The organism is Streptomyces sp. NPDC126497 (assembly GCF_040302425.1).
Classification (GTDB): domain Bacteria; phylum Actinomycetota; class Actinomycetes; order Streptomycetales; family Streptomycetaceae; genus Streptomyces.
On sequence record NZ_JBEORT010000026.1, the window covers coordinates 1 to 57671 of the forward strand.

Here is a 57671-nt window from a genome sequence, read left to right on the forward strand (position 1 = left end):
CGGCCATGACCGTGGTGCCGGTCGGGACGGCGTAGTCCTGGCCGCTGTGCTTGTGCGCCCACATGCCGCCGTTCTGCGCGAAGCTCGCGGACAGCCTGTAGCTCTTGACCGGGTCGACCCAGGACGCCTGCTGCTGGACCGAGGCGGCGGGCGCGGCCGTGTTCTCGGCGGCGGTCGCGGCCCCGACTCCCAGGACGACCGTGGCGCCCATGCCGGCGGCCAGGACGGCCGCTCGGGTGCGGGCCGGGGACGTGAAGGAGAGACGGGACGTGACGCGCTGGAACATCGAAACCTCGTGGGGGAGGGGACGGGGGGAGCCACCGGCGGAACGGGTCCGTGCCGTGGTGGCTGTTCCTTGGTACCGGCCTCCGGGCAAAAGCCGCAAAGGTGTGACCTACGACGAAAGGTCGTACTCCGGGCATGAGACGCACGTCTCTTGACGGGTGGGTGCGGACGGGGCGAAAGCCCCCATTTCAAGCCGATCGATCGGGCTTGCGCACCAAATGTCCGTTTTGTTTTCCCTCGCTTTTCCACTACCCCGGGTAGTACCGGACGTTTCCCCTGTGCGGCTTGTCACCGGGAGCCCGGTCCGGACGCCCGGTGCGTGTGGCCTGCGTCTCCGGAGATCCGGCTCCGCCTCCGTCCCGGCACGGCGGCGGGTCAGCCGCCCAGCAGCTCCAGCGAGACCCACAGCGCCACCGTCGACGCCAGCAGCGCCGCGGGGACGGTGGCCAGGCCCAGCAGGGTGAAGCGCCGGAGGCTGACCTCGTGGTCGTGGTGGTGGGCGATGCGGCGCCACAGGAGGGTGGCCAGGGAGCCCGCGTAGGTGAGGTTCGGGCCGATGTTGACGCCCAGCAGGACCGCGAGGACCGCGCCGGGGCCGGACGGCGCGGCCAGCGGGACGAGGGCGAGGACCGCCGGCAGGTTGTTGACCAGGTTGGCCAGCAGCGCCGCCAGCCCCGCGAGGGCCAGCAGGGCGGGCAGGGACGTGCCGTCGGGCAGGACGGTGCCGAGGGCGTCGCCCAGGCCCTGGTCCAGGACCGCCCGCACGACCACGCCGAGGGCGAGGACGAACGCCAGGAACGGCAGGTCGGCGGAGCGGACGATCGCGGCCGGGGTGGTGTGGCGGCGGGCCAGGGCGCGCACCGCCAGCACGGTCGCGCCGGCCGCCGCCGCCCACGCCGGGTCGATGCCGGCCGCGGACGCCACGGCGAACCCGGCGAGCGTGGCGGCCACCGTCACCAGGGCGAAGAGCGGCGGTTCCACCGGCCCCTCCGGCACCTCGGGCGCGGTGGGCGCCGCGTCGAGGTCGGCGGCGAAGAAGCGGCGGAAGACGACGTACTCCACGGCGATCGCCGCCAGCCACGGCAGGGCCATCAGCAGCGCGAAGCGGGTGAAGGTCAGCCCCGTGGCGGTGAACGCGAGCAGGTTCGTCAGGTTCGACACCGGCAACAGCAGGGACGCCGTGTTCGACAGGTGCGCGCCGGCGTAGACGTGCGGGGCGGGCCGGGCGCCCATACGGGTGGCGGTGGCGAACACCACCGGCGTCAGCAGCACCACCGTGGCGTCCAGACTGAGCGCGGCGGTGATCAGCGAGGAGAGGGCGAAGACCGCGCCCAGCAGCCTGCGCGGCCGGTGGCGGGACCAGCGGGCCATCCAGGCCCCGCAGGCGTGGAAGAGGCCCTCGTCGTCGCAGAGCCTGGCGAGCACCAGCACGGCGGCGAGGAAGCCGATCACCGGCCCGAGCCGGACGGCCTCCTCGTGGACCGCCTCCAGGGGGATCGCGCCGGTCGCGATCACCACGCCGGCCGCGGGCACCGCGAACGCCGCCTCCGGCCAGCGGAACGGGCGGACGACGGCACACACCAGCACCACGACCAGCGCGGCGACGGACAACGACTCGAGCAGCACGGTTCCGATCATCCACGGGGGGCGGTGCGCCGCGGACACCGCGTCGCCGGAACGCCGCGGGGCGGTACCTTCGACCTCACGCCGACGAGGGCCGATGAGGAGAGATGAACGTGAGCAAGTTCGTACGGCCCGCCGCCGAGGGAGCCGACCCGTTCGGCACCGCCCGTCTGCGGCGCGGAGTCCTGGACGCCTGGGCCACCAGCCCCGCCCGCTTCCGTGAGGACGCCAACGCCGAGGAGGACCTCGTCCTCGGCGGCTACCGGGACCGCCTCGTCGTCGAACTCGCCCAGAACGCCGCGGACGCCGCCGCCCGGGCCGGCGTGCCGGGACGGCTGCGGCTCACCCTGCGCGACGGCGTCCTGGTCGCCGCGAACACCGGGGCCCCGCTGGACGCGGCCGGCGTCGAGTCGCTGTCCACGCTGCGGGCCTCCGCCAAGCGGGACGCCCCCGACCGGTCCGTGGGGCGGTTCGGCGTCGGCTTCGCCGCCGTCCTGGCCGTCACCGACGAGCCCGCCGTCGTCGGACGGCACGGCGGGGTGCGCTGGTCGCTGGCCGAGGCCCGCGAGCTCGCCGGCGACACCGCCCGGCACAGCCCCGGCCTGGGCGACGAGATCCGCCGCCGGGACGGTCACGTGCCGCTGCTCCGGCTGCCGTTCGCCGCCGAGGGCACCGCGCCCGACCCGTACGACACCGCCGTCATCCTCCCGCTGCGCGACACCGCCGCCGCCGATCTGGCCGAACGGCTGCTGGACGCCGTCGACGACGCCCTGCTGCTCGCCCTGCCCGGCCTGGAGGAGGTGGTCGTCGAGACCGGGGACGCGCAGCCCCGCACGGTGAGCCGCCGCACCGAGGACGGTCTCGTCGTCGTCGAGGACTCCAGGGAGGGCACCACCCGCTGGCGCACCGCCGCCGCGCACGGCCCGCTCACCCCCGACCTGCTCGCCGACCGGCCGGTCGAGGAGCGGCTGCGCCCGCACTGGTCGGTCACCTGGGCCGTGCCCGTGGACGCCGACGGCAGCCCCGCCCGGCCCCGCACCCGCCCCGTCGTGCACGCGCCCACCCCCAGCGACGAACCCCTCGGCGTGCCCGCGCTGCTCATCGCCTCCCTCCCGCTGGACTCCACCCGCCGGCACGCGGCCCCCGGCCCGCTCACCGACTTCCTGGTGCAGCGCGCCGCCGACGCCTACGCCGAGCTCCTCGCCGACTGGCGCCCGGTGACCGCCGGGATCATCGACCTGGTGCCGGGCCCGCTCGGCAAGGGCGAACTGGACGGCGCCCTGCGCCGGGCGGTCCTCGACCGGCTGCCCCGCACGTCCTTCCTGCCGCCCGCCGTCGCACCGCTCGGACGGGACGACGACTCCGACCTGCCCGAGTCCCTGCGGCCCAGGGACGCCGAGGTCGTCGAGGGCGCGGGCGCCGACACCGTACGGGTGCTGGCCGAGGTGCTCCCCACCCTGCTGCCCGCCGGTCTCGAACGCCGCGCGGAGCTGCGCACGCTGGGCGTGGCCCGGGTGCCGCTCACCGACGCGGTCGACCGGCTGGCCGGCCTGGAGAAGTCCCCCGACTGGTGGCGGCGGCTGTACGACAGCCTCGCCGGGGTCGACCCGGACCGGCTGTCCGGGCTGCCCGTGCCGCTCGCCGACGGCCGGACCACCATCGGGCCCCGGCAGGTGCTGCTGCCCACCCCCGACGAGGTCTCCCCGGACGTCGAACTCCTCGCCCGGCTCGGGCTCAAGGTCGCCCACCCGGACGCCGCCCACCCCCTCCTGGAGAAGCTGGGCGCGCTCCCCGCCACCCCGCGCGCCGTGCTCACCACCCCGCAGGTGCGGGCCGCCGTCGCCGCCTCGCTCGACGACGAGGGCGGGGTGAACTGGGAGGAGGACGCCCCGGACGCCGAGGAACTCGCCGACACCGTGCTCGGCCTGGTGCGCGACGCCGGACTCGAACCCGGCGACGAGCCCTGGCTGGGCGCCCTCGCCCTCCCCGACGAGGACGGCGAGCTCTCCCCGGCCTGCGAGCTGGTCTTCCCCGGCGGCCCGTTCGCACGGGTCATGCGCGAGGGCGAACTCGCCGCCGTGGACGGCGAACTGGCCGACAAGTGGGGTGAACAGCCGCTGGCCGCCTGCGGGGTGCTGGTGGACTTCGCGCTGGTCCGCGCCACCGACGTGGTCCTCGACCCCGACGAGCTGGAGCCCCGCGAGGGGGACTACGCCGAACCCGACGACGCCGGCCTGCTGGACGCCGTGGACGTGTGGAGCGAGGACGTCCTGGACCGCTTCCCGGACAGCCCCGTCCCGCCCGTCGCCACCGAGATCGTCGCCGTGCGCGACCTGGACCTGGTGGACGACGACCGCTGGCCGCAGGCCCTCGCCCTGCTGTCCCGGCCCCCGCTGCGCGACGCGCTCGTCCAGCCGGTGCGGATCCTGCTGCACGACGGCACCCACGAGGTCGTGCGGCCCTACACCGCGTGGTGGCTGCGCGGGCACCCGGTGATCGGCGGGCGGCGCCCCGCCGGACTGCGCGCGGCCGGCGGCGACCCGCTGCTGCGCGGTCTGTACGACGAGGCCGACGCGACCGGGTTCGAGGACGAGCAGGTGCTGCGCGCGCTGGGCGTACGGACCTCGGTGGCCGCCCTGCTCGACGAGCCCGGCGGCGCGGCGGAGCTGCTGGACCGCCTCGCCGACCCCGACCGCCCCGTCACGGCCGCCCAGCTGCACGCCCTGTACGGCGCGCTCGCCGAACTGGACCCCGAGCAGGTGACCCTGCCGGACGAACTGCGCGCGGTGGTCGACGGACGGGTCGAGGTGGTGGACGCCGCCGACGCGGTGGTCGTCGACTCGCCCGACCTGCTGCCGTTCACCTCCGGCGTGCCGCTGCTGCCGGTACGGCCGGCGCGCGCCGCCGAGCTGGCCGAGCTGTTCCAGGTGCGGCGGCTGAGCGAGTCCGTCACCGGCCGGGTGGACTCCGAGGGCGCCGAGCACGACGTGCCGGAGCCGGTGCGGGTGCTGCTGGGGCCGCGCACCCCGGCGTCCTACGTCGAGCACGGGGAACTCGTCGTCGACGGCGTGGAGATCGACTGGCGCCTCACGGACGACGGCGTGCTGCACGCCGCGACCCTGGAGGGCGTGGCCGCGGGCCTCGCCTGGGCGGCGGGCCAGTGGCCCCGCCGCTTCGAGGTGGCGGCGCTGCTCGAAGACCCGTCCCGCACCGAGGAGTTGGCGCGGGACCGCTGGTTCGACTGAGCCCGGGGGTCGTCGCACAAATTTTTCACTTCTCGTACAACCATGGGGGCGAGTGGTGCATCTGATCATGTGAGTCAACAGACTCCACGATCATTCGGGGTCCCGGCCGACGACGAGCCGTACGAAACGACCAGTGTCGGGGCCCCCTTCTCCAACGTGGGGAACACATGCGTATGCGTGCCACCGTGGTCGCCCTCAGCGGCGCCCTGGCCCTGTCCGCCCTCGCCGTCCCGGCCGCGCAGGCCGACGACATCGAAGGCGACACCAAGATCTCCAACGTGGTGGTCAACGGCGGCAAGTCCGTCGTCGTCGGCGCCACCGCCGCGAAGAAGGTCACCGTCACCTTCACCGCCACCGACAACTCCGGTGTCGACTGGGCGCAGGCCATCCTGTTCCACGGCTCGACCATCGAGACGTCCGACAGCGGGGCCGTCGCCGACGGCAAGGACGGCGAGGCCACGTGCACCAAGGTCAACGCCACGACGTCGACCTGCAAGTCCACCTTCACCCTGGAGCCGGGCTACGAGCTGAACAACTCGGTCGCCGGCACCTGGAAGACGTGGGCCCTCGCCGCGGCCAAGGACGCCGACTTCGTGCAGAAGGACAACGCCAAGAGCTTCAAGGTGCAGCGCGCCTCCAAGCTCACCGTCAACGCCTCCCCCGAGCCGGTGAAGAAGGGCAAGACCCTCACCGTCACGGGCAAGCTGTCCCGCGCCAACTGGGAGACCGGCAAGTACGCCGGCTACAGCGGCCAGTCGGTGAAGCTGCAGTTCCGCAAGAAGAGCTCCAGCACCTACAGCACGGTCAAGACCATCAAGACCAACTCCAAGGGCGAGCTGAAGACCACGGTCAAGGCCTCCGCCGACGGCTACTACCGCTACTCCTTCGCGGGCACCTCGACCACCCCGGCGGTCAACGCCACGGGTGACTTCGTCGACGTGAAGTAAGCGCGTGCGGCACCCCGCGTCCCTCCGGGGGCGCGGGGTGCCGTCGTGCCGTCGTGCGGCCCCGCGCGGCCGCGGGCGTCACGCCGGGACCCGCCGGTCCACCCACCGCCACGACACTTCCAGCACCCCCGCCGCGAGGACCGCGATGGCGGTCGCCGTCCACGGCATGGTCATGCCGACCAGGCGCAGCGCGAAGAACTCCTGCAGCCACGGCACCGCCAGCACCACCAGGAACGCCCCGCCCATCGCCGCCACCAGGCCGATCCGCCACCAGGTGTACGGCCGGGCGACGATCGCCAGCACCCAGAGCGAGATCAGGAACAGCGTCAGCGTCGCCGCGCTCGTCTCCGCCTCCAGCGAGCCCGCACCGGTGTAGTGCTCCCGGGCGACCAGGTACGACGCGAAGGTCGCCAGCGCGGCCAGCACCCCGCCCGGGATCGCGTACCGCATGACCCGCCGCACGAAGTGCGGCCGCGCCCGTTCCCGGTTGGGGGCGAGGGCCAGGAAGAACGCGGGGACGCCGATGGTGAGCGTGGACAGCAGCGTCAGGTGGCGCGGCAGGAACGGGTACTCCACCTGCGAGATCACCACCAGCACCGCCAGCAGCACCGAGTACACCGTCTTCACCAGGAACAGCGTCGCGACCCGGGTGATGTTGCCGATCACCCGGCGTCCCTCCGCCACCACCGACGGCAGCGTGGCGAAGCTGTTGTTCAGCAGCACGATCTGCGCGACCGCCCGGGTGGCCTCCGAACCGGAGCCCATCGCCACGCCGATGTCCGCGTCCTTCAGCGCCAGCACGTCGTTCACGCCGTCCCCGGTCATCGCGACCGTGTGGCCGTTGGACTGCAGCGCGCCCACCATGGTCCGCTTCTGCTGCGGGGTGACCCGCCCGAACACCGTGCCCTCGTCCAGCGCGTCGGCCATGGCGTCCCGGTCGGCGGGCAGCCGGCGCGCGTCCACCGCCGTGCCGGACAGGCCCAGCTTGGCGGCGACCGCGCCGACCGACACCGCGTTGTCGCCGGAGATGACCTTGGCGCGGACGTCCTGTTCGGCGAAGTAGCGCAGGGTGTCGGCCGCGTCCGGGCGCAGCCGCTGCTCCAGCACCACCAGCGCGGCCGGCCGCACCCCCCGGGCGGCCTCCGGGTCGTCGACGTCCACGCCGTCGCGGGCCCGGGCGAGCAGCAGCACCCGCAGCCCCTGCTCGTTCATCCGCCCGGTCTCCGCCAGCGCCGGGTCGTCGGCGTCCAGCAGCACGTCGGGCGCGCCCAGCAGCCAGGTCACGGCCTTCCGCCCCGGGCTCTCCTCGAACGTCGCCCCGCTGTACTTGCGGGCGGAGGAGAAGGGCAGGGTGTCGGTCAGGCGCCACCCGGTGGTGTCCGGGAAGGCGTCGATGAGCGCCTGCAGGGAGGCGTTCGGGCGGGGATCCGCCGAGCCGAGCTCGCCCAGCACCCTGCGCAGGTACGCCTCGTCGCCGTCCCCCAGCACCCGCAGCCCGGTGACGTCCATGCCGCCCTCGGTGAGGGTGCCCGTCTTGTCCAGGCACACCGTGTCGATCCGGGCGAGGCCCTCGATCGCGGGCAGCTCCTGCACCAGGCACTGCTTGCGGCCCAGCCGGACCACCCCGATCGCGAAGGCGACGGAGGTGAGCAGCACCAGCCCCTCGGGGACCATCGGCACGATCCCGCCGACCGTGCGGGCGATCGAGTCCTTCAGCTCGTCGTCCTTGACCACCAGCTGGCTGACGACCAGGCCGATCGCGGTCGGGACCATCATCCACGTCACGTACTTGAGGATCGTGGAGATGCCCGAGCGCAGCTCGGAGCGGACGAGGGTGAAGCGGGACGCCTCCTCGGCGAGCTGCGCCGCGTACGCCTCTCGCCCCACCCGGGTCGCCTGGAAGGAGCCGCCGCCCGCGACGACGAAGCTGCCGGACATGACCCGGTCCCCCGGCTCCTTCACCACGGGGTCGGCCTCGCCGGTGAGCAGGGACTCGTCGATCTCCAGGCCGTCCGCCTCGGCGCACACCCCGTCGACGACGACCTTGTCGCCCGGCCCGATCTCGATCAGGTCGTCCAGCACGATCTCGGAGGTGCCGACCTCCCTCGCCGTCCCGTCCCGGCGCACGGTGGGCCGTGCCTCGCCGATCACCGCGAGGGAGTCGAGGGTCTTCTTCGCCCGCCACTCCTGGACGATGCCGATGCCGGTGTTGGCGAGGATCACGAAGCCGAACAGGCTGTCCTGGACGGGCGCGACCACCAGCATGATCACCCAGAGCACGCCGATGATCGCGTTGAACCGGGTGAGGACGTTCGCGCGGACGATCTCGGCGAGGGACCGGCTGCTGCGCACCGGCACGTCGTTGACCTGCCCGCGGGCCACCCGCTCGGCCACCTCCGCGGCCGTCAGCCCGGTCACCGGTGAGGTGACCGCGGCCGGGCGCGCGGCATCGGCCCGGTCATCCTCCTCGAGATGTGTCATGCGTTCGACGGTACGTGCGGATCCGGCGGTCCACCCACCCGATGGGCCGAAGATCCGACCGGGGAGGGACGGCCGTAGTGCCGTGGTCGTACGGCGGTGGCGCGGACGGCAGTTGGGGCCGGTTCAGTCGGCGGACGCGGCGGGGGAGCGGTCCGGTTCCGGCGCCGCGTCCGCCCGGACCCGTTTGAGGGCGGCGTCGCGCCTGCGGACGTACCAGATGCCGATGAGGCCGAGCCCGCCGCCGGCCAGACAGGTCCACACCCACCAGGTGTGGCCGTGGTCGTCGAACCAGCCGTAGAACGGCAGCTGGACCAGGAACAGGGCGAACCAGATGAGCGTGCCGCCGACGATGGTGGCGACCACGGGGCCCTCCAGGGGCTCCGGCGCCTCGTGCTCGGGGGATCCCGAAAAAAACCCGGCCATGCCGACAAGCTTACGAGGAACCCGGGACGTGACGGGGACCGCATGGACCGCGTGGACCGCGTGACGGGGACCGCAGGGGGTCACGGGGGTCTACGCGCGGAGATAGCGTGGGCGGCGTTATATGTTCATACTGAATCCGTTTGTCTCTGACCGCTTTCATTCGTAGAAAACACCAAAGGGCTTCGGGGGGCGCCCACCGGTGATGAGGTCTCCGCATGTCCCCGTCGGCCACCACCAAGGCCCCCGTCCCCGAGCAGCCGGGGTCCGGTGCCGCGTCCGGCGCCCTCGACCGCCACTTCCGGATCTCCGAGCGCGGCAGCACCCTGTCCCGTGAGGTCCGCGGCGGTTTCGCCACCTTCTTCGCGATGGCCTACATCATCGTGCTGAACCCGATCATCCTGGGCAGCGCGAAGGACATGTACGGCCACCAGCTCGACAACGGCCAGCTGGTCACCGCGACCGCCCTGACCGCGGCGTTCACCACGCTGCTCATGGGCGTCATCGGCAACGTCCCGATCGCGCTGGCCGCCGGTCTGGGCGTGAACTCGGTCGTCGCGCTCCAGCTCGCTCCGCGCATGTCGTGGCCGGACGCCATGGGCATGGTGGTGCTGGCCGGTTTCGTGGTCATGATCCTGGTCGCCACCGGTCTGCGCGAGCGCGTGATGAACGCCGTGCCGCACGGTCTGCGCAAGGCCATCGCCATCGGCATCGGCCTGTTCATCATGCTGATCGGCCTGGTCGACTCCGGTTTCGTCACCCGCATGCCGGACGCCGCCCAGACCACCGTCCCGCTCCAGCTCGGCACCGGCGGCCACCTCGAGGGCTGGCCGGTCCTGGTCTTCGTCCTCGGCACGCTGCTCACGCTGGCGCTGATCACGCGCCGGGTGCCCGGCGCGATCCTCATCTCGATCGTCGCGATGACGGTCGTCGCGGTGATCGTCAACGCCGTCGCCGACATCCCGTCCTGGGGCCTGACGACGCCCACCTGGCCCGGCAACCCGCTCGCCACCCCCGACTTCGGCCTGATCGGACAGGTCAGCCTGTTCGGCGGCTTCTCCGAGGTCGGTGTGCTGACCGGCGTCCTGTTCGTCTTCACCGTGCTGCTGTCGTGCTTCTTCGACGCGATGGGCACGATCATGGGCGTCTCGGACGAGGCCAGGCTGACCGACGCGCAGGGCCAGATGCCCGGCATCAACAAGGTCCTGTTCATCGACGGCGTCGCGGTCGCCGCCGGCGGCGCCAGCTCCTCCTCGGCCACCACCGCCTTCGTGGAGTCCACGGCCGGCGTCGGCGAGGGGGCGCGGACCGGCTTCGCCAACGTCGTCACCGGCGCGCTGTTCGCGGTGGCGCTGTTCCTCACGCCGGTCGCCACCATGGTCCCGTCCCAGGCGGCCACCCCGGCGCTGGTCGCGGTGGGCTTCCTGATCATGGCGGGCTCGGTCAAGGGGATCGACTGGGCCGACCACACGATCGCCGTCCCGGCCTTCGTGACGATGGTGATGATGCCGTTCACCTACTCGATCACCAACGGCATCGGCATGGGCTTCATCACCTTCGTGGTGCTGCGGCTGGCGGTCGGCCGCGGCCGGGAGGTGCCGCCGGCGATGTACGTGGTGGCGGCGGTGTTCGCCTTCTACTACCTGATGCCGGCGCTGGGCCTGACCTGATCCCGCGCCGCGGAGCCCGCGGGGTCCCGCGCCGCCGGGCGCGCGCGACCCCGCGCCACGGGGCTCACGGGACCCCGTAGAACTTCTCCGTCTCCTCCACGGCGGCCCGGAACCGCTGGTCGAAGTCATCGCGCATGAGCGTCCGGACGACATAGTCCTGGACGCTCATGCCGCGTTTGGCGGCATGGTCACGGAGCCGTGCGAGCAGTTCGTGGTCCATGCGCAGGCTGAGCACCTCGGTCCGCATGGGCACGAGCGTTGCCGCACAAGACGGTGCGGTGGGGGAGGTTTCGCGGGTGGATCACTCGAATGGGTGATCTTGTGTGACAGTGGTGGGAGTCACGGCCGGGGGCACGACCCCCAGTGGTCTTTAGCGAGAGTAATGAGTTACGCTAAAGAACATGCCGGACTTCAGCCATGGCGACGACGCAGCCGCCGTGAACGCCCTCCGATCCGCCGTGACGCGGCTGTCCCGTCGGCTCAAGCACCAGCGCGTCGACGAGTCCCTCAGTCCCACCGAGATGTCGGTGCTGGGCACCCTGGCCCGCTGCGGCCGGGCCACCCCGGGCGAGCTCGCCCGCAAGGAGCACGTCCAGCCGCCGTCGATGACCCGCATCGTGGCCCTGCTGGAGAGCAAGGGGCTGGTCCGCCTGGAGCCGCACCCCGACGACCGCCGCCAGAAGGTCGTCACGCAGACCGAGCGGGCCGAGGCGATGCTCGAGGAGAGCCGTCGCAAGCGGAACGCGTTCCTCGCCACGCTGGTCGGGGAACTGGACGACGACGAGTGGGCGAAACTGCGCGCCGCCGCCCCCGTGCTGGAGAAACTGGCGCACGTCTGAGCACACGGCACAACGGTACGTAGGAGGCGAACCCTTTTGAGTACGGGATCCGGAGCAGCTTCCGCCCCCGCACCTGACCACCGCGACGCCCTGGCCGCCCCCGACACCCCCGCCCGCAGGACCTCGATGTTCTCCTCGCTGCGGATCAGGAATTACCGCCTGTTCTTCGCCGGCCAGGTCGTCTCCAACATCGGCACCTGGATGCAGCGCATCGCCCAGGACTGGCTGGTCCTCAGCCTCACCGGCTCCTCGGCCGCCGTCGGCATCACCACGGCCCTGCAGTTCCTGCCGATGCTGCTGTTCGGCCTGTACGGCGGCGTCCTCGTCGACCGCCTGCGCAAGCGCCCCACGCTGCTCGTCACGCAGATCGCGATGGCCCTCACCTCCCTCGCGCTCGCCGCCCTCACCCTGACCGGGCGGGTCGAGGTCTGGCACATCTACGTGGCCGCCTTCGCCCTCGGTCTGGCGACCGTCGTCGACAACCCGGCCCGCCAGTCCTTCGTCTCCGAGCTGGTCGGCCCCGGCCAGCTGCAGAACGCGGTCAGCCTCAACTCCGCGAACTTCCAGTCCGCCCGCCTGGTCGGCCCCGCCGTCGCGGGCCTGCTGATCACCGGCGTCGGCACCGGCTGGGCGTTCCTCCTCAACGGCCTGTCCTTCGTCGCGCCGCTGGCCGGCCTGATGATGATGCGCGCCCGCGAGCTGCACCCCGTCGAGCGCGCCCCGCGCGGCAAGGGCCAGCTGCGGGAGGGCGTGCGCTACGTCACCGGACGCCCGGAGTTGATCTGGCCGATCGTCCTGGTCGGCTTCATCGGCACCTTCGCCTTCAACTTCCCCGTCTACCTCTCGGCCTTCGCCGACGACGTCTTCCACGGGGGCGCGGGCGTCTACAGCATGTTCAACACCCTGATGGCGGTCGGCTCCGTCTCCGGCGCCCTGCTCGCCGCCCGGCGCGGCACCGCCCGGCTGCGGCTGCTGATCGTGGCCGCGATCGCGTTCGGCGCGCTGGAGATCCTGGCCGCCGCGTCGCCGCGGCTGTGGATGTTCGCCCTGATCATGGTCCCGCTGGGCCTGTTCTCGATGACGGTCAACGTCACCACCAACACCAGCCTGCAGATGGCCACCGACCCGGTCATGCGCGGCCGCGTCATGGCCCTCTACATGATGGTGTTCCTCGGCGGCGCCCCGGTCGGCGCCCCGATCGTCGGCTGGATCACCGACACCCACGGCGCCCGCGTCGGCTTCGCGGCGGGCGGCGCGATCGCGGTGGCCGCGGCGTCCGTCATCGGCCTGATCCTGGCCAGGGTCGGCGGCCTGCGCCTGTCGGTGGCCTGGCGACGCGGACACCCGTGGGTGCGGTTCGTGCCGAGGGAGCGGCAGGAGGCGCTGACGCCGGTGTCCTGACGGCGGACCGCACCCCGGCCGCGGTCAGTCCCGGGGGAACTCGTCGGTCCTGAGGAGCTCTCGGCCATCTCGATCCTGTCTTCGAGGACGGTCATCGTGGCGCTCCTCCCCGGCTGCCGCTCGATGCGCACAGCCGCGCGGTACAGCGATACGCACGGTGACCAGGACACGCGTGAGCGTACGTACGTTCTCCTGTGAGACTGGACCCATGAGACTCTTCGCCGCCGTGCTGCCGCCCGAGGACGTGCTCCAGGAGCTCGCCGCCGAGGTGGCGGAGGTGCGGAAGCTGCCCGGGGCGGACGGGATGCGGTGGACCGGGCGGGCGGGATGGCACTTCACGCTCGCCTTCTACGGCGAGGTGGACGACGGGCTCGTGCCGGAGCTGGCCGCGCGGCTGGAGCGGGCGGCGGCCCGGACGGACCCCTTCGAGCTGGCCCTGTGCGGCGGCGGCCAGTTCGGGCGCGGCAGGGTGCTGTGGACCGGCGCGGAGGGGGACCTGCGCACCCTGCGGCTGCTGGCCGGGCGGGCCGAGGCCGCGGCGCGCAGGGCGGGCGTGCCGATGGAAGGGCACCGGCGGTACCAGGCCCACCTGACGGTGGCCCGCAGCCGGGACGCCGTCGACGTGCGGCCGTACGTCGAGACCCTGCGCGCGTTCCGCGGCCGGACCTGGACCGTGGACGAGCTGGTGCTGGTGCGCAGCCACCTGCCGGCCTCCGGGGTGCCGGGCGCACAGCCCCGCTACGAGGCGGTCGCCCGCCGGGCGCTGGGCGCGGCCGGTTAGGCTCGACGGCGTGGACCCGAAGACCCGAAACCGGATCATGGCCGGTGCGCTCGTGCTGATGTTCGTCGTGGTGGTGCTGGCGGCGGCGCTGGGCAGATAGCGCCGCCACCGCACGCGCCGCTACCAGGCGAAGGCCTCCGGCGACGGCCCGGGGCCCGGGAAGATCTCGTCCAGCGAGGTCAGCAGCTCCTCGCTCAGCTCCAGCTCGACCGCGCGCAGCGCGGAGCCGAGCTGCTCGGCCGTGCGCGGACCGACGATCGGGCCGGTCACGCCGGGCCGGGTGAGCAGCCAGGCCAGCGCGGCCTCGCCGGGCTCGACGCCGTGCTTGTCGAGCAGGTCCTCGTACGCCTGGATCTGCGCCCGGGACGACGGATCGGCGAGCGTGTCGGCGGCCCGCCCGGAGGCGCGCCGGCCGCCCTGGACCTCCTTCTTGATCACACCGCCCAGCAGCCCGCCGTGCAGCGGCGACCACGGGATGACCCCGAGGCCGTACTCCTGGGCGGCCGGGATGACCTCCATCTCGGCGCGGCGCTCGGCGAGGTTGTAGAGGCACTGCTCGCTGACCAGGCCGATGGTGCCGCCGCGCCGGGCGGCGATCTCGTTGGCCTGGGCGATCTTGTAGCCGGGGAAGTTCGAGGAACCGACGTAGAGGACCTTGCCCTGCTGGACCAGGACGTCGATCGCCTGCCAGATCTCCTCGAACGGAGTGCTGCGGTCGACGTGGTGGAACTGGTAGACGTCGATGTAGTCGGTCCCCAGCCGCTTCAGCGAGGCGTCGACCGCCCGCCGGATGTTCACGGCGGACAGCTTGTCGTGGTTGGGCCACGCCTCGCCGTCGGGGCCCATGTTCCCGTACACCTTGGTGGCGAGGACGACCTTGTCGCGGCGGTCGCCGCCCTTGGCGAACCAGCTCCCGATGATCGATTCCGTACGGCCCTTGTTCTCGCCCCAGCCGTAGACGTTGGCCGTGTCGAAGAAGTTGATGCCGGCGTCCAGCGCGGCGTCCATGATGGCGTGGCTGTCGGCCTCGTCGGTCTGCGGACCGAAGTTCATCGTCCCGAGGACGAGCCGGCTGACCTTGAGTCCCGTGCGTCCGAGCTGTGTGTACTTCATGGTCATCAAGCCAACGACTTGGAGTGCGCTCTATGCAAGAGGAGTCGGTCGCGGGGGAAGCCGTCGGTCTTGAGGACGGGGCCCGCAGGGGTGGCCGTCATGTCGACCTCGCCGCCGTAGCCGACGGAGGTGTCGCTCACGCAGGCGCCGTTCCCGGGGTGGGTGAACAGGCGGCACCTGCGGACATGGGGATCGGCGATCAGGTGGACCGGCGCCTCCGCGAGGGCGTACGCGGCCTTCTCGGATGCGTGGTCGTTCTGCGCCGTGCCCTTCGAGACGACTTCGGCGACGAACTCCACGTCCTGGTGGCGCCACTCGCCCCTGCCGTCCTTCCGCGCCCCGTCCCTGATCTTCGCCACGTCCGGGCAGAAGCCGTTCCGGTGGCCGGGGAAGTCGATGCGGACGTCCGAGAGCAGTCCGGCCTGTCGTCCGAACCGGTCCTCCAGGGCCCAGAGGATCATGCGAATGGTTTCCCGGTGGATGTCCCGCTGCGGCGCCCTGTGGACGGCCCCACCGACGATTTCGACCTTGTACCCCTCGGGGACGGGCATCCTCTCGAGCCGCTGGAACATCTCGTCGAGGACGGTCATCGTGGCACTCCCCCCGGCCGCCCACGGACGAGTGCTGCCGCGCGGTACAACGATACGCACGGTGAACAGGGCACGGGGTGGGGCGCACACGCCAGAGCCCCGGGCGGCTATGCCGTCCCGTACGGCCCGCCCAGGTCCCACTCCCGCCACATCGCCTCCGCGAAGGCTCCCGCGATTCTGTGCTCGCCGCTCTCGTTGGGGTGCGTGCCGTCGTAGGTGTCCGTGTGGAAGTCGTACGCGGCCGGCGGCGGGACCAGCAGCAGCGGCGAGCCCGGTGCGTCGAGGTCGGCGAGGGTCTTCGCCAGGAGCTCGTTGAAGTGGGCGACCTGTCCGGCGAAGGCCGGGTCGGCCTCCACCCGGATGTTGCGGACCACCGGCATGACGGCCATGCGGACGCGCGGCCGGGCGGCCCTCGCCTCCGCGACGAACGCGCGGACGTTCTCCGCCGTCTGCTCGGCGTTGGTGTAGAAGCCCAGGTCGATCAGGCCCAGCGACACCAGGAGCACGTCCGCGCGGCAGGAGCGCACGGCCTCGCCGATCAGCGGGGCCATGTGGTGCCAGCCCTCGCCCCAGCCGGCCAGGTGGGCGCGGGGGAAGCCGGGGTCGGCGTACGCGTACGAGGTGGGGGCGTCCGTCACCGGGTCGTGCAGCGCCTCGCGCGGGCCGACCAGGGTGAAGGGGCCGCCGTACGCCGTGCACAGGTGCTGCCACAGCCGGTAGCGCCAGGTGTGTTCACCCGCGCTCCCGATCGTCATCGAGTCGCCGACGGGCATGAACCTGAGCACACGGTCATCATGGACGATCGGTCCGGGCGTCGCGATGTGAGACCGGACACCACCCGTGAAGTGCGTTGAACAATGGCACCCTTGGCACATGCGCCGACCCCTCGCCCTGATCGCCGCGACCCTCCTCACGGGTGCGCTCGCCGTGCCCGCCGCCCTCGCAGTCGACGGCGACGAGGGCTTCACCATCAAGGACCCGCGCATCACCGAGTCCAGCGGACTCGCCGCCTCCCGCCTCCACCCCGGCGTCTACTGGACCCACAACGACCAGGACGAGGGGCCCTACCTGTACGCCGTCGACGGCGGTACCGGCGAGACGGTCGCACGCGTCGCGCTCTCCGGCGTCGGCACGCTCCGCGACGTCGAGGCGATCGCCGTCGGACCGGGCAACCGGATCCTCGTCGGTGACATCGGGGACAACCTCGGCGGTACCTGGCCCCACGTGTGGATCTACGAGCTGCCCGAACCGACGGAGTTGAAGGACCGGACGGTCCGGGCCACGCAGTACGTCGTGAAGTACGAGGACGGTGCCCGCGACGCGGAGTCGATGGTCGTCCACCCGAAGACCGGGCGCGTGTACATCATCGACAAGAAGGAGGACGGCGGGCACCTGTACGAGGGCCCGGCGAAGCTCTCCGCCTCCGGGACGAACGTCTTCCGGCCCACCGCCCCCGTCGACCTCTGGGCCACCGACGCCGCCTTCTCCCCGGACGGCGAGCGGCTCTCCGTGCGCGGCTACCTCGGCGGCATCTGGTACGACTGGAACGGCGGCGAGATCCGGCGCGGAGGGCGGATCAGCGTGCCCCTGGGGCAGGGCGAGTCCGCCACCTACACCACCGACGGCAGGAAGCTGCTGCTCGGCATGGAGGGCGCCGGGAGCCGCGTCGAGGCCGAGGACGCGCCCGGGGGCGGCGGAGAGCCGGGGGCGGGTGCCGAGGGCGGGAAGGGCGGCGGCGACGCCGGTGACGGGAACGGTGACGGGAACGGGGACACCGTCAAGGTCGTCGTGGTGGCCGCCGTCGCCGCGGTCCTGTTCGGGCTGGTGCGGCGGCGCCGCCGGGGCTGAACCGGCCGTCGGCCGGGCGGGGCGCCGTCACCGTGCCGTCCGCCGGGCGACGAACACCTCCAGACCGTCCAGGATGCGCTGGAGGCCGAACTCGAAGTGGTCGAAGTCGGTGCCGAAGGTGTCGTCGGAGAGCCCGGCCAGTACGGGATAGCGCCCGCTGTTCATGGCCCGCTCCAGGTAGGGATGCTGGGCGTCCCAGAACTGCGCGTCCGTGAGCCCCGAGCTGCGCTCGGCCTCCTCCTGGTAGCGCTGGGTGCGGGCGGCCCCGGCCACGTATCCGTCGATCATCATGATCGCCGACATCAGTTCGGGGTCGGACAGGCCCATCGGCTTGATCCGGGAGAGCACCGTCTCCAGGCCGTCCAGGGCGTTCGGGCCGAGGACCGGGCGGGACTGGTTGACCTCCAGCAGCCAGGGGTGCCGCCGGTAGAGGGCGAGGGTGGCCCGGCCCAGCGCCTCCAGGGCCGACCGCCAGTCGCCGTCGCCCAGCTCCCCGGGGTCGTGCGGCTGCTGCACCCGCTCCAGCATCAGGTCGAGCAGTTCGGCCTTGCCGGGGACGTAGCGGTAGAGGGACATCGTGCCGGTGCCCAGTTCCGAGGCGATCCGGCGCATCGACAGCGCGCCGATGCCGTCCCGGTCGGCGACCTCGACCGCCGCCTCCACGATCCGCTCCAGGGTCAGCCCCGGCTTCGGGCCCCGGCTGGGCCGCTGTCCGGTGCCCCACAACAGGTCGAGGGTGCGCGCGAGGTCGCCGCCGCCGCTGGTCTCCGTACCGCTTCCGCCGCTGCTCATGCAGGCAGTCTAGGTCCGCGCGAAAAAACTGAGTACGTCGTACGCGCCATCGGGTACGGTGTACCCGGTTTCTGGAAGGGGGACCCATGGAGGACGACGGGTACGCGGTGCGGGCCGAGGGGCTGGAGAAGCGGTACGGCGAGAAGCGCGCTCTGGACGGCTTCGACCTCGCCGTGCGGCCGGGCACGGTGCACGGACTGCTGGGACCGAACGGCGCGGGCAAGACCACCGCCGTACGGATCCTGTCGACGCTGATCCGGCTCGACGGGGGGCGGGCGTCCGTGGCCGGGCTGGACGTGGCGCGGCAGGCCCGCGAGGTGCGGGCGCGGATCGGGCTCACCGGGCAGTACGCGGCGGTGGACGAGGTGCTCACCGGGCGGCAGAACCTGGAGATGTTCGGCAGGCTGTTCCACCTCGGCGGGCGGCGTGCCAAGACGCGCGCGGCGGAGTTGCTGGAGCAGTTCGACCTCACCGACGCCGCCGACAAGGGCGTCGGCGACTACAGCGGCGGCATGCGGCGCCGGCTGGACCTGGCGGCGTCGATGATCCTCACGCCGGCCGTGCTGTTCCTGGACGAGCCGACGACGGGGCTCGATCCCCGCAGCCGGGGTGAAGTCTGGGACTCCGTACGCGCGCTGGTGGCGAGCGGCACGACCGTGCTGCTGACCACCCAGTACCTGGAGGAGGCCGACCGGCTGGCCTCCCGGATCACCGTCATCGACCGGGGGCGGGCCATCGCCGACGACACCCCGGACGGGCTGAAGAACCGCGTCGGCGGCGACCGCGTCGAGGTCGTGGTGGCCGAACGGTCCGACATCCCGCGCGTGGTGAAGGTGGTCGCGCGGGTCTCCGACGGCGAACCCGAGGTGGATGAGGCCGAGTCGCGGGTGCACGCGCCCGTGACCGACCGGGTGGCCGCGCTGACGGACGTGGCGCGCACCCTCCAGGACGAGGGCGTGCGGGTCGAGGACATCGGGCTGCGCAGGCCCAGCCTCGACGACGTGTTCCTGCGCCTGACCGGACATCGCACGGAGAAGGAGGCGGCGGCATGAGCGCGCTCGACCTGACCGGACCGGCCGGCCGTGGCCGGGTGTACTGGGCGCTCGCGGACTGCTGGAACGTCGTCCGCCGGGGCCTGACCCACTACCAGCGCCAGCCGGTCAACATCGCCTGGCAGCTGGGCTTTCCGATCCTCTCCGTGCTGCTGTACGGCTATGTCTTCGGCAGCGCGATGCGGGTGCCGGGCGGCGGGGACTACAAGGACTTCCTGATGCCGGGCATGTTCGTGATGACCATGGCCTTCGGCTTCATCAACACCGCGACCGTCGTGGTCCACGACTCCACCAAGGGCGTCATCGACCGCTTCCGCTCGATGCCGATGGCGTCGTCGGCGGTGGTGGCCGGGCGTGGGGTGACCGATCTGATCGTCGCCTGCGCCGAGCTGGCCATCCTGATGCTGACCGCGCTGGTCATGGGCTGGCGCCCGGACGGCGGCTGGGAGTTCGTCGCCGCGTTCGGACTGCTGCTGTGGCTGCGGTTCGCGCTGATCTGGCTGGGCGTCTGGCTGGGACTCCTCGTCCCCGACCCGGAGGCGGCGGGCGGCCTCTTCGCGGTGGCCTTCCCCCTGACGATGATCTCCAGCATCTTCGTCGCCCCGCAGCTCATGCCCGACTGGCTGGGCTGGGTGGCCGCCTGGAACCCGATCTCCTCCACGGCCGCGGCGACCCGCGAACTGTTCGGCACGCCGGTGGGCGGCGGCGACTCGTGGGTGGAGCAGCACGCGCTGTTGATGGCGGGCGTGTGGCCGGTGATCCTGACGGCGGTCTTCCTGCCGCTCGCGGTGCGCAGGTTCCAGCGGCTCAGCCGGTGAGCCTCGGATTCTCGGAGGCGCCTCGGACATGAGGAATGCCCTCCTGCTTCCCGGCGTCCGAGAAGCAGGAGGGTGGACCCGGCGAGGATGTCGCGGCCGGCCTCGCTCTCGTGGATCTCGTCGACGCCGCCGATACGAAGAGACGCGGTCGTCCCACTCCACCGGAGCCACCCACTTCTGGTGGGGCCCGACCTCCAGCAGGTCACCGCGGTGATCGAGGTCCGACCGGACCGGGATGCGGTGGTCGGAGTCATTGACGATCGAGGAGATCCTGTCGTTCTTGTCGCCGAGGTTCGCCACTCGGACCGGGTTGTTTTCGAGCAGCCCCGTGAAGTCCGCACCGTTGTGGACACACACCGGGGCGCGGCCAGGGAGGAGGGCGTCGCCGACGGGGCCGCCGAAGGTGACGAGGGTGCCGAGTGCCGCTCCGGTACGACGATTCTTCAGCATGGGCCTTTGCTTTTCCCGGATGCACTGCGACATGAAGAGATGCTCGAGGTTCCGAATCCGGACCGCGCGCAGACCGGCGGTCGGGCTTCTGCTCCCTCTCCGCGGATTCCTCCGGAGAACCGGCCGGCGGACATCGGCTGATCGGCCCATGTCGCCGGCCTGCCTGCCTTGACGGGGAACGTCATGAACAGCTGCCGCGTGCCGGGTCGAAGGCGCCTTCCGGGGATGAACGGCGTTTCCCGGCACGCTGGTTCACCGTGCAACTCCGCCGCTTCCTTCGTCGGACACGGACAGGACTCCATCATCAGTACGCTTGAATTGACAACGATAATCAGGAAATGATCTGTTGGATGTCCGCGGAGTACACGAGAAGCGCAGTCGGCCCGGAACGGGCCTGAGCCCCACCGCGACCGCATCGTTCGCCCTCTCCCGGAATACGGAATTCCGGACGCACTCGACCCCTGCACGAGGAGTACGGCAGAATGCCGGAGCTGCCCAAACGGAGCATAGGTCAGGACCGACGTGTGGACTTACCACCGGACAGGCCTTCCGGTGTCAACGACGCGGCGAAGCTGGCGGCAGCCCGTGCCGCTCTCGCCCGTGCGGCTACGGCTCATCGAGCCGAAACCGAGGACGGCCAGGCAACCGCACGACCGGAGCCGCCCGTCCGTATCGCCGGCCGTGACGAATCCGCCACTGGCCCGGCGGCGCCGGACGACAGCACTCGGTCCGGTCCACGCCGCCCACCCGCGAAGTGGATCGCTGTCGCCTCCGTGGCCGTCGCGGTGATAACCGCCGGAGTGGCCGTCACGATCAGCGGGTTTCAGGGGGAGGGCGATCGGCAGCCCGACGTCGCGGGCGAGCTGTACCAGTCCGATGCGGCCGAACCTGGAATCCCTGATGCGAAGCGGTCCTTGAGCGCTTCAGCGAGCGCGACCGCGGTGTCTCGGCCTCCTTCCACCGGCTCCCCCACGCCCTCCGGCCAGGAAACGGAACCGGGCACGGACAAGGCGACGGAGAACGGCGCGGAGCCCACCGTGAGCAAGGCGCCGGACAAGGACGGAACCGGCCAGGCAGGCGGCTCGGCTCCCGACCCCGGGAGGGCGCTCGCGGTCGAAGCCTCCGGCAACTGCCTGACAGGCGCCGGTCCGGGGTCCGAACTCGTGGTCGCAGCCTGCACCGGCGCAGCCTCCCAGTCGTGGAGCATCGGGTCCGGCACGGCACTCCAGCAGGGTGACCTCTGCGCGACCGTCACTGGCACCGCGGACCGCACACCGGTGGTCCTCGGACCGTGTGACCAGTCGGCAGCTCAGCGGTTCAGCCTGTCAGGGAAATCGTTACTGTCCGCGTCGAGCGGTAAATGCCTGGACCTCTTCGGAGGGGCGTCCGGCACCCAGGTGGTGCTCTGGGAATGCAACGGCCGTGACAACCAGCGGTGGAGCAGTACCTGACCACTGCGCACGGAGGGCCGACCGCCGGCCCGCGGACCGGCGGTCGGCGGGCCCCCGGGCGCCCCTCGTCATCCGGTGTCGACCACCAGGGCGGCTGGGTTCGCACTTGCCCAACCCCACCTCGATGTCTGACGGTCTGGCATAAGCCGCTGACATGTTCACCCGTACGACTGAGTCCGCCTCGAGAACCCGGACGCGATGCGCCCGTGCGATCCGGAATTCTCCCCGTGATCACCGAGGCGGACGAGGCGGCCCGGGACCTCGGAGTCGCCGTCTTCTCCGCGCTCGCCTACGCCAAGGACCCCGGGCTGACGGTGATACTGGACGCGCTGGCGTCAGGAGTGGCGGACAACGCCGACAGGTCCGGGTCCCAGGGCATCATCGAGTCGGACGAGGGCGGCGACATGGACGGCGTGGACTGGGCGGAGATCGTCGAAGTCGGCCTGGGCGAGGGCCCGGGCCGTGAGTACTGAGGCATCTGATGGCCACTTACACCCCGAACTTCCCGGGCAGCAAAACGATCGTCGAGGAGTCCTGGCTCGAAGACAAGGAGGAGGGCAAGGCCGAGGCCGTCCTGCGCGTCCTCGATGTGCGGGGTGTCGAGGTCTCCGACTCCGTCCGGGAGCGGATCACCGGCTGCACCGATCTCGACGTGCTGGGGACCTGGCTCGACCGCTCCCTGAGTGCGGAGCGTGCCGAGGAGCTGTTCGTCGAGGAGCAGGGCGTACGGATGCGTGAGGGGGCGTCCGGCGGAGGATGATCCGCCGGGCGCCCCCTCGTTCGCGTACGACCGGCTACAGCTGCTCGATGACGTAGTCCACGCACTTCGTCAGGGCCTCGACGTCCGCCGGGTCGATCGCCGGGAACATCGCGACGCGGAGCTGGTTGCGGCCCAGCTTGCGGTAGGGCTCGGTGTCGACGACGCCGTTGGCGCGCAGCACCTTGGCGACGGCGGCGGCGTCGACCTCCTCGGTGAAGTCGATCGTGCCGATCACCTGGGAGCGCTTGGCCGGGTCGGTGACGAACGGCGTGGCGTACTTGGACTCGTCCGCCCAGGTGTACAGGCGGGTCGAGGAGTCCTTGGTGCGGGCCGTGGACCAGTCGAGGCCGCCCTGGCCGTTGAGCCACTCCAGCTGCTCGTTGAGCAGGAACAGGGTGGCCAGCGCCGGGGTGTTGTACGTCTGGTCCTTGCGGGAGTTGTCGATCGCCGTGGGGAGGGAGAAGAACTCCGGGACGTGCCGGCCGGAGGCGTGGATCCGCTCGGCGCGCTCGATCGCGGCCGGGGAGAACACGCCGATCCACAGGCCGCCGTCGGAGGCGAAGGACTTCTGCGGGGCGAAGTAGTAGACGTCCGTCTCGGCGATGTCGACCGGGAGGCCGCCCGCGCCGGAGGTGGCGTCCACCAGGACCAGGGCGCCCTCGTCGGCGCCGGCCACCCGCTCGATCGGCATGGCGACGCCGGTGGAGGTCTCGTTGTGGGTGAAGGCGTAGACGTCCACGCCGGCCTCGGCGACCGCCTCGGGGTGCGTGCCCGGGTCGGCGGAGACGACGGACGGGTCGGCCAGCCAGGGGGCGAGCTTGGCGGCCTTGGCGAACTTGGAGCTGAACTCGCCGAAGGTGAGGTGCTGCGACTTGTTCTCGATCAGGCCGTGGGTCGCGATGTCCCAGAACGCGGTGGAGCCGCCGTTGCCGAGGATCACCTCGTAGCCGTCGGGGAGCCGGAACAGCTCGCGGACGCCCTCGCGCACCTTGCCGACCAGGTTCTTCACCGGGGCCTGGCGGTGGGAGGTGCCGAGCAGGGACGTGCCGGTCGCGGCCAGGGCGTCCAGCGCCTCCGTCCGCACCTTGGAGGGACCCGCACCGAAACGACCGTCGGCGGGCTTGATGTCAGCAGGAATCCGGATCTCAGCCACGACCGGAGCCTAGCGGCTGCGGGAAACCCCGGCGAAACCTCGTCCGTCCGCTGAGACGGGCGGTGGACGGGCCCTCCCGGTCCGTCCACCGCCCGTGTCGCTCATCCGCCCAGCTTCACCGGGAGCTCGAACAGGTCGTTCTGGGTGACCACCGGCTTGTTGCGCAGCTCGCTCGCCGGGACCGCCAGGTCCAGCTCCGGGAAGCGGGCGTACAGGGCCGGGAGGGCCACGCCGGCCTCCAGGCGGGACAGCGCGGCGCCGGGGCACACGTGCGGGCCGTGACCGAAGGAGATGTGCCGGTTGGCGCTCTCCCGGGTGATGTCGAAGACGCCGGCCGTCGGCCCGTGCGCCCGCTCGTCGCGGCCGATCGCGGCGTACGACACGATCAGCGCGTCACCGGCCGGCAGGACCTTGTCGCCCACCGGTACGTCCTCGGTCGCGAACCGGATCAGCACGTGGGACGTCGGCGTGGCGTACCGCAGGGTCTCCTCCACCACCGCCGACCAGTCCGCCTTGCCGGACAGCACCAGCTCCCGCTGCTCGGGGTGGAGGGACAGGTTGACCACCGCGTTGACGATGAGGGAGATCGTCGTCTCGTGGCCGGCCGCCACCATCAGCTGGAGGGTGGCGACGATCTCCTCGTCGGTGAGGCGGTCGCCGTCCTCCGACGCCTGGATCAGCGCGGAGGTCAGGTCGTCGCCCGGGTGCTCGCGCTTGTGCGCCACCGTCTCGGCCATGATCCCGGCCAGCTCGGTCAGCGTCGCGATGACCTCGTCCGGCGGGGTCTGCGTGGAGAAGAACTTCTCGAAGAGTTCCTTCAGCCGCGGCAGCCGCTCCTCCGCCAGCCCCATCAGGTCGGCGATGACGTACATCGGCAGCGGGTAGGCGAACGTCGCCTTCAGGTCGACCGTGTCGCCGGGCTGCGCGGCCACCTGGTCCAGCAGGCCCTCGGTCAGCTCGGTGATCCGCTCCCGCATCCGCTCCACCCGGCGCGGGGTGAGCGCCTGCGCGACCAGGGTGCGCAGCCGGCGGTGGTCGGCGCCGTCCACGGTGAGCATGGAGCGGGGCGGGTTGGCCAGCCCGATCAGCGGCCAGTCGGGGGCGATCTCGCCGCGCTGCCAGGCGGTCCAGACGTTGATGTCCTTCACCAGGCGCGGGTCGGTGAGCAGCTTCTTCGCCTCGGCGTGGTGGGTGACCGCCCACACCGGCACGTCGCCCGGCAGCGTCACGGCGGCCAGCGGTCCGGCCGCCCGCAGCGCGGCGCTCTCCCCGTCCAGGTCGGAGACGAAGGGGTCGAGCGGGATGCGGGTCTGTTCGGTGTCGGTCGTCAGGGTGTCCGTGCCAGCCGTCATGCGGGCGTGCCTCCAAGGGCGGGAGTGGGTGTGAACGTGACCGGGAGTTCGGACAGCCCGCGCAGCCACGGCGACGGGCGGCGGGTCAGCTTCGTGGCCGGCACCGCGAGGTCGATGTCCGGCAGCCGGTCCAGCACGACCTCGATGCCGGTCCGGGCGATCACCTCGGCGATCTCCTGCGCCGGGAACGGGCAGCGGTGTTCCCCGTGGCCGAAGGAGAAGTGGGCGCTGTTGCCGCCGGTCAGCGCCGAGCCGTCGGTGCGCACCTGCGGGTCGGAGTTGGCGCCCTGCAGGCCGAGCAGCACCATGTCGCCGGCGCGGATCCGCCGGCCGCCGAGCTGGGTGTCGCGGGACGCCCAGCGGGCGGCGACGTTCTGGGTCGGCGTGTCCTCCCACAGCACCTCGTTCATCGCCTCGGCGATGCTGTTGCGGCCCCCGAAGAGGGAGGCGGCGAACCGGGTGTCGGTGAGCATCAGGTGCAGCGAGTTGCCGATCCAGTCGGCGGTCGGCTGGTGCCCGGCCGCCAGCATCACCATCAGGTCCTGGACGATCTCCTCCTCGGTGAAGCCCGAGGGGTCGGCGAGCATCCGGGAGGCGACGTCCTCGGCGGGCGCGTCCTTCCGGGCGGCCACCAGTCCCGTCATCGACGTGAACAGGTGGGTCTGGCCCGCCAGCGCCCGCTCCCGCCCGTCGATCATGTCGTTGAGGGCGGTGACCAGGGCCGGGCCCTCCTCGTCGGAGAAGCCGTAGAGCCGGGCCAGCACCCGCACCGGCAGCAGCATCGCGAACTCGCCGATCAGGTCGGCGGTCCCCCTGGGGGAGAGGCCGTCGATCAGTTCGTCGGCGAACTTCTCGGCGTAGCCGCGCAGTTCGAACGGGTCGACCGCCTCCAGCGCGTTCACCAGCATCCCGGCCCGCTCACGGTGCCGTTCGCCGACGGTGTACAGGATCGACGGCTGCCTGCGGCCGATCATCGGCAGCAGCGGCCAGTCGTCGGGGATGTTCTCCCACTGGTTCCACAGCTCGGAGTCGCGGCTGAACAGCACCGGGTCGCCGGTGACCTGGTGCAGCTCGCGGTAGCCGAGCACCAGCCACGCCGGGGCGTCGCCGTCCAGCACCACCGGGACGACGCTGCCGTGCTCGCGGCGCATCTCCCGGTACACGCGGGCCGGGTCGTCCTGGAGCAGGGCCCCCTGGAAGCGGACGGCATCGGGTACGGAGGCGGGACTCACACCAGCTCCTGACGGGGGGCTCGGGCCGGGTCGGCGTACAGGGCCTGGACGTGTTCCACCAGCGTGATCAGCACGATCTTGCTGGACTCCCGGGACCGCGCGTCGCAGTTCACCAGCGGGACGTGCGGGTCGAGGTCCAGGGCCTCGCGGATCTGCTGCGGGGTGAAGGTGGGCCCGCCGAAGTCGTTGCAGGCCACGATGAACGGCGTGCCGTGCTTCTCCAGCCGGTCGATGGCGTACCAGGAGTCGTCGATGCGCCGGGTGTCGACCAGCACGACCGCGCCGAGCGTGCCGGAGAACAGCCGGTCCCACAGGAACCAGAAGCGTTCCTGGCCGGGCGCGCCGAACAGGTACAGCACGTTGCGCGCGTCGAGGGTGATGCGGCCGAAGTCGAAGGCGACGGTGGTCGCGGTCTTGCCGCGCACCCCGCTGGTGTCGTCGACGGCCTCTCCGGCCTGGGTCATCGTCTCCTCGGTGTTGAGGGGACGGATCTCGCTGACCGAGCGGACCATCGTGGTCTTGCCGGCGCCGAAGCCGCCCACGACCACGATCTTCAGGCCGTTGTCGGCCGACGCGCCCAGCGGCGTGCGCGTCTCAGAGGTTGCGGAGTCCAACGAGCACCTGCTCCAGGATGTCGGGGTCGGGTACGGCGGCCTTGCGGGGGTGACGGGCACTGACCCGGCCCGCCGCCTGCAGGTCGGAGAGCAGGATCCGGGTGATGCTCACGGGCAGCTTCAGCTCGGCCGCGATCTCCACGACCGCCGTGGGGCGTTCGGTCAGCCGCAGGATCGCCGCGTGCTCGGACTGCATGCCGGGCACCGGATCGCACTCGGCGACGACCAGGGTCACCAGGTCGAAGGGGTTGTCGGGGCCGGACCGGCTGCGCCCCCCGGTGAGGGTGTAGAGCCGGTCCGGGGCGTCGTCCCTGCCGGGCCTGCTCATGAGGTGCGCGGACGGGCGGTCAGGTGCTCGCCGAGCTGCTCGACGAGCTCGCTCATGTTGTGCCCGACGAGCCCGGCGTCCGCGTCCTCGGCGGTGACCACGGCCAGGTGCGCGCCCTCGCCCGCCTCCACGATGAACAGCACGCCGCCGTAGAACTCGGTCATCGCCGAGCGCACGCCGCCGCTGCCGTCGCCGAACTCGACGGAGGCGCCGTGCGACAGCGACTGGATGCCGGCGGCGATCGCGGCGAGCTGGTCGGCCTGGTCGGCGGAGAGCTCCGGGGTGCGGCACAGTTTCAGGCCGTCGCGGGAGAGCACGAGCGCGTGCCGCGCGCCCGGCGTTCGCTCCAGCAGGCCCTCGAGCAGCCAGGTGAGCTTCTCGTCGGCGGTCGTCGTGCCGGTCATGAGGTGGTGTCGCCTTCCGGGGTCGCGGGGGTGGGCTGTGCGTCGGGGGTCGGGTCGGGGGTGGTGCCGCCGGGGCCGGGGGCGTCCGTGGCGGTGCCGGTGTCCGGGTCGGCCGTGTCGTCCGGGGTGGGGGGACGGACGGCCTGGCGGAAGCTGCTGAAGCGGGCGGTGCGCGCCTTGGTCTCCTCGGCCGTGGGGGCGGGCCGGGGGGTGGTGTCGCGGCCGCCCGGGCGGATGCGCTCGGCCTCGGCGAGGGTGCGGCCCCGGCGCCGGCGGGGCAGCACGAGCGGCGGTGCGTCGGAGTCCCGGTCCGGGGACTCGTGGGTCGGCACCGGGTCGGGGTCGAGGTCGGTGCCGGCGAGGGCGGCCGCGTAGGAAAGGGCGGGGCGGGTGTCCCCGGAGGACGCCGGCCGGTCCGCCGGGGCGGTGCCGCCGCCGTCCGGGCCGGCGCCGTCGTCCGCGGTGACGTGGCCGGCCTCCGGCTCCGGCCGGCCGGGGGCGGCCTCCGCGCGGTCGCCGCGGCGCTGGGGGAGGCCGCCGGCCGCCTCGTCCGCCGGGGGCTTCGGGGACCCGGGGCCGAGCGCCCCGGTGGGGGCGGCGGGGGCCGGGGGGACGGACGGAGCGGTGGCGCGGGGCGCCGACGCGGGGACGGCTCCCGCCGCCGGGGCCGCGGGCGCCGCGTCCGGCGGTACGAGGATGTCCTGCGGGACGAGGACCAGGACGCCCGTGCCGCCGCGGGCCGAGGGACGGTAGGAGACCCGGAGCCCGTACCGCCGGGCCAGCCGGCCGACCACGGCGAGGCCGAGCCGGGTGCCGGTGAGGCCGCCGAGCCCGGCGGACTCGCCGGAGACCGCGCGCTCGGCGCGCCGCAGCTGCGCCTCGCCCATCACGAGGCCGCTGTCCTCGACGGACACGATGACCCCGGCCGGGACCTCCTCGACGTAGACGTGCACCTCGGCGGTGGGCGGGGAGAAGTTCGCGGCGTTGTCGAGGAGTTCGGCGAGCGCGTGCATCACGCCCTCGGCGGCGTGGCCCGCGACCGCGGTGTCGCTGGCGGAGTGGACGCGGACCCGCTGGTAGCCGCTGATCCGGCCCATGGCGCCGCGCAGGATCGACTCCATGGAGATGGGCCGGGCCCAGCGGCGGCCGGAGCGGGCGCCGGTGAGGACGGCGACGGAGTCGGCGAGCCGGCCCGCCTGCGCGGTACGGTGGTCGAGGTGGAGCAGGTCGGCGAGGACCTCCTCGTCGTGGTGCTTCTCCTCCATCGCGCGCAGGTCGGCGAGCATGCCGGTGGCCAGGGCCTGCATGCGGCCGGCCGCGTTGGCGGTCGCGGACAGCGCGGCGGCCCGGGCGCCGTCGGCCTCGCGCAGCCGGGCGGCCAGCCGCGCGTTCTCCGCGGCGAGCCGGTCCCGGTCCGCCTCGAGCCGGTCCCGCTCCCCGGCCAGCCGGTCGCGCTCCTCCGCGTGGTCACGGGCCGCCCGGGCGCTGTGGGCGTCGTGTTCCTCGGTGATGAGGCGCAGTTTCCCGGCGTGTTCCTCGGCGAGCCGCTGCAGTGCGGCGGTGTGGTCGTCCATGAGCCGGGCCCGCTCGTCGGCGTGCTCCCGCGTCAGGCGGGCGGTGTCGGCGGCGTGCTGCTCGGCGAGGCGGTCGCGTTCGGCGGCCAGGGCCTCGACGAGGTGCGCGCGCTCCTGGTCCAGCTCGGCGGAGAGCCGGGCGCGCTCGCGGGTCAGTTCACCGGTCAGCCGCTCGTGCCGGCGGCGGGACTCCTCCGCCGTCCGGGCGCGCTCCTGGAGCAGCCGGCCGACGTCCTGGGTGACGGCGTCCAGCCGGGTCCGGGTGGCCCGCGCCGACAGGACGGCGTACGTGGCCACCGCGGCGGCCGCGCACAGCAGCACGGCGGCGACCGCTCCGACCGTCGTGACGGCGCCGACCGCGGAGTCCGGCACCAGGAGGGCGGCGGCGACGACCGCGACCGCGGCGAGTGCCGCGGTGAGCAGCGGGACGGGCAGCAGACTGCGGGGGGTGGGGCGGTCGCCGGGGAGCAGGGGGGAGGTCATCAATCAGGGTCCTCGGTCGGTCCTCGGTCGGTCCTCGGTCGGTCCGCGGGCGTACACCGTCGTGTCTGCGCGGCCCTCGGGCGGTTTCACAGGAGTGCCGGACCCGGTTTCGGGGTCGCTTTTGAGCGAGTCCGACAACTACGCACAACTCGCGGTCACTATATGAGAGTTCGTGTTCGACTTGGGAAGATCCGACTTCCGTTTTAGTCAATCACCTCGTCCCGGACGCCTGTCGGCGCCTTCCGCGGTGCCACGGGGCAGGGGGCGCCGCCGCCCGCGCCCGGACGCGGCGGAGGCATCCTGAGGGCATGACGGATCACCGGGACCTGCTGGCCGGGCTGCGGGCGGCCGTGCGCGGCGAGGTCGACTTCACCGCGACCGCACGGGCGCTGACCACGATGGACGCCTCCAACTACCGCCGGGTGCCGCTCGGCGTGGTGGCCCCCCGGGACGCCGACGACGTGGCGGCGGCGCTGTCGGTGTGCCGGACGCACGGCGTCCCCGTGGTCCCGCGCGGCGGCGGCACGTCGATCGCGGGGCAGGCGACCGGCACGGGCGTGGTGCTCGACTTCACCCGTCACATGAACCGCCTGCTCTCCCTCGACCCGGAGGCCCGCACCGCCGTGGTCCAGCCGGGACTCGTCCTCGACCGCCTCCAGGAGGCCGCCGCCCCGCACGGCCTGCGCTTCGGCCCGGACCCCTCCACCCACAGCCGCTGCACCCTCGGCGGCATGATCGGCAACAACTCCTGCGGCTCCCACTCGGTGGCCTGGGGCACGACGGCCGACAACGTGCGCGGGCTCACGGTCGTCACCCCGCGCGGCGAGCGGCTGCGCCCCGGCCGGGACTGGTCCGGCGCCCCGGCGGGGCTGCGGGACCTGGTGGACGGCGAACTGGCCCGTCTGCGCACGGGCTTCCCCGACCTCCCGCGCCGCATCTCCGGCTACGCGGTGGACGCCCTGCTGCCCGAGAGGGGCGCGGACGTCGCCCGCAGCCTCTGCGGTTCGGAGGGCACCCTGGGCGTGCTCACGGAGGCGGTCGTGGACCTCGTACGGGCACCGCGCGCGCGGGCGCTCGCCGTGCTGGCGTACGCGGACGAGAGCGGGGCGGCCCAGGCGGCGGCGGGGCTGCTGCCGTTCGGCCCGCTGACCGTGGAGGGCATGGCGGCCGATCTGGTGCCGTCCGGGGCGGACCTCCCGCGCGGGGGCGCCTGGCTGTTCGTGGAGACCGGCGGGGACACGACGGCCGAGGCGCGCGCGGGCGCGGAGCGCGTCGTCCGCGCGGCCGACGTCCTGGACGCCCTGGTGATCACCGACCCGGCCCGGCAGCGCGCGCTGTGGCGCGTCCGGGAGGACGCCGGTGGTACGGCGACCCGGATGCCGGACGGTGCGGAGGCCTGGCCCGGCTGGGAGGACTGCGCGGTGCCGCCCGCCCGGCTCGGCGCGTACCTGCGCGACTTCCGGGCCCTCATGGCGGACCACGGGCTGCGCGGCACGCCGTACGGGCACTTCGGGGACGGCTGCATCCACGTCCGCATCGACTTCGACCTGCTGACCGCGCCGGGCGTCGCCCGCTTCCGGCGCTTCTCGGAGGAACTGGCCGACCTGGTCGTGGCGCACGGCGGCTCGCTCTCCGGCGAGCACGGGGACGGGCGGGCGCGGGCCGAGCTGCTGCCGCGCATGTACGGCGCGGAGACGGTGGCCCTCTTCGAGCGGGTGAAGGGCGTCTGGGACCCGGACGACCTGCTCAACCCGGGCGTGCTGGTCCGTCCGGCACCCCTGGACGCCGACCTCCGCTTCTCCGTCCTGCCGCGCGAACCGGTCGACGTCGCCTTCGGCTACCCCGCCGACGGCGGCGACTTCTCGGCGGCGGTGCGCCGCTGCGTGGGCGTCGCCACGTGCCGTACGACGTCCGTGTCCGGGCCGGCGGTGATGTGCCCGTCGTTCCGCGCGACGGGCGAGGAGGAGCACTCCACGCGCGGACGCGCGCGTCTGCTGCACGAGATGCTCGCGGGCGAGGTGGTGACCGGCGGCTGGCGCTCCACGGAGGTGCGGGACGCCCTCGACCTGTGCCTGTCCTGCAAGGGCTGCCGCTCGGACTGCCCGGTCGGGGTCGACATGGCCACGTACAAGGCGGAGTTCCTGCACCACCACTACGCGGGCCGCCGCCGTCCGGCCGCCCACTACGCGATGGGGTGGCTGCCGGTGTGGCTGGGCTGGGTGGCGCGGACGCGGGCCGCGGGGGCGGTGAACGCCCTGGCGTCGGTGGAGCCGCTCGCGAGCGCGGCGAAGCGGCTGGGCGGGATCGCGCGGGAGCGGGAGATCCCCCGGGTGGCGGGGGAGACGTTCACGCGGTGGTGGCGGAGGCGGGGAGGGCCCTCCGGTGAGGGGAAACCGGTGGTGCTCTGGCCGGACACCTTCACCGAGCACCTCTCCCCGTCGGTGGGCCGGGCGGCCGTACGGGTCCTGGAGGCGGCGGGCCTGCGGGTGGCGCTGCCGCCCACGCTGCGGCCGGGGAGCCGCCCGGTGGGCGACGCCCGCAGCCGCTCGGCCCTGTCTCTGCTGACGGCCCGCAGGGGCCGGGTCTGCTGCGGCCTCACCTACGTCTCCACGGGCCAGCTCGACCGCGCCCGCACGGTCCTGCGCCGCACCCTGGACCTCCTGGAACCGGTCCTGGCCACCGACGCCCCCCTGGTCGTCCTGGAACCGAGCTGCGCGGCGGCCCTGCGCACCGACGCCCCGGAGCTCCTCCACGACGACCCCCGCGCGGCCCGGCTCGCCGCACGCGTCCTGACCTTCGCGGAGACCCTGGAGCGGCACGCCCCGGACTGGACCCCGCCCTCCCTGAACCGGCCCGTCACCGGCCAGACCCACTGCCACCAGCACGCGGTCCTGGGCGAGGACCCGGACCGCCGGCTGCGCGCGGCGGCCGGCCTCACCGGCGAACTGGCGGGCGGCTGCTGCGGACTGGCCGGCGACTTCGGCTTCGGGAAGGGCCACTACGAGGTCTCGGTCGCCTGCGCCGAGGACCGGCTCCTCCCGTCCGTGCGCGAGGCTCCGGAGGGGGCGGTCGTCCTGGCCGACGGCTTCTCCTGCCGGACGCAGCTGGAACAACTGGCGGGCGTACGGGGACGGCACCTGGCGGAGGTGCTGGCGGCGGCGCTGGACCAGGGATGAGCCGCCGTCTCAGGGAGCCGTCTCGCCCCGGACCAAGGGGTGGCACACCGGCTGGACCCCCTCCGGGAGGTCGTCCGGGCGGCACCAGCGGGCCTCCAGGATCTCGAAGGGGTCCAGGCGCAGGTCGCCGCCGAGCAGGCGGGCCTCGTAGGCCACCTCCAGGCGGGTGCGCAGGCCGCTGTTCAGCATGACCAGGCGGCCCACCTCCACGTCGAGGCCGGTCTCCTCCCTGACCTCGCGCACCACCGTCGCCCGGAAGTCCTCGCCCCTGCGGGCGAAGCCGCTCGGCAGGCCCCACTGGCGGCCCGGCGGCCACATCCGGTGCCGGAGCAGCAGCACCCGCCCCTCGTCGTCGCGCACCACGCCGGTCACGCCCACCACGTACTTGGCGTGCAGCAGCCACATGATGCGGCTCTGCAGGGGGCGCAGGAGCCGCCAGAGACGGGCAAGGAGTCGGCGCACGGGACCTCGGACGGTGTGGGAGCGGACGCGGGTGATCACCAGTGGGAACGGTACCCGCCGGGTCCATGGGGTGAACGGAGTTGACCTGAGCGGTGCGGGGCCGCATTGTCAGGTATGTAAGTGCTTCACGGTGCTGACTCCGTTCAGTACTCTGGACTGAGGAGTTCACCAGGATGCACACTCGGTACAGGCAAGTGTCCGCTCCGACGTCCCTGGAAGGCCCCGTGACCACCCCCAGCGCAGCCACCCCGTCCACCACGGCAGGGACGGGGCAGCACGGCCGTGCGCCCGCCCCGGCCGGCACCCCGCGCGGCCGGGGTTCCCTCGGGCCGGTCGGGCTGGTCCTCGCCGGTGGGATCTCCGTGCAGTTCGGCGGGGCGCTGGCCGTGACGCTGATGCCGCGGGCCGGCGCGCTCGGGGTCGTGACGCTGCGGTTGCTGGTGGCGGCGCTCGTGCTGATGGTGCTGTGCCGGCCGAAGCTGCGCGGACACTCGCGCGCCGACTGGGGCACGGTGATCGTCTTCGGCGTCGCCATGGCGGCGATGAACGGGCTGTTCTACCAGTCCGTCGCCCGCATCCCGCTCGGTCCGGCGGTCACGCTGGAGGTCCTCGGCCCGCTGGCCCTGTCCGTCCTGGCCTCACGCCGCGCGGTCAACGTCGTCTGGGCCGCCCTCGCCCTCGCCGGCGTCTTCCTCCTGGGCGGCGGGGGCTTCAGCGGCCTCGACCCGCTGGGTGTGCTCTTCGCCCTGGGCGCCGGCGCCATGTGGGCGGCGTACATCGTCTTCAGCGCGCGTACGGGCCGCCGCTTCCCGCAGGCGGACGGGCTCGCCCTCGCCATGGCCGTGGCGGCGGTCCTCTTCCTGCCGCTGGGAGTCGTCGAGTCCGGTACGAAGCTCCTCGACCCGACGGTCCTCGGCCTGGGCGCGGCGGTCGCGGTGCTGTCCTCCGTCCTCCCGTACACCCTCGAACTCCTCGCCCTGCGCCGCCTGCCCGCCTCCACCTTCGCCGTCCTGATGAGCCTGGAACCGGCCCTCGCCGCGGCCGCCGGCTTCCTCGTCCTCGACCAGGCCCTCTCCACCGCCGAGGCCGCCGCCATCGCCCTGGTCATCGCGGCGAGCATGGGCGCGGTGCGGACGCAGGTGGGGCGGGGGAGGGTGAAGGGAGCGGAGACCGTCTCCTGACGATCGCCGGGCACGGCGAGCCGCGTCAGGACCAGAGTCGCTCCCGTCTCTCGAAACAACCGGCCTTGCCGCGTGACCGGCACGTCCCCGGAGGCACGAAGGGAACAGCGCCATGAGCGTGCAGCACAGTGAGACCGTCGGTGATCGCCCGTTGATCCCTCGCCCCGAGCGAACACCGGGTGCCCTGCGGGCCGCCTGCACGGTCGTCGCCCCCGGCCTTCTGGCGGCGTACGACCGGGCAAAGGACCAAGCGCTCGCGGAGGCCGTGGAGCACGGTTCGCTCAAGCCGGTACACGCTTACCTCAGCCACTGGGCCGCTCTGATCGAGATCGAGCGTCACCCGGCCATGGCTCAGGCCTACCACCGCGCCGAGTACCTCGCCCGGATCGCCACTACGGCGGACGAGGCACGCACACATCTGGCAACGGCGAGTTCCCTGTACCGCGACGCCGCCAAGGCGGTGCACGCGGAGTGACCTGGCGTCGGGAATACGTCCCCGACGAGGGGACCGTCGCGGACGGAGCTCCGCCGGATTTCCTCGCCGAGGTGAAGAAGGCGGCTGACGAACTGGTCGGAGCGGCGGAAGCGCTCCACCTCCACGGGCCCGCGTAGCAGGGAATGGACGAAGGGGCGAAGCACGCCTTCGTCTCCGGCGGATTTTTCGTTTACATGGCCACGCCACGTTCGGAGCTCGTCACCATCTGGCAGGTCACGCCCGATCCTCTCGCCTGACGGCTCGACGGGAGGGTCGGTCGGTATGCGGTCGGCCGGAAAATTCATGCAAGCATGCTTGCTTGTTTATGGCCCCGCTGCCATGCTCCACGCAACCGCGTCGCACACCGCCGTGTCCGTGTCCCGAGGGGAGCGCCTCGTGTCCGATCCGACGCCCGTGATCGACGATCTGCGTGAGGAGAGCGAGGAGCTCGACCGACTGGTGGCCGGACTCGGCACCGAGCAGTGGGCGCTGCAGACGCCCGCCGCGGGCTGGACCGTGGCCCATCAGATCGCCCACCTCGCCTGGACCGACCGCTCCGCGCTGCTGGCCGTCACCGACCCGGACGGGTTCCGGACGCTGGTGGAGCGGGCCCTCGCCGCCCCGCACACCTTCGTCGACGAGGGCGCCGAGGAGTACGCCGGGGCCGCGCCCGCCGAGCTGCTCGCGCGCTGGCGGGAGGGGCGCGCGGCGCTGGAGAAGGCGCTGCGGGAGGCGCCCGCCGGGGCGCGGTTCCCCTGGTACGGGCCGCCCATGTCCGCCGCCTCCATGGCCACCGCCCGTCTCATGGAGACCTGGGCGCACGGACAGGACGTGGCGGACGCGACCGGTGTGACGCGGCCACCCGGCGACCGGCTCAGGCATGTGGCCTGGCTCGGGGTGCGGACACGGGACTTCGCCCACATGACGCACGGGCTCACCCCGCCGGCCGCCCCCTTCCGGGTCGAGCTCGTCGGGCCGGGGGGCGAGGTGTGGGCGTACGGTCCCGAGGACGCGCCCCAGCGGGTCACCGGCCCCGCGCTCGACTTCTGCCTCCTCGTCACCCGGCGCGCCCACCGCGCGGACCTCGCCCTCACCGCCGACGGCCCCGACGCCGACCGCTGGCTGGACATCGCCCAGGCCTTCGCCGGGCCCCCCGGCGGTGGACGCCCGCCGAAGGAGGGCACCCGGTGACCCTGCGCGTCGGGAACTTCTCCGGCTTCTACGGCGACCGCGCGGGCGCCCTGCGCGAGATGCTCACCGGCGGCGAGGTCGACGTCCTCACCGGCGACTACCTCGCCGAACTGACCATGCTCATCCTCGCCCGCGACCGGCTGAAGGACCCCTCCGCCGGGTACGCGCGCACCTTCCCGCGACAACTGGAGGAGACCCTCGGGCTCGCCCACGAGCGGGGCGTCAGGATCGTCACCAACGCCGGCGGGCTGAATCCCGCCGGGCTCGCCGACGCCGTACGGGCCCTCGCCGGCCGGCTCGGCGTCCCCGTACGGGTCGCCCACGTCGAGGGCGACGACCTCACCGCGCGGTACCCCGGCAGCCTCGCCGCCCACGCCTACCTCGGCGGCTTCGGGATCGCGGAGTGCCTCCGCGCGGGCGCCGACGTGGTCGTCACCGGGCGGGTCACCGACGCGGCCCTCGTCACCGGGCCGGCCGCCGCCCACTTCGGCTGGGCGCCGGCGGACCACGACCGGCTCGCCGGGGCCGTCGTCGCCGGACACCTGCTGGAGTGCGGGACGCAGGCCACCGGCGGGAACTACGCCTTCTTCGGCGAGCGCCGCCCCGGCGAGCTGCGACGGCCCGGATTCCCCCTCGCCGAACTCCACGCCGACGGCAGCAGCGTCCTCACCAAGCACCCCGGCACCGGCGGCTTCGTCGACGTCGGCACGGCCACCGCGCAACTGCTCTACGAGACCGGCGGCGCCCGGTACGCCGGGCCGGACGTCACCGCGCGGCTGGACACCGTACGGCTCACCCAGGACGGACCCGACCGGGTGCGCGTCGAGGGCGTCCGGGGGGAGGCCCCGCCGCCCACGCTCAAGGTCGGGCTCAACCGGCTCGGCGGCTTCCGCAACGAGGTCGTGTTCGTGCTCACCGGGCTCGACATCGAGGCCAAGGCGGACCTCGTACGGGAGCAGATGTCCGACGCGCTCGCCGAGTCCCCTCCCGCCGAGGTGCGCTGGGAGCTGGCCCGCACCGACCGGGCCGACGCCGGTACCGAGGAGACCGCGAGCGCGCTGCTGCGGCTCGTCGTACGGGACCCCGCGCCGGAGGCGGTCGGACGGGCGCTGAGCGGGGCCGCCATCGAGCTGGCGCTGGCCAGCTACCCCGGATTCCATGTGATGGCGCCACCGGGCAAGGGCACCCCCTACGGCGTCTTCGAGGACGTGCACGTCCCCCAGGGCGACGTCGGCCACGTGGCCGTCCTCCCCGACGGGCGCCGCATCGCCGTGGACGCGCCTCACGACACCGCCGTACTCGCCGGCGTACCGGAGCCCGCACTCCCCGAGCCGCTGCCCGCGGGGCCCGTGAGACGCGCCCCCCTCGGTCTCGTCGCCGGCGCCCGCAGTGGCGACAAGGGCGGGAACGCCAACGTCGGCGTCTGGGTCCGCTCCGACGACGCCTGGCGGTGGCTCGCGCACGAGCTGACCGTCGAGCGGTTGCGCGAGATGGTCCCGGAGGCCCGCGACCTGCCCGTCACCCGGCACGTACTGCCCCGCCTGCGCGCCCTGAACTTCGTCGTCGAGGGCATCCTCGGCGAGGGCGTCGCCGCGCAGGCCCGCTTCGACCCGCAGGCCAAGGCGCTCGGCGAGTGGCTGCGCTCCCGGCACCTCGACATCCCGGAGGCCCTGCTGTGACGGTCCTCGCATCCGCCCTGGACACGGCCGACCCGGAGTACCGGGCGCACCGCGACGCCATGCTCGCCAAGCTGGCCGAACTCGACGCCGAGCACGCCAAGGCCCTCGCGGGCGGCGGCGACACGTACGTCGAACGGCACCGGAAGCGCGGCAAGCTGCTCGCCCGCGAGCGCATCGAGCTGCTCCTCGACCCGGACACGCCCTTCCTGGAGCTCTCCCCGCTGGCCGCGTGGGGGAGCGAGTACACCGTCGGCGCCTCGCTCGTCACCGGCATCGGTGTCGTGGAGGGCGTGGAGTGCCTGATCACCGCCAACGACCCGACCGTGCGCGGCGGCGCCAGCAACCCCTGGTCGCTGAGGAAGGCCCTGCGCGCCCACGACATCGCGCTCGCCAACCGGCTGCCCGTGATCAGCCTGGTCGAGTCCGGCGGCGCCGACCTGCCCTCCCAGAAGGAGATCTTCATCCCGGGCGGCGCGATCTTCCGGGACCTCACCCGGCTGTCGGCGGCCGGCATCCCCACCGTCGCCGTCGTCTTCGGCAACTCCACCGCCGGGGGCGCCTACGTCCCCGGCATGTCCGACCACGTGATCATGGTCAAGGAGCGGGCGAAGGTGTTCCTCGGCGGGCCGCCGCTGGTGAAGATGGCCACCGGGGAGGAGAGCGACGACGAGTCCCTGGGCGGCGCCGAGATGCACGCGCGGGTGTCGGGCCTCGCCGACCACTTCGCCGTCGACGAACCGGACGCGCTCCGCCAGGCCCGCCGGGTCGTCGCCCGCCTCAACCACCGCAAGGCGTACGGCGACCCGGGACCGGCCGCACCGCCCGAGTACGACGGGGAGGAACTCCTCGGCATCGTCCCCGGCGACCTCAGGACCCCCTTCGACCCGCGCGAGGTCGTCGCGCGGATCGTCGACGCCTCCGACTTCGACGAGTTCAAACCGCTCTACGGCACCAGCCTCACCACCGGCTGGGCGGCTCTCCACGGCTACCCCGTCGGCATCCTCGCCAACGCCCGGGGGGTCCTCTTCAGCGAGGAGTCCCAGAAGGCCGCCCAGTTCATCCAGCTCGCCAACCAGCGCGACATCCCCCTGCTGTTCCTGCACAACACCACCGGCTACATGGTCGGCGAGAAGTACGAGCAGGGCGGCATCATCAAGCACGGCGCGATGATGATCAACGCGGTCAGCAACTCCCGCGTCCCCCACCTGTCCGTCCTCATGGGCGCCTCCTACGGCGCCGGGCACTACGGCATGTGCGGCCGCGCCTACGACCCCCGCTTCCTCTTCGCCTGGCCCAGCGCCAAGTCCGCCGTCATGGGCCCGCAGCAGCTCGCCGGCGTGCTGTCCATCGTCGCCCGCCGGTCGGCGGCGGCGAAGGGACGGCCGTACGACGACGAGGCGGACGCGGCGCTGCGCGCCATGGTGGAGCAGCAGATCGAGTCCGAGTCACTCCCGATGTTCCTGTCCGGGCGGCTGTACGACGACGGCGTCATCGACCCGCGCGACACCCGCACCGTCCTCGGCCTGTGCCTGTCGGCCATCCACACCGCCCCCTACGAGGGCGCGCGCGGTGGCTTCGGCGTCTTCCGGATGTGAGGGACCGATGATCACTTCCCTGCTGGTCGCGAACCGGGGCGAGATCGCCTGCCGCATCGCCCGCACCTGCCGTGAGCTGGGCATCCGCACGGTCGCCGTGCACTCGGACGCCGACGGGAACGCCCGCCACGCACGCGTGGCGGACACGGCGGTACGCCTGCCGGGGGCGGCGCCCGCCGACACCTACCTGCGCGGCGACCTGATCGTGAAGGCCGCCCTCGCGGCCGGCGCGGACGCCGTGCACCCCGGCTACGGCTTCCTCTCCGAGAACGCCGGCTTCGCGCGGGCCGTGCGGGACGCGGGCCTGGTGTGGATCGGGCCGCCCCCGGAGGCGATCGAGGCGATGGCGTCCAAGACGCGCGCCAAGGAGCTGATGGGCGTCGAGCCCCTGCGCGAGGTCACCGAGGCCGACCTGCCGGTGCTGGTGAAGGCGGCGGCGGGCGGCGGCGGACGCGGGATGCGGATCGTACGGCGCCTCGCGGACCTGGACGGCGAACGGGACGCCGCCCGCGCGGAGGCCGCGAGCGCCTTCGGCGACGGCGAGGTGTTCGTCGAGCCGTACGTGCAGGGCGGCCGGCACGTGGAGGTGCAGGTGCTCGCCGACACCCACGGCACCGTGTGGGCGCTGGGCACCCGCGACTGCTCCCTCCAGCGCCGCCACCAGAAGGTGATCGAGGAGGCCCCGGCACCCGGTCTCACCGGCCCGCTCGCCGAGGAGCTCCACGCCCTCGCCGTACGCGCCGCGCGTGCCGTCTCCTACGTCGGCGCCGGGACCGTCGAGTTCCTCGTCGCCGACGGCCGGGCGCACTTCCTGGAGATGAACACCCGCCTCCAGGTGGAACACCCGGTGACCGAGGAGGTGTTCGGGCTCGACCTCGTCGCCGAGCAGATCCGCGTCGCCGAGGGCCACGCCCTCGCGGACGAACCGCCGGCCGCGCGCGGACACGCCGTCGAGGCCCGCCTCTACGCCGAGGACCCCGCCCACGACTGGGCCCCGCAGACCGGCCGTCTGCACCGCCTCGCCGTCCCCGGCGCCGTGCGCCTGGACACCGGCTACACGGACGGCGACGACATCGGCGTCCACTACGACCCCATGATCGCCAAGGTCGTCGCCCACGCCCCCACCCGCGCGGAGGCGCTCCGCAAGCTGGCCTCGGCGCTGGACCGCGCGGTGATCCACGGCCCCGTCACCAACCGGGACCTCCTCGTCCGCTCCCTACGGCACGAGGAGTTCGCCGAAGGGCGCATGGACACCGGCTTCTACGACCGGCACCTGCCCGAACTGACCACCCCGGCCCCCGACCCGTACGCCCCGCTCGCCGCCGCCCTCGCCGACGCCCACGGCCGCTCCCGCTTCGGCGGCTGGCGCAACGTGCCCTCGCAGCCGCAGGTCAAGCGGTACGCGCGGGCGGGCGAGGAACACGAGGTCCGCTACCGGCACACGCGCGAGGGCCTGGCGGCCGACGGGGTGCGGGTCGTGCACGCCGACGCCGGCCTCGTGATCCTCGACGTGGACGGCGTACGGCGCCGTTACGAGGTCAGCCGCCACGGCGACCGCGTGTACGCGGGCGCCACCGCCCTCACCGCCCTGCCCCGCTTCCCCGACCCCACCGTCCAGCACGCCCCCGGCTCCCTCCTCGCCCCCATGCCGGGCACGGTCGTCCGCGTCGCGGAGGGCCTGACCGAGGGAGCCGCGGTGGAGGCCGGACAGCCCCTGCTGTGGCTGGAGGCGATGAAGATGCAGCACGAGATCACCGCCCCGGTCACGGGGACGCTCAGCACCCTCCGTGCCGTGACGGGACAGCAGGTGGAGCCCGGCGCGGTGCTGGCGGTGGTGCAGCCGGCCTAGGGGCGCGGGGCCGCAGGGGACATGCGGCTCCGCCGCGCGAGCGCGACCAGCCACGAACAACCCGCAGCCGAAGGAGCCGCATGACCACCCTCGTCGAATCCGAAGAACACAGGGCCCTGCGCGAAGCGGTCGCCGCGTTCGCGAGGAGCCGCCCCCGCGCCACCTCCGGTGCGGACGGCAAACAGTTCTGGCAGGACGCCGCCAAGCTCGGCTACATCGGCGTCAACCTGCCGGAGGCCCACGGCGGCGGAGGCGGCGGCATCACCGAACTCTCCCTGGTGCTCGAGGAGATGGGCGCCGCCGGCAACCCCCTGCTGATGATGATCGTCTCCCCGGCGATCTGCGGCACCGTCATCTCCCGCTTCGGCACCGAGGCCCAGAAACGGGAGTGGCTGCCCGCCCTGGCCGACGGCAGCCGCCTGATGGCCTTCGGCATCACCGAACCCGACGCCGGCTCCAACAGCCACCGCATCACCACGACGGCACGCCGCGACGGCACCGACTGGCTCCTCACCGGCCGCAAGGTGTTCGTCTCCGGCGTCGACATCGCCGACGCCACCCTCGTCGTGGGGCGCACCGAGGACGCCCGCACCGGGAAGCTCAAGCCCTGCCTGTTCATCGTCCCGCGCGACGCCGAGGGCTTCCGGCGGCGCCCCATCGACATGGAACTCGACGCCGTCGAGAAGCAGTTCGAGCTCGTCCTCGACGACGTACGGCTGCCCGCCGACGCGCTCGTCGGCGACGAGGACGCCGGCCTGCTCCAGCTCTTCGCCGGCCTGAACCCCGAACGCGTCATGACGGCCGCCTTCGCGATCGGCATGGGCCGCCACGCGCTCGCCCGCGCCGTCGAGTACGCGCGGGAGCGCACCGTCTGGAACGCCCCCATCGGCTCCCACCAGGCGATCGCCCACCCCCTCGCGCAGGCGCACATCGACCTCGAACTCGCCCGCCTGATGATGCAGAAGGCCGCCCACCTCTACGACGCCGATGACGACGCGGGCGCGGGCGAGGCCGCCAACATGGCCAAGTACGCGGCGGCCGAGGCCTGTGTGAAGGCCGTCGACCAGGCCGTGCACACCCTCGGCGGGAACGGCCTCACCCGCGAGTACGGGCTCGCCTCGCTGGTGACCGCCGCGCGCGTGTCCCGCATCGCCCCGGTGAGCCGGGAGATGATCCTCAACTACGTCTCCCACCAGACCCTGGGCCTTCCCAAGTCGTACTAGGCCCCTTCGGCCGTCCTGGAGGAACCGTGTTCCGAAGCGAGTACGCGGACGTCCCGCCCGTGGACCTCCCCATCCACGACGCGGTGCTCGCCCGGGCCGCCGAGTTCGGGAGCACCCCGGCACTGATCGACGGCACCGACGGCACCACCCTCACCTACGAGCAGGTCGACCGCTTCCACCGGCGGATCGCCGCCGCCCTGGCCGGGGCGGGCGTGCGCAAGGGCGACGTGCTCGCCCTGCACAGCCCCAACACCATCGCCTTCCCCACCGCGTTCTACGCGGCCACCCGCGCGGGCGCCTCCGTCACCACCGTGCACCCCCTGGCCACCGCCGAGGAGTTCGGCAGGCAGCTGGGGGACTGCGCGGCCCGCTGGATCGTCACCGTCTCACCGCTGCTGGAGACCGCGCGCAGGGCCGCCGAGCTGGCCGGCGGGATCGAGGAGATCCTCGTCTGCGACAGCGCGCCCGGACACCGCTCCCTGATCGACATGCTGGCCTCCGCCGCACCCGAGCCGGTGGTCGACATCGACCCCGTCGAGGACGTCGCCGCGCTGCCGTACTCCTCCGGCACCACCGGCGTCCCCAAGGGCGTGATGCTCACCCACCGGCAGATCGCCACCAACCTCGCCCAGCTCCAGCCGTCGATCACGGCGGGCCCCGGCGACCGCATCCTCGCGGTGCTCCCCTTCTTCCACATCTACGGCCTGACGGCCCTGATGAACGCCCCGCTCCAGCAGGGCGCCACCGTCGTCGTCCTGCCGCGCTTCGACCTGGAGACCTTCCTCGCGGCCGTCCAGGACCACCGCATCACCGGCCTGTACGTGGCCCCGCCGATCGTGCTGGCCCTCGCCAAGCACCCGCTGGTCGACCGGTACGACCTGTCGTCCCTGAAGCACGTCGTCAGCGCCGCCGCGCCCCTGGACGCGAACCTCGCCGCCGCCTGCTCGCGGCGGCTCGGACTGCCGCCCGTCGGGCAGGCGTACGGCATGACGGAGCTGTCGCCCGGCACCCACGTCGTGCCCCTGGACGCCATGCACGACGCGCCGCCCGGCACCGTCGGCAAGCTGATCGCCGGCACCGAGATGCGGATCGTCTCCCTCGACGACCCCGGCCAGGACCTCGGCCCCGGCGAGCCCGGCGAGATCCTGATCCGCGGCCCGCAGGTCATGAAGGGCTACCTCGGCCGCCCCGACGCCACCGCCGCCATGATCGACGGAGACGGCTGGCTGCACACCGGGGACGTCGGCCACGTCGACGGCGAGGGCTGGCTCTTCGTCGTCGACCGTGTGAAGGAACTCATCAAGTACAAGGGCTTCCAGGTCGCCCCCGCCGAACTCGAGGCGCTGCTCCTCACCCACCCCGGCGTCGCCGACGCCGCCGTCGTCGGCGTCCACGACGAGGACGGCAACGAGGTCCCGCACGCCCACGTCGTCCGCCGGCCGTCCGCCCCGGAGCTCACCGAGGACGAGGTCATGCGGTACGTCGCCGAGCACGTCGCCCCGTACAAGCGCGTCCGGCGCGTCACCTTCGTCGACGGCGTCCCGCGCGCCGCCTCCGGGAAGATCCTGCGCCGTGAGCTCCGCGCCGCGCACGAGGAGCCCTCGTGACCCTGATCGGCCGCACGCGTACCCGGGGCGTCGAAACGCTCTCCCTCGACGCCCCGCAGCGCCGCAACGCCCTGTCCGCCGCCCTCGTCGGCGAACTGGCCGGCGCGCTCGCCGACGCCGGCCAGGACACCGACGTGCGCGCGGTGGTCCTCACCCACACCGGCAACACCTTCAGCGCGGGCGCCGACCTGCGCGACCCGCCCGCGCCCGAGGCGCTGGTGGGCCTGCTCCGGCAGATCGTCGAGCTGCCCAGACCGGTCGTCGCGCGGGTCACCGGGCACGTCCGCGCGGGCGGGCTCGGCCTGCTCGCCGCCTGTGACGTCGCCGTCGCCTCCCGCGCGGCGACGTTCGCCTTCACCGAGGTCCGCATCGGGGTCGCCCCGGCCGTCGTCTCCCTGCCGCTGCTGCCCCGCACCGACCCGCGCGCCCTGGCCCGCTACTACCTCACCGGGGAGCGCCTCGACACCGCCGAAGCCGTCCGCGCCGGCCTGCTCACCGTCGCCGGCGACGACGTGGACGAGGTCCTCGCACCGATCCTCGACGGGCTGCGCAGATCCGCCCCCGAGGCCCTGGCCGAGACGAAACGACTGCTCACGGCTAGGGTGCTGGAGACCTTCGACCGGGACGCGGCCGCCCTGACCGCGCTCTCGGCACGCCTCTTCGCCTCCGCCCCCGCGCGCGAGGGAATGACGGCCTTCCTCGAACGACGGGATCCGGAATGGGTGGTGTGAGCACGACCGACCGTGCGGAACGGGTCCCCAAGCAGGACCGCAGCCGGGCCACCCGGCAGCGGCTCCTGGAGGCCGCCGTGGCCTGCCTCGCCGAGCACGGCTGGGCGGGCTCCACGGTCTCGGTCGTCGCCGAACGCGCGGGCGTCTCCCGGGGGGCGGCCCAGCACCACTTCCCGACCCGTGAGGACCTCTTCACGGCCGCCGTCGAGTACGTCGCCGAGGAGCGCTCCACCGCCCTGCGCGCCCTCTTCCCGGACGGCGCCGCGGCCGGCGACCGCCGCGCGGTGGTCGCGGCGCTGGTCGGCCTCTACACCGGCCCCGTCTTCCGCGCGGCGCTCCACCTGTGGGTCGCCGCCTCCCACGAGGAACAGCTGCGCCCGCGCGTGACCGAGCTGGAGCTGCGCGTCGGCCGCGAGTCCCACCGCATCGCCGTCGAACTCCTCGGCGCCGACGAGTCCCGCCCCGGCGTCCGCGAAACCGTCCAGGGCCTCCTCGACATGGCCCGCGGCCTGGGCCTCGCCACCCTCCTCACCGACGACACGGCCCGCCGGGAGCGAGTGGTGGCGCAGTGGGCGGACCTGCTGGACGAGGCGCTGGGCTGACCCGCCGGGCGACCGGTTCCGGGTGACCGTCGGCCCCGACCGCCGCCCCGGCCGGCCACGGCGCCGCCGCCCCGTCCCGCGCGCCGCCCCTTCACGGGCTCAGCCGCTCCACCCGCCAGCCCCCGCCCGCCTCCGCGACGTACCGCAGGCGGTCGTGGAGGCGGTTCTCCCGGCCCTGCCAGAACTCCACCGCCTCCGGGACCACCCGGAAACCGCCCCAGTGGGGAGGCACCGGCACCTGCTCGTGCTCCGGGTAGCGGGCCGCCAGGTCGGCGTAGGAGGCGTCGAGCTCCGCGCGGCCGGCGATCACCGAGGACTGGCCGCTGGCCCACGTGCCCAGCTGGGAACCGTGCGGGCGGGTGCGGAAGTAGGCGGCCGTCTCGTCGCGGCCGGTGCGGCGCGCGGTGCCGGTGACGATGACCTGCCGGGCCATCGGGTGCCAGGGGAACAGCAGCGAGACGTGCGGGTTCTCCGCCAGGTCACGGCCCTTGCGGGACGCGTAGTTCGTGTAGAAGACGAACCCGTCGTCGTCGAAGTGCTTCAGCAGCACCGTGCGCGAGCTGGGCCGTCCCTCCGCGTCCGCCGTGGAGACGACCATGGCGTTCGGTTCGAACAGTCCTCCGTCCGTCGCGGCCTGGGCGAACCAGCGCGCGAACTGCTCGACGGGTGTGGCGGCCAGGTCGGTCTCGGAGAGCCCCTCGGTCCGGTACTGCTTGCGCATCGAGGCGAGAGCGAAGGGGACGGCGTCTCGGTCGGTCACGCCGTCATCCTGCCGCATGCGCGGAGCCCGTGGGGGCGTGGTGGCCTTCGTCACGTAGTGGCACTGAGTGCCGCTCACCCTCCCCAAAGATGGCACTCGGGGATATCGTGCTGCCACCGATCCGGTTGGGTGGCCGCCAGCCGGGCATCACAGGGGTGACGTCCCGGACCGCGAGTCCGTTCGAACGGACCGTGGATCCACGGGAAGGGCGTCGCGACCTCCGCCGACCGCCGACACATGGTCGTCCCACCCCACAACACCATCTGTCACCCACCTCACGAGGAGCCGCCAGATGTCCGACTTCGTACCCGGGCTCGAAGGGGTCGTCGCGTTCGAAACGGAGATCGCCGAACCGGACAAGGAGGGCGGCGCCCTCCGGTACCGGGGCGTCGACATCGAGGACCTGGTCGGGCACGTCTCCTTCGGCAACGTGTGGGGGCTGCTCGTCGACGGGGCCTTCGACCCCGGACTGCCGCCCGCCGAGCCGTTCCCGATCCCCGTGCACTCCGGCGACATCCGCGTCGACGTGCAGTCCGCGCTGGCCATGCTGGCGCCCGTGTGGGGCCTGAAACCGCTCCTCGACATCGATGCCGAGCAGGCCCGCGACGACCTCGCGCGCGCCGCCGTCATGGCCCTGTCCTACGTCGCCCAGTCCGCGCGCGGCCAGGGCCTGCCCATGGTGCCGCAGCGCGAGATAGACAGGGCCGAGTCCGTCGTCGAACGCTTCATGATCCGCTGGCGCGGCGAACCCGACCCCAAGCACGTCGCCGCCGTCGACGCGTACTGGACGTCGGCCGCCGAGCACGGCATGAACGCCTCCACCTTCACCGCGCGGGTCATCGCCTCGACCGGCGCGGACGTCGCGGCGGCCCTGTCGGGCGCCGTGGGCGCCATGTCCGGGCCGCTGCACGGCGGAGCCCCCTCACGCGTCCTGGGCATGATCGAGGAGATCGAGCGCACCGGGGACGCCGAGGCCTACGTCCGGCAGGCCCTCGACAAGGGCGAGCGCCTCATGGGCTTCGGCCACCGCGTCTACCGCGCGGAGGACCCCCGCGCCCGCGTCCTGCGCCGCACCGCCCGCGAGCTGGGCGCACCGCGCTTCGAGGTCGCCGAGGCCCTGGAGAAGGCCGCCCTGGCCGAGCTGCACGCCCGCCGCCCCGACCGGGTGCTCGCCACCAACGTGGAGTTCTGGGCGGCCATCGTGCTGGACTTCGCCGAGGTCCCGGCCCACATGTTCACCTCGATGTTCACCTGCGCCCGCACGGCGGGCTGGTCGGCGCACATCCTGGAGCAGAAGCGCACCGGCCGCCTGGTCCGTCCCTCGGCCCGCTACGTCGGTCCGGGCACGCGCGACCCGCGCGAGATCGAGGGGTACGCGGACATCGCCCACTGAGCGGGCCCCGGAAAAGCAGACGACCCGCGAGTCTGGTTCCTCCCTGGGGAGGAGCCGGCCGGACGTTACCGGCGACTCGCGGGTCGGGTGACTGCGTTGGATTGGGCCGGTTGCGTGTGTCTCGCACACGCCGGTCCGGCGCCGAACCGAGTACGGCGACGGGCCCTAGCCCGCAGCCACCTCTTCCGTCCGGTTGTCATACATCTGCCGAACCACCTCCTTTCCGAAGTACCGCCCACTTTAGGAACCGGACCCCGCGGTATCAACCGCTTTTTTTCACGGACCTCCGTGCGGGGCGCGGTCGGCTCGCCGGACGATCGGGGCGCGTCGCGCGACGATTCCCGGAATCTTGCGGGAACCCGGTGTGCGCTGAGTCACGTTCAAGTTGAATGATTGCACGTGAGCGAACCGTCGTACCGTACGTGCGGACGCAGCCTGCAGGGGGTCCAGGTGAGTGCTTCCCGGCGTAGTGGGGCCACCGACGAGCTGGGGCCGGACGAGCCCGGGCCCGCGCGGGAGGGGCCGGACGGATCCGACCTCCTCGCCGCGCTGCTCGACGGCATGGACGCCGCCCTGTGCGCCTTCGACGCGGACGGGACGGTCACGCACTGGAACCGTGAGGCGCAGCGGATCCTCGGCTGGAGCGCGGACGAGGCGGTGGGCCGGTCCGGGTTCGCCGGGTGGGCCGTGCGCCGCGCGGACGCCGAGGAGGTCGAGGCGCGGCTGATGTCGGCCATGGACGCGCCGGGCCGGCAGGTCGACGAGTTCGCGCTGCTGACCAAGGACGGCGGCCGGGTGCTGGTCCGCACGCAGTCCGCGGCGGTGCGCGGGCCGGACGGGAAGCCGGCGGGGGTGTACTGCGCGTTCAGCGAGGTGCACGCGCAGATCGACCTGGAGCGGTCGATCGCGCTGAGCGAGGCGCTGCTGGAGGACGCGAGCTGGGGTGTCGTCCTGGTCGACGCCGATCTGCGCCCCGCGGTGCTGAACCCGCACGCCGCGCGGGCGCTGGGCACGGGGCGGACGTCCGTCCTGGGGCGGCCGCTGGGGGAGCTGCTGGCGCAGGGCGCGGAGGAGCTGGAGGGCGCGCTCGCCCATGTCCTCGCCGAGGGTGCGCCGCCCGCGCCGGCCGACCTGTGGGTGAGCGTGCGCACGCCGGAGGGCGAGCGGCGGCGGTGCTGGCGGAGCGGGTTCGTGCGGCTGTCGTCACCGCTCGCGGAGGAGCCGGTGCCGCTGGGGGTGGGCTGGCTGTTCCAGGACGTGACCGAGGCCCGGCAGGGCGAGCAGGAGGCGTCGCTGCTGCGGTTCCGCGCGCAGCAGCTGCACCGCGCGGCGCGGGCGGCGGCGGAGTGCGAGGACCCGGCGGAGGCGGCGACGGTCCACCTGGACTTCGCGCTGGCCGGGTTCGCCGACCACGCGCTGGTCGACCGGGTGGCCGACTGCGCCCGGGACGCCGACCGGGTGCGGCTGGTGCGGATCGCGGCCACGCCGTCCGGGGCGCCGGGGCCGAGCAGGCTCGCGGGGCGGGCGGGGCTGCCGGTGCGGTACGGGGAGGGGCACCCGGCGGTGCAGTGCGTGGAGCGGGCCGGGACGGTGCGGGCCGGGGCGGGCTCCCTGACCGGGGAGGAGGCGCGGGCGTGGGCGCTGGCGCGGCAGTGGCCGGCGGACGCGGTGCACGCGCTGTGCACGGTGCTGCGGAGCCGGGGGCGCACGCTGGGTGCTGTGACGTTTCTGCGGGGGGCGGGGCGCAGTGCGTTCGAACGCTCCGACGCGATGTACGCGGAGGACGTGGCGGTGCGCATCGCCACCTCCCTGGACCTGGCGGCCCTCCGCGGCGACGACCGCTGAGGCCCGTCGCCCGGGTCAGTGGCGGTAGAAGATGCGGTCGGCGTACGCGTCGAAGACGCGGGCGTTCCACGCGTGACCGCCGTCCACGTTGCCCGAGCGCAGCAGCGGCGGCTCGATCCCGCGCTCGGCGAGCACCGCCGCCGCGGTGGCCATGACGGACTGCAGGAGCGCCGTGGTGACCACCGTGGACGCGGGGGCGAAGGGGGCGGACACGCCGTCGAGGGTGAGCTCCGCGTCCCCGACCGCGATCCCGGAGTCCAGCACGAGATCGCAGTGGTCCTTCAGGAACGTCCCCGAGGCGTGCCGGGACGTCGTCCGCGTCGCGTACGCCAGCGAGGTCACGCCGATCACCCGCACGCCCAGTTCGCGCGCCTTCACGGCCATCTCCACGGGCAGCGCGTTGCGCCCGGACAGGGAGACGACGATCAGGGCGTCGCCCGTGCGCAGGGGCGAGGACTCGAGGACCACGCCCGCGAGCCCGTCGACCCGCTCCAGGGCGGAGCCCAGCGTGGCCGGCGTCACGTCGACGCCGACGGTCCCCGGCACGGCGAGCAGGTTCATCAGGGCGAGTCCGCCGGCCCGGTAGACGAGGTCCTGCGCGGCGAGCGAGGAGTGACCGGCGCCGAAGGCGAAGAGCCGGCCGCCGTCCGCGACCGTGTCGGCGAGCAGCGCGCCCGCCGCCGCGACGGACTCGGCCTCCTCGTCGCGGATCCGCTGCAGCAGGTCGATCGCGGCGTCGAGGAACCGGCCGGCCGGCGTGCGGTCGCTCATGCGGCATCCCTTCGGGAAGGAGTGTTGCGGATCACCGTGCGGTCTGGACCAGTACCGTGTCAATACGGTGCCCGACGGCGGGGCGCCCCTCCGCACGGCCCCTCGTCGCCCACGGCACGGCCCCGTTGTCGGCCGCATGCGTAAGAATTGGGTCCTGGGCCAGCGCACGCGCCGGTGAGCCGTCCAGCCTCCGGCGGAGCCATCCGCACATCTCATCAAGGGGCATGTATGTCCGGACTGATCGACACCACGGAGATGTATCTCCGCACCATCCTCGAGCTGGAGGAGGAAGGTGTGGTCCCCATGCGCGCCCGGATCGCCGAGCGGCTCGACCAGAGCGGCCCGACGGTCAGCCAGACGGTGGCGCGGATGGAGCGCGACGGCCTGGTGTCCGTCGCCCCCGACCGGCACCTGGAGCTCACCGACGAGGGCCGCCGGCTGGCCACGCGCGTGATGCGCAAGCACCGCCTCGCCGAGTGTCTCCTGGTCGACGTGATCGGCCTGGAGTGGGAGCAGGTCCACGCCGAGGCGTGCCGCTGGGAGCACGTGATGAGCGAGGCCGTCGAGCGCCGCGTGCTGGAGCTGCTGAGGCACCCGACCGAGTCGCCGTACGGCAACCCGATCCCGGGCCTGGAGGAACTGGGCGAGAAGGACGGCGCCGTCCCGTTCCTCGACGAGGGCATGGTCTCGCTGGCCGATCTCGACCCGGGTGCCGAGGGCAAGACGGTCGTGGTGCGCCGGATCGGTGAGCCGATCCAGACGGACGCGCAGTTGATGTACACGCTGCGCCGGGCGGGCGTCCAGCCCGGCTCGGTGGTCAGCGTGACGGGGTCGGCGGGCGGGGTGCTGGTGGGCAGCAGCGGCGAGGCGGCCGAGCTGGATGCGGAGGTGGCCTCGCACGTGTTCGTCGCCAAGCCCTGACCGGTACGGCGGACGGGGCGCCGGGACGTGCGGGCGGTTCGCGCCCTGCGGTGTGAACGCGCCGGACCGGGATCCGGTGCGGGTGACCGCAGCGCTCGCCGGGTTCGCGTGCGAGGCTGTGGCGTGGGGCATCCGGCCTGAGGGGCTCCGGCCGGAGCGGTGGCGGTGCCATCCGGCAGGGGAGGGGCGGGACGATGTGCCGTGACCACGTGAGGAGCCCCGGCGCCGTGCGGCGCCGGGGCCTGTCCTCCCCTGTGCTGACCCGGAGCCCCGAGCTCTCAGGGTCATTCCTCGCGGACCGTTTTCCCCGAGCGGTCCGCCCCCCGCTGAAGATCTCCCCCGGGTCGCGGCGATCAATCCCCGCGGGGGGTCACTCGAACGAGGGGTGTTATCGGGCGAGAAGCCGTTTCCGAATGCGCATTCGATAATCTGCGGCACGGAGCAACAGGCAGGACCAGCACGACAGGCAGCGAGCTTGGGGGTGCCAGGACCATGGCGCGACGCGTCGACGTGACCGGGGCGGACGGTGTGCGGCTTGCCGCCTGGGAGTTCGGCGACCCGCCCAAGGACGGGGCCGGCCCGGCGGGGAGCACCGCGCAGGACGCGCCGGGCGTGCTGTTACTGCACGGCCTGATGGGCCGGGCCTCGCACTGGGCGCCCACCGCCCGCCGGCTCTCCGGGCGGTACCGCGCGATCGCCCTCGACCAGCGCGGCCACGGCCGCAGCGACAAGCCCCCGCGGGCCTCCTACACCCGTGACGCCTACGTCGGCGACGCCGAGGCGGCCCTGGAGCAGCTCGGCCTCGGGCCCGCCGTCCTCATCGGCCACGCGATGGGCGCGCTCACCGCCTGGCAGCTCGCCGCCCAACGCCCCGACCTGGTGCGCGGGCTGATCATCTGTGACATGCGGGCCTCCGCCCTCGGGGCCGCCTCGCAGCGCGAGTGGGCCGAGTGGTTCACGACCTGGCCGCTCCCCTTCGCCACCCTCGCCGACGTGCGCAAGTGGTTCGGCGAGGACGACCCCTGGGTGGAGCGGCCCAACCCGGCTCGCGGCGCGTTCTACGCCGAGGTGATGGCCGAGTCCCCGGACGGCTGGCGCCCCGTGTTCGACCCGGACCAGATGCTCCGCTCCCGCGAGACCTGGGTGTTCGACGCGCACTGGGAGGAACTGGCCCAGGTGCGCTGCCCCGCCCTGGTGGTCCGCGGCCTCGACGGCGAACTCGGCCGCGCGGAGGCCCAGGAGATGGTCCGCGTCCTGCCCCGCGGCCGGTACGCGGAGGTCGCCGACGCCGGCCACCTGGTCCACTACGACCAGCCGGAGGCCTGGCTCGCGGCGATCGAACCCTTCCTGGACTCGCTCGGCGACGGCTGACCCCGGCTCACCCCTTGCCCACCGCCGCCGGCACCTCCGGCGGCCGGCCACGACGCGGCCGCCGCCGCGGACGGGAACCGCGCACCTCGGGGCCGCCGCCCTACCGGTCCCTGCCGCACGCGTACGCCAACGGCGGGACCAACTCCGCCACGTCCGGCAGCCACCGGTGCGCGGACGTGGGCCGGCGTGCCCACTGCACGGCCCCCCGGGACCCGAACCGGGTGGGCGGCGCGGCCACGTACGCGCCCTCCCCCAGGACCGTCAGGTCGATCGACGACGGCGCCCACCCCAGCCCGCGCAGCAGCCCCGGCACCTTCGCGAAGGCCCCCGGCCGCACGAAGAACTCCGTCCGCCGGTCCGGAGTCACCGTGACCGGCCCCAGCGTCAGTCCCATCCGCTCCATCCGCGCGAGCGCCAGGAACCCCGCCGCCTCCGGCACGGAGACCGCGTCGAAGGCCCGCCCGGTGGGCAGCAGGACCGACGCGGCCGGCCGCTCCCGCCACATCCGGCGGGCGACGGTCGCACTGCCGGTCGCCCCGGCCGCCCAGTCCGGGCGGGCAGGGTGCGCGCCGGGCGCGGGACACGCGGCGTCACCGCACGAGCAGCGCTGCACCCCGCCGACGGACTCCGGCCAGGTGCCCGGGAGCACGTCCCAGTGCCACTCCTCGACGTAGCGAACGGCGGTGTCCAGCAGCGATTCCCCGCGCTGCCCCGGGATCCGTACGGCGTCGGCGCCCGCGATCGTCTCTTCCACGATGAACACAACTACGGCCGTCACCAGGGGTTACGCCCCCGCGCATGCGCGGGGGAGGAGCACCGGGCCCGTGTTCGGGGCGCATGGGTGCATCCACGGGGGCGCGCGAGAGGATCCGCGTCCCCGGTGGGTAACCAGGAGGGGGGCCGGCATCCGCCGTTACCCCGGCAAACCTCATATGTCCCGCATTGTCCGTACTTCGGCGGGGCATTGATCTTCCCGGCCGCACTTCTCGCCGGGACGCGAGACGTACGGCCGCGGAAGACACGTCAACCCGGTGCGTGGGCAGGGCACCGCAGCCTCAGGGGGTACGCCATGGCCGCAAGGCCTCTCGTCGCGCGGCAGCCGAACGAACGGCTGCAGGCGCTCATCCAGGAAGCCGGATGCTCCAACGCCGGGCTGGCCCGCAGGGTCAACATGTGCGGCGCCGAGCACGGCCTCGACCTGCGCTACGACAAGACGTCGGTGGCCCGCTGGCTGCGCGGACAGCAGCCGCGGGGCCGGGCGCCGGCGATCATCGCGGAGGCGCTGGGCCGCAAACTGGGCCGTACGGTCACGATCGACGAGATCGGCATGGCCAACGGCAAGAACCTCGCGTCGGGCGTCGGCCTCCAGTTCTCGCCGACGGTACTGGGGGCCATCGAGCAGGTCTGCGAGCTGTGGCGCAGCGACGTGGGCCGGCGGGACTTCCTGTCCGGGGCCTCCGTCGCCTCCTCCGCGCTGGTGGAGCCCAGCCGCGACTGGCTGATCACCGCGCCCGACGGACAGGTGGCGCGCTCCGCCGGGCCGCGCGTGGGCCAGTCCGACGTGGCGGCCGTGCGGTCCATGACGCAGGCGCTGGTGGACCTGGACCACCAGTACGGCAGCGGGCACGTCCGCCCGGTCGTGGTCCACTACCTCAACAGCGTCGTCTCGGGGCTGCTGGCGGGGTCGTACCGCGAGGCCGTGGGCCGCGACCTGTTCGCGGCGGTCGCGCGGCTGACCGAACTCGCCGGCTACATGGCCGTCGACACCGGGCAACCGGGCCTCGCCCAGCGCTACTACATCCAGGCGCTGCGGCTGGCACAGGCCGCAGGGGACCGCGGCTACGGCGGGTACGTGCTCGCCGCCTCCATGAGCCACCTGGCGGCGCAGCTCGGAAACCCGCGGGAGATCGCGCAGTTGGCGCGCGCGGCGCAGGAGGGCGCACGGGGGCGCGTGACCCCCCGGGCGGAGGCGATGTTCCTCGCGGCGGAGGCGCGCGGGCACGCGCTGATGGGCGACGCGCACGCCACGCAGGTGGCCGCGGGGCGCGCCGTGAGCGCCCTGGAGGCCGCCGATCCGGCCTCCGGCGACGACCCGGCGTGGATCGTGCACTTCGACGGGGCCTACCTGGCCGACGAGTTGGCGCACTGTCACCGCGACCTCGGTCAGGCCCGGGCCGCCGCGCGGTGCGCGCAGGAGTCGCTGGACGGGCATCCGGTGTCGCGGGCGCGGCGGCGGGCGATCGGCTACGTGCTGCTGGCCACCGCGCAGGTGCAGCAGCGCGAGATCGAACAGGCCTGCAGCACGGGCCTGAAGGCGGTCGAGCTGCTCGACGGGATCCGCTCCGACCGGGGCACCGAGTACCTGGAGGACCTCCAGCAGCGCCTCGAGCCGTACCGGGAGGAGTCCGTGGTACGGGAGTTCGGGGCGCGGATGGAGCTCCAGACGGCGGCGTGACACCGGCGACGGGACGGACGGGTGGGCGGGGAGGTGAGGTGAACGGCGTGCGGTGACCCGGTTCCGTCACCGCGCTCACGGGGCAGGAGGCCGGGCTCCGTGCTGCGTGGCACCCGGCTCGGGGGACCCGGTAGCGTGAGCCCGATTCACAAGGTCCCCCATGGCTAGGAGTCCCGGTGACGCAGAGTGGACAGGGCGAGGAGCCCTCGGCGCGCCCCGCGCGCGAAGGCATCGTGCTGCCCTCCGACGGTGGTGAACCCCTGCTGCCGGGCGCGACGGCCGGACCGGCCGCCCCCGGCGGCGCGGACGGCCGGACCTCCGGCGGCGGGTTCCCCGCCTCGGCCCCGGCCGACGGCCGGACCTGGGACACCCCGTGGGGCCCCGGCCGGCAGGGCCCTGACGCACAGCCCGGCCAGGACGGGCAGCAGCCCCCGGCCGACGGCCGGTGGGACACCCCGGAGACCTCCTCGTGGGGCGCGCAGCACCCGCCCGCCCCGGCCCCCGGCGGCGGCCCCGGCCCGCTCCCGCCCGAGGGCGCGCACACCCACGGCGGACACCCCCCGTACGCCCCGAACGGCCCGCAGCCGGGCGCCGGATACGGCGGGAACGCCCCGTCCGGCCCGTACGGAGACGTTCCGTACGGCGGTGCCGCTCCGTACGGCGGTGCCGCTCCGTACGGCGGTGCCGCTCCGTACGGCGGCGCCGATCCCTACGCCGCCGGTACCCCGCTGCCGCCCGCGGACCCCTACGCCGCCGGTGCCCGGAACGGCTACGGCGCCCCCCAGTACCCGCCGGCCGCCGCGCCCGACGGGACGGAGGGTGTCACCCAGTACATGCCCCCGGTGCCCGCCGGGGGAGACGAGGGCGCGACGCAGCTCATCCCCCCGGTGCCCGCCGGCGGAGACGAGGGCGCGACACAGCTCATACCCCCGGTGGCCCCGGGCGCGCTGCCGCCCGAGATGCCCGCCCACGGCTCCGGGGCGGGCGGCTACCCGGGCGTGCCCCCGCAGGGCGCGCACGGCGCGGGACACCCGCCGTCCGCCGGCCACCCCGACGCCGAGGCCACCCAGTACATCGCCCCCGTCGCCGACCAGCCCCCCGGGCAGTCCTACGGCGCCCCGCCGCCCGGTGACGGCAACCGGCAGCCGCCCGCCGAGTTCGACAACCTCTTCCGCAGCGACGACGCCGGCGGTCCGCCCGGATCCACCCAGCAGCTCCCGCGCGTGGGGCACGGGCAGCCCGCCGGGGGAGCCCACCACACCCCGCCGCCCGCCCCCGCCGGCGGCCGCGGCGGACGCGGCGGTGGCCGCGGCGGCTCACGGGTGCCGCTCATCGCGGCGGTCGGCGTCGGCATCGCCGTCCTCGGCGTCGGGGCGGGCGCGCTGCTCGGCAGCCCGGACGGCGGCGACGACGACCAGACCGTGTCCGTGTCCGCGACCGCGTCCGCGAGCGGGGAGGCCTCCGCGTCGCCGTCCGCCGACCCGGCCCGGGAGCAGGCCGTCGAGCTGGACAAGCTGCTGGCCGACAGCGGTGACAGCCGGACCACCGTGATCAACGCGGTCGCCGACGTGAAGGCCTGCCGCGACCTCGGCCGGGCGGCCAAGGACCTGCGGGACGCGGCCGGGCAGCGCACCCGACTGGTGACCGACCTCTCCGGCCTGTCGGTGGACAGGCTGCCGAACCACGAGGCGCTGACCACCGCGCTCACCAAGGCGTGGGAGGCGTCGGCCTCGGCCGACGAGCACTACGCCGCCTGGGCCGACCAGACCGCCGGCAAGAAGGGCTGCAGGAAGGGCCAGGCCCGCTCCACCGGCCGGACCCAGGCCGGCAACCGGGCCAGCGGCACCGCGACCACCGAGAAGCAGAAGGCCGCCGAGCTGTGGAACGAGATCGCCAAGCGGTACGGCCTGACCGAACGCCGGCCGACCCAGCTGTGACCGGGCGCTGAGAGCCCGTGGTCCCGCCCGGGCGTCCGGGCGGGACCGGGTCAGCCCAGCTCCGCTTCCCGCAGCGTCCTCGTCACGTCGGTGAAGCCCTCGCGGGCCGCGACCAGCCGGCCGTCCTCGACCACCTGCAGGGTCACGTTCGCGTTGACCAGCCGGGGGAAGCCGACGGCGGCGAGCTCGTCCTGGAAGCCCCACCGCAGGGCGGGGGTGAGCCCGCCCGTGGTGACCTCCAGCCCGCCGTCCAGCGCCCCGCTCACGGTGTCGGCGCTCACCTCGCCGTCCCCCAGCGACTCCACGACCCGCCTGAACACGGTGTAGGCGATCCAGGTGGTCTGCACCCCGGCGTCCGCGGCGTCGATCCGGTTGTCCCCGAACGCCTCCTCCTCGATCACCTTCTTCATCGGGTCCCACCGGGCGTCGCCCGCCGCCGGGTACCAGCCGGTGACGTACGACCCCTCGTACGGCCCCGACGCCCCGCCGGACGCGTCGATCGCCGTCTGGTCGACGCTGCCCAGCACGGTCGCCGTGCGCACCTCGGGACGGCCGGCGCGGGCCCGCCGGAAGGAGTCCATGAAGGTGTTGGTGCGGTCGCCGAGGGCGGGCACCACACAGCCCCGCCCGTCCGCGTCCCCGGTGGCGCGCGCCAGGGCCCGCTCGGCCTGGTCGTCGTACGAGGTGGCGTCCTCCGCCGCCCGCTGGTCACCGGCGCGCCCGTGCCCGCCCGCCTCCAGG

At 73.6% G+C, this 57671-nt stretch carries 50 protein-coding genes and 1 pseudogene (1 of these 51 running past the window's edge); 30 read left to right on the plus strand and 21 right to left on the minus strand.

The window, feature by feature from the left end:
- A pseudogene (locus ABTY20_RS14370) lies at positions 1-286 on the minus strand (M23 family metallopeptidase); the annotation flags it as partial.
- A gap of 374 nt (positions 287-660) precedes the next feature.
- A complete protein-coding gene (locus ABTY20_RS14375; RefSeq protein WP_351997305.1) occupies positions 661-1923 on the minus strand; it encodes an SLC13 family permease in 1263 nt (420 codons plus the stop codon).
- 98 nt (positions 1924-2021) lie between these two features.
- On the opposite strand from ABTY20_RS14375, the gene ABTY20_RS14380 reads away from it, so the two are divergent.
- Together ABTY20_RS14380 and ABTY20_RS14385 are read left to right on the plus strand one after the other, a co-directional pair.
- Positions 2022-5153: a sacsin N-terminal ATP-binding-like domain-containing protein gene (locus ABTY20_RS14380; protein ID WP_351997306.1), complete on the plus strand. Its 3132-nt coding sequence runs from the start codon at positions 2022-2024 to the stop codon at positions 5151-5153.
- Positions 5154-5320: 167 nt separating this feature from the next.
- Positions 5321-6100, plus strand: a complete 780-nt coding sequence (locus ABTY20_RS14385; protein ID WP_351997307.1) for a calcium-binding protein — start codon at positions 5321-5323, stop codon at positions 6098-6100.
- Positions 6101-6178: 78 nt separating this feature from the next.
- On the opposite strand, the gene ABTY20_RS14390 is transcribed toward ABTY20_RS14385, so the two are convergent.
- Positions 6179-8581, minus strand: a complete 2403-nt coding sequence (locus ABTY20_RS14390) for a cation-translocating P-type ATPase (RefSeq protein ID WP_351997308.1) — start codon at positions 8579-8581, stop codon at positions 6179-6181.
- A 123-nt stretch (positions 8582-8704) separates the two neighbouring features.
- Entirely contained in the window at positions 8705-9004 is a 300-nt protein-coding gene (locus tag ABTY20_RS14395) for a DUF2530 domain-containing protein (RefSeq protein WP_351997309.1), read from the minus strand.
- Positions 9005-9219: 215 nt separating this feature from the next.
- Between ABTY20_RS14395 and ABTY20_RS14400 the strand changes: the two genes are divergently transcribed.
- Positions 9220-10671, plus strand: coding sequence for an NCS2 family permease (locus ABTY20_RS14400; protein WP_351997310.1), 1452 nt, complete (start codon positions 9220-9222; stop codon positions 10669-10671).
- A 64-nt stretch (positions 10672-10735) separates the two neighbouring features.
- On the opposite strand, the gene ABTY20_RS14405 is transcribed toward ABTY20_RS14400, so the two are convergent.
- Positions 10736-10918 (minus strand): ribbon-helix-helix protein, CopG family, encoded by a 183-nt coding sequence (locus tag ABTY20_RS14405; RefSeq protein ID WP_351997311.1) that lies wholly within the window; start codon positions 10916-10918, stop codon positions 10736-10738.
- A 154-nt stretch (positions 10919-11072) separates the two neighbouring features.
- Here ABTY20_RS14405 and ABTY20_RS14410 point away from each other — a divergent pair, with 154 nt between their 5' ends.
- The 3 genes from ABTY20_RS14410 (at position 11073) to thpR (ending at position 13692) form a co-directional block, all read left to right on the plus strand.
- Positions 11073-11510, plus strand: coding sequence for a MarR family winged helix-turn-helix transcriptional regulator (locus tag ABTY20_RS14410; protein ID WP_351997312.1), 438 nt, complete (start codon positions 11073-11075; stop codon positions 11508-11510).
- 36 nt (positions 11511-11546) lie between these two features.
- On the plus strand, positions 11547-12911 hold the full coding sequence (locus ABTY20_RS14415; RefSeq protein WP_351997313.1) for an MFS transporter: 1365 nt from the start codon (positions 11547-11549) through the stop codon (positions 12909-12911).
- Between the two features lie 208 nt (positions 12912-13119).
- A complete protein-coding gene (gene thpR / locus ABTY20_RS14420; protein WP_351997314.1) occupies positions 13120-13692 on the plus strand; it encodes an RNA 2',3'-cyclic phosphodiesterase in 573 nt (190 codons plus the stop codon).
- Between the two features lie 120 nt (positions 13693-13812).
- Here the strand turns inward: thpR and ABTY20_RS14425 are convergent, their stop codons facing one another.
- From ABTY20_RS14425 to ABTY20_RS14435, 3 genes are all read right to left on the minus strand, one after another.
- The gene (locus ABTY20_RS14425; RefSeq protein WP_351997315.1) at positions 13813-14805 is read right to left on the minus strand and encodes an aldo/keto reductase; all 993 of its coding nucleotides are present in this window, start codon (positions 14803-14805) and stop codon (positions 13813-13815) included.
- 5 nt (positions 14806-14810) lie between these two features.
- Entirely contained in the window at positions 14811-15395 is a 585-nt protein-coding gene (locus ABTY20_RS14430) for a Uma2 family endonuclease (RefSeq protein ID WP_351997316.1), read from the minus strand.
- 107 nt (positions 15396-15502) lie between these two features.
- Entirely contained in the window at positions 15503-16180 is a 678-nt protein-coding gene (locus tag ABTY20_RS14435; protein ID WP_351997317.1) for a GDSL-type esterase/lipase family protein, read from the minus strand.
- 88 nt (positions 16181-16268) lie between these two features.
- Here ABTY20_RS14435 and ABTY20_RS14440 point away from each other — a divergent pair, with 88 nt between their 5' ends.
- On the plus strand, positions 16269-17243 hold the full coding sequence (locus tag ABTY20_RS14440; RefSeq protein ID WP_351997318.1) for a WD40 repeat domain-containing protein: 975 nt from the start codon (positions 16269-16271) through the stop codon (positions 17241-17243).
- A gap of 27 nt (positions 17244-17270) precedes the next feature.
- Here ABTY20_RS14440 and ABTY20_RS14445 read toward each other — a convergent pair whose 3' ends face one another.
- Complete coding sequence (locus ABTY20_RS14445; protein ID WP_351997319.1) at positions 17271-18035, minus strand: TetR/AcrR family transcriptional regulator; 765 nt, start codon at positions 18033-18035, stop codon at positions 17271-17273.
- Between the two features lie 86 nt (positions 18036-18121).
- On the opposite strand from ABTY20_RS14445, the gene ABTY20_RS14450 reads away from it, so the two are divergent.
- The 6 genes from ABTY20_RS14450 to ABTY20_RS14475 all read left to right on the plus strand — a co-directional run bounded on the left by ABTY20_RS14450 (position 18122) and on the right by ABTY20_RS14475 (position 22566).
- Positions 18122-19087, plus strand: a complete 966-nt coding sequence (locus ABTY20_RS14450) for an ATP-binding cassette domain-containing protein (RefSeq protein WP_351997320.1) — start codon at positions 18122-18124, stop codon at positions 19085-19087.
- Entirely contained in the window at positions 19084-19905 is an 822-nt protein-coding gene (locus tag ABTY20_RS14455) for an ABC transporter permease (RefSeq protein ID WP_351997321.1), read from the plus strand. Before ABTY20_RS14450 ends, ABTY20_RS14455 begins: the two co-directional genes overlap by 4 nt.
- A 180-nt stretch (positions 19906-20085) precedes the next feature.
- The gene (locus ABTY20_RS14460) at positions 20086-20496 is read left to right on the plus strand and encodes a hypothetical protein (protein WP_351997322.1); all 411 of its coding nucleotides are present in this window, start codon (positions 20086-20088) and stop codon (positions 20494-20496) included.
- A gap of 659 nt (positions 20497-21155) precedes the next feature.
- Positions 21156-21806: a ricin-type beta-trefoil lectin domain protein gene (locus tag ABTY20_RS14465; protein WP_351997323.1), complete on the plus strand. Its 651-nt coding sequence runs from the start codon at positions 21156-21158 to the stop codon at positions 21804-21806.
- A gap of 206 nt (positions 21807-22012) precedes the next feature.
- Complete coding sequence (locus ABTY20_RS14470; RefSeq protein ID WP_351997324.1) at positions 22013-22279, plus strand: hypothetical protein; 267 nt, start codon at positions 22013-22015, stop codon at positions 22277-22279.
- 8 nt (positions 22280-22287) lie between these two features.
- Complete coding sequence (locus ABTY20_RS14475; RefSeq protein ID WP_351997325.1) at positions 22288-22566, plus strand: hypothetical protein; 279 nt, start codon at positions 22288-22290, stop codon at positions 22564-22566.
- Positions 22567-22600: 34 nt separating this feature from the next.
- On the opposite strand, the gene serC is transcribed toward ABTY20_RS14475, so the two are convergent.
- The 7 genes from serC to ABTY20_RS14510 form a co-directional block, all read right to left on the minus strand.
- A complete protein-coding gene (gene serC / locus ABTY20_RS14480) occupies positions 22601-23719 on the minus strand; it encodes a phosphoserine transaminase (RefSeq protein ID WP_351997327.1) in 1119 nt (372 codons plus the stop codon).
- Positions 23720-23820: 101 nt separating this feature from the next.
- Positions 23821-25071 (minus strand): cytochrome P450 family protein, encoded by a 1251-nt coding sequence (locus tag ABTY20_RS14485; RefSeq protein ID WP_351997328.1) that lies wholly within the window; start codon positions 25069-25071, stop codon positions 23821-23823.
- Positions 25068-26303, minus strand: a complete 1236-nt coding sequence (locus ABTY20_RS14490) for a cytochrome P450 (protein WP_351997329.1) — start codon at positions 26301-26303, stop codon at positions 25068-25070. The genes ABTY20_RS14485 and ABTY20_RS14490 overlap by 4 nt, the downstream gene beginning before the upstream one ends.
- A complete protein-coding gene (locus ABTY20_RS14495; RefSeq protein ID WP_351997330.1) occupies positions 26300-26917 on the minus strand; it encodes a GTP-binding protein in 618 nt (205 codons plus the stop codon). The genes ABTY20_RS14490 and ABTY20_RS14495 overlap by 4 nt, the downstream gene beginning before the upstream one ends.
- Entirely contained in the window at positions 26898-27245 is a 348-nt protein-coding gene (locus tag ABTY20_RS14500) for a DUF742 domain-containing protein (RefSeq protein ID WP_217130489.1), read from the minus strand. The genes ABTY20_RS14495 and ABTY20_RS14500 overlap by 20 nt, the downstream gene beginning before the upstream one ends.
- Positions 27242-27649, minus strand: a complete 408-nt coding sequence (locus ABTY20_RS14505; RefSeq protein ID WP_351997331.1) for a roadblock/LC7 domain-containing protein — start codon at positions 27647-27649, stop codon at positions 27242-27244. The genes ABTY20_RS14500 and ABTY20_RS14505 overlap by 4 nt, the downstream gene beginning before the upstream one ends.
- On the minus strand, positions 27646-29706 hold the full coding sequence (locus ABTY20_RS14510) for an ATP-binding protein (RefSeq protein WP_351997332.1): 2061 nt from the start codon (positions 29704-29706) through the stop codon (positions 27646-27648). Before ABTY20_RS14510 ends, ABTY20_RS14505 begins: the two co-directional genes overlap by 4 nt.
- A gap of 308 nt (positions 29707-30014) precedes the next feature.
- Here ABTY20_RS14510 and ABTY20_RS14515 point away from each other — a divergent pair, with 308 nt between their 5' ends.
- Positions 30015-32882: an FAD-binding and (Fe-S)-binding domain-containing protein gene (locus ABTY20_RS14515; RefSeq protein ID WP_351997333.1), complete on the plus strand. Its 2868-nt coding sequence runs from the start codon at positions 30015-30017 to the stop codon at positions 32880-32882.
- A gap of 9 nt (positions 32883-32891) precedes the next feature.
- Here the strand turns inward: ABTY20_RS14515 and ABTY20_RS14520 are convergent, their stop codons facing one another.
- Complete coding sequence (locus ABTY20_RS14520; RefSeq protein ID WP_351997334.1) at positions 32892-33344, minus strand: NUDIX hydrolase; 453 nt, start codon at positions 33342-33344, stop codon at positions 32892-32894.
- Between the two features lie 224 nt (positions 33345-33568).
- Here ABTY20_RS14520 and ABTY20_RS14525 point away from each other — a divergent pair, with 224 nt between their 5' ends.
- The 10 genes from ABTY20_RS14525 to ABTY20_RS14570 all read left to right on the plus strand — a co-directional run bounded on the left by ABTY20_RS14525 (position 33569) and on the right by ABTY20_RS14570 (position 45477).
- The gene (locus ABTY20_RS14525) at positions 33569-34525 is read left to right on the plus strand and encodes an EamA family transporter (RefSeq protein WP_351997335.1); all 957 of its coding nucleotides are present in this window, start codon (positions 33569-33571) and stop codon (positions 34523-34525) included.
- A 112-nt stretch (positions 34526-34637) separates the two neighbouring features.
- The gene (locus tag ABTY20_RS14530; RefSeq protein WP_351997336.1) at positions 34638-35000 is read left to right on the plus strand and encodes a DUF6247 family protein; all 363 of its coding nucleotides are present in this window, start codon (positions 34638-34640) and stop codon (positions 34998-35000) included.
- Positions 35001-35396: 396 nt separating this feature from the next.
- Entirely contained in the window at positions 35397-36191 is a 795-nt protein-coding gene (locus tag ABTY20_RS14535) for a TIGR03084 family metal-binding protein (RefSeq protein ID WP_351997337.1), read from the plus strand.
- Positions 36188-37870, plus strand: coding sequence for an acyclic terpene utilization AtuA family protein (locus ABTY20_RS14540; protein WP_351997338.1), 1683 nt, complete (start codon positions 36188-36190; stop codon positions 37868-37870). The genes ABTY20_RS14535 and ABTY20_RS14540 overlap by 4 nt, the downstream gene beginning before the upstream one ends.
- A complete protein-coding gene (locus ABTY20_RS14545; protein WP_351997339.1) occupies positions 37867-39465 on the plus strand; it encodes an acyl-CoA carboxylase subunit beta in 1599 nt (532 codons plus the stop codon). Before ABTY20_RS14540 ends, ABTY20_RS14545 begins: the two co-directional genes overlap by 4 nt.
- A 7-nt stretch (positions 39466-39472) precedes the next feature.
- Positions 39473-41314: an acetyl/propionyl/methylcrotonyl-CoA carboxylase subunit alpha gene (locus ABTY20_RS14550; protein WP_351997340.1), complete on the plus strand. Its 1842-nt coding sequence runs from the start codon at positions 39473-39475 to the stop codon at positions 41312-41314.
- An 80-nt stretch (positions 41315-41394) separates the two neighbouring features.
- Entirely contained in the window at positions 41395-42537 is a 1143-nt protein-coding gene (locus tag ABTY20_RS14555; RefSeq protein WP_351997341.1) for an acyl-CoA dehydrogenase family protein, read from the plus strand.
- Positions 42538-42563: 26 nt separating this feature from the next.
- On the plus strand, positions 42564-44144 hold the full coding sequence (locus tag ABTY20_RS14560; RefSeq protein ID WP_351997342.1) for a 4-coumarate--CoA ligase family protein: 1581 nt from the start codon (positions 42564-42566) through the stop codon (positions 44142-44144).
- On the plus strand, positions 44141-44875 hold the full coding sequence (locus tag ABTY20_RS14565) for an enoyl-CoA hydratase family protein (RefSeq protein WP_351997343.1): 735 nt from the start codon (positions 44141-44143) through the stop codon (positions 44873-44875). The genes ABTY20_RS14560 and ABTY20_RS14565 overlap by 4 nt, the downstream gene beginning before the upstream one ends.
- Positions 44863-45477 carry a TetR/AcrR family transcriptional regulator gene (locus ABTY20_RS14570; protein ID WP_351997344.1) on the plus strand — a complete coding sequence of 205 codons (615 nt, stop codon included), beginning with the start codon at positions 44863-44865 and terminating at the stop codon, positions 45475-45477. Before ABTY20_RS14565 ends, ABTY20_RS14570 begins: the two co-directional genes overlap by 13 nt.
- Positions 45478-45568: 91 nt before the next feature.
- Here the strand turns inward: ABTY20_RS14570 and pdxH are convergent, their stop codons facing one another.
- On the minus strand, positions 45569-46255 hold the full coding sequence (gene pdxH, locus ABTY20_RS14575) for a pyridoxamine 5'-phosphate oxidase (RefSeq protein ID WP_351997345.1): 687 nt from the start codon (positions 46253-46255) through the stop codon (positions 45569-45571).
- 274 nt (positions 46256-46529) lie between these two features.
- Here pdxH and ABTY20_RS14580 point away from each other — a divergent pair, with 274 nt between their 5' ends.
- Positions 46530-47630 (plus strand): citrate synthase 2, encoded by a 1101-nt coding sequence (locus ABTY20_RS14580; RefSeq protein ID WP_351997346.1) that lies wholly within the window; start codon positions 46530-46532, stop codon positions 47628-47630.
- 450 nt (positions 47631-48080) lie between these two features.
- Positions 48081-49475 carry a PAS domain-containing protein gene (locus ABTY20_RS14585; RefSeq protein ID WP_351997347.1) on the plus strand — a complete coding sequence of 465 codons (1395 nt, stop codon included), beginning with the start codon at positions 48081-48083 and terminating at the stop codon, positions 49473-49475.
- Positions 49476-49490: 15 nt separating this feature from the next.
- Here ABTY20_RS14585 and ABTY20_RS14590 read toward each other — a convergent pair whose 3' ends face one another.
- The gene (locus ABTY20_RS14590; RefSeq protein ID WP_351997348.1) at positions 49491-50246 is read right to left on the minus strand and encodes an SIS domain-containing protein; all 756 of its coding nucleotides are present in this window, start codon (positions 50244-50246) and stop codon (positions 49491-49493) included.
- 228 nt (positions 50247-50474) lie between these two features.
- On the opposite strand from ABTY20_RS14590, the gene ABTY20_RS14595 reads away from it, so the two are divergent.
- Positions 50475-51167, plus strand: coding sequence for an iron-dependent transcriptional repressor DtxR (locus ABTY20_RS14595; RefSeq protein ID WP_351997349.1), 693 nt, complete (start codon positions 50475-50477; stop codon positions 51165-51167).
- Between the two features lie 492 nt (positions 51168-51659).
- Entirely contained in the window at positions 51660-52538 is an 879-nt protein-coding gene (locus tag ABTY20_RS14600) for an alpha/beta fold hydrolase (protein ID WP_351997350.1), read from the plus strand.
- Between the two features lie 100 nt (positions 52539-52638).
- Here ABTY20_RS14600 and ABTY20_RS14605 read toward each other — a convergent pair whose 3' ends face one another.
- Positions 52639-53301, minus strand: coding sequence for a bifunctional DNA primase/polymerase (locus ABTY20_RS14605; RefSeq protein WP_351997351.1), 663 nt, complete (start codon positions 53299-53301; stop codon positions 52639-52641).
- A 306-nt stretch (positions 53302-53607) separates the two neighbouring features.
- Between ABTY20_RS14605 and ABTY20_RS14610 the strand changes: the two genes are divergently transcribed.
- Together ABTY20_RS14610 and ABTY20_RS14615 are read left to right on the plus strand one after the other, a co-directional pair.
- The gene (locus tag ABTY20_RS14610; RefSeq protein WP_351997352.1) at positions 53608-54993 is read left to right on the plus strand and encodes an NsdA family TPR-like regulatory protein; all 1386 of its coding nucleotides are present in this window, start codon (positions 53608-53610) and stop codon (positions 54991-54993) included.
- A gap of 176 nt (positions 54994-55169) precedes the next feature.
- Positions 55170-56930 carry a hypothetical protein gene (locus ABTY20_RS14615; protein ID WP_351997353.1) on the plus strand — a complete coding sequence of 587 codons (1761 nt, stop codon included), beginning with the start codon at positions 55170-55172 and terminating at the stop codon, positions 56928-56930.
- Positions 56931-56980: 50 nt separating this feature from the next.
- Here the strand turns inward: ABTY20_RS14615 and ABTY20_RS14620 are convergent, their stop codons facing one another.
- On the minus strand, positions 56981-57671 hold the 3' portion of the coding sequence (locus tag ABTY20_RS14620) for an ABC transporter substrate-binding protein (RefSeq protein WP_351997354.1). 620 nt of this gene lie beyond the right edge of the window; only the last 691 of its 1311 coding nucleotides appear in the window; the start codon falls outside the window, past its right edge; the stop codon is at positions 56981-56983.

Excerpts from the sequence above, each read along its gene's own strand:
- thpR (WP_351997314.1), top strand. The coding sequence starts at position 13,120 with ATGAGACTCTTCGCCGCCGTGCTGCCGCCCGAGGACGTGCTCCAGGAG.
- ABTY20_RS14455 (WP_351997321.1), top strand. The coding sequence starts at position 19,084 with ATGAGCGCGCTCGACCTGACCGGACCGGCCGGCCGTGGCCGGGTGTAC.
- ABTY20_RS14390 (WP_351997308.1), bottom strand. The coding sequence starts at position 8,581 with ATGACACATCTCGAGGAGGATGACCGGGCCGATGCCGCGCGCCCGGCC.
- ABTY20_RS14570 (WP_351997344.1), top strand. The coding sequence starts at position 44,863 with ATGGGTGGTGTGAGCACGACCGACCGTGCGGAACGGGTCCCCAAGCAG.
- ABTY20_RS14530 (WP_351997336.1), top strand. The coding sequence starts at position 34,638 with ATGAGCGTGCAGCACAGTGAGACCGTCGGTGATCGCCCGTTGATCCCT.
- ABTY20_RS14430 (WP_351997316.1), bottom strand. The coding sequence starts at position 15,395 with ATGACCGTCCTCGACGAGATGTTCCAGCGGCTCGAGAGGATGCCCGTC.
- ABTY20_RS14410 (WP_351997312.1), top strand. The coding sequence starts at position 11,073 with ATGCCGGACTTCAGCCATGGCGACGACGCAGCCGCCGTGAACGCCCTC.
- ABTY20_RS14505 (WP_351997331.1), bottom strand. The coding sequence starts at position 27,649 with ATGACCGGCACGACGACCGCCGACGAGAAGCTCACCTGGCTGCTCGAG.
- ABTY20_RS14610 (WP_351997352.1), top strand. The coding sequence starts at position 53,608 with ATGGCCGCAAGGCCTCTCGTCGCGCGGCAGCCGAACGAACGGCTGCAG.
- ABTY20_RS14375 (WP_351997305.1), bottom strand. The coding sequence starts at position 1,923 with ATGATCGGAACCGTGCTGCTCGAGTCGTTGTCCGTCGCCGCGCTGGTC.
- ABTY20_RS14600 (WP_351997350.1), top strand. The coding sequence starts at position 51,660 with ATGGCGCGACGCGTCGACGTGACCGGGGCGGACGGTGTGCGGCTTGCC.
- ABTY20_RS14405 (WP_351997311.1), bottom strand. The coding sequence starts at position 10,918 with ATGCGGACCGAGGTGCTCAGCCTGCGCATGGACCACGAACTGCTCGCA.
- ABTY20_RS14580 (WP_351997346.1), top strand. The coding sequence starts at position 46,530 with ATGTCCGACTTCGTACCCGGGCTCGAAGGGGTCGTCGCGTTCGAAACG.
- ABTY20_RS14500 (WP_217130489.1), bottom strand. The coding sequence starts at position 27,245 with ATGAGCAGGCCCGGCAGGGACGACGCCCCGGACCGGCTCTACACCCTC.
- ABTY20_RS14515 (WP_351997333.1), top strand. The coding sequence starts at position 30,015 with ATGACGGATCACCGGGACCTGCTGGCCGGGCTGCGGGCGGCCGTGCGC.
- ABTY20_RS14590 (WP_351997348.1), bottom strand. The coding sequence starts at position 50,246 with ATGAGCGACCGCACGCCGGCCGGCCGGTTCCTCGACGCCGCGATCGAC.
- ABTY20_RS14595 (WP_351997349.1), top strand. The coding sequence starts at position 50,475 with ATGTCCGGACTGATCGACACCACGGAGATGTATCTCCGCACCATCCTC.
- ABTY20_RS14385 (WP_351997307.1), top strand. The coding sequence starts at position 5,321 with ATGCGTATGCGTGCCACCGTGGTCGCCCTCAGCGGCGCCCTGGCCCTG.
- ABTY20_RS14440 (WP_351997318.1), top strand. The coding sequence starts at position 16,269 with ATGCGCCGACCCCTCGCCCTGATCGCCGCGACCCTCCTCACGGGTGCG.
- ABTY20_RS14445 (WP_351997319.1), bottom strand. The coding sequence starts at position 18,035 with ATGAGCAGCGGCGGAAGCGGTACGGAGACCAGCGGCGGCGGCGACCTC.
- ABTY20_RS14395 (WP_351997309.1), bottom strand. The coding sequence starts at position 9,004 with ATGGCCGGGTTTTTTTCGGGATCCCCCGAGCACGAGGCGCCGGAGCCC.
- ABTY20_RS14485 (WP_351997328.1), bottom strand. The coding sequence starts at position 25,071 with ATGACGGCTGGCACGGACACCCTGACGACCGACACCGAACAGACCCGC.
- ABTY20_RS14510 (WP_351997332.1), bottom strand. The coding sequence starts at position 29,706 with ATGACCTCCCCCCTGCTCCCCGGCGACCGCCCCACCCCCCGCAGTCTG.
- ABTY20_RS14425 (WP_351997315.1), bottom strand. The coding sequence starts at position 14,805 with ATGAAGTACACACAGCTCGGACGCACGGGACTCAAGGTCAGCCGGCTC.
- ABTY20_RS14475 (WP_351997325.1), top strand. The coding sequence starts at position 22,288 with ATGGCCACTTACACCCCGAACTTCCCGGGCAGCAAAACGATCGTCGAG.
- ABTY20_RS14400 (WP_351997310.1), top strand. The coding sequence starts at position 9,220 with ATGTCCCCGTCGGCCACCACCAAGGCCCCCGTCCCCGAGCAGCCGGGG.
- ABTY20_RS14450 (WP_351997320.1), top strand. The coding sequence starts at position 18,122 with ATGGAGGACGACGGGTACGCGGTGCGGGCCGAGGGGCTGGAGAAGCGG.
- ABTY20_RS14550 (WP_351997340.1), top strand. The coding sequence starts at position 39,473 with ATGATCACTTCCCTGCTGGTCGCGAACCGGGGCGAGATCGCCTGCCGC.
- ABTY20_RS14555 (WP_351997341.1), top strand. The coding sequence starts at position 41,395 with ATGACCACCCTCGTCGAATCCGAAGAACACAGGGCCCTGCGCGAAGCG.
- pdxH (WP_351997345.1), bottom strand. The coding sequence starts at position 46,255 with ATGCGGCAGGATGACGGCGTGACCGACCGAGACGCCGTCCCCTTCGCT.